This window comes from Phaeovulum sp. (assembly GCF_047638075.1).
Classification (GTDB): Bacteria; Pseudomonadota; Alphaproteobacteria; order Rhodobacterales; family Rhodobacteraceae; genus UBA6197.
This window is the reverse complement of sequence record NZ_JBLJBV010000104.1, coordinates 1-51622: the sequence shown is the minus strand read 5'-3', so window position 1 is coordinate 51622 and position 51622 is coordinate 1. Positions and strand designations below refer to the sequence as shown.

Sequence of the window (51622 nt, the reverse complement as noted above, 5' to 3'; positions counted from 1 at the left end):
TGATGACGGTAGAACACCTGAATTTGGGGATCCCAACATATGATCCGGCCGCCTACTATAACGCCGTGCGCAATGCGCCGCTTACTTCGGTTCAGGGGGAAAGCCTTGATCGTGTGTTGCGCGCAATTGGAAAGAACTGACGACGGCGCGCCGAAGGCAGTGGTTTGTTTGGCGCGATGATAGGTGTTCATTACAGCCAGAATGGCGGATAGGGGTGTGATGACTGATCCCAGGCAGGGTGTTGAAATCGAGGATGTGTTATCCTCAATCCGGCGACTTGTGTCGCAAGAGGGCGCGATGGGGCACCGCACGGCGCCTTACCGCGCGCATGATGAATCCCCTGATATTTCTGCGCAAAAACAGACCCCGCCGGCCGAGCCGAAAGAAGCCCCATGCCTGGTGCTTACGCCTGCGTTGCGTGTAGAAGAAGAGACGGTCCAAGCACTGATTGACGATCTGGTATCTAGCGTGGATCTGACCAATTCCGGGTCAGATTTCGCGGCCGAGGAGGATGCGCACCCCCGCCCGCAAACCGAACACACCGTCAGCCTTACCAAAGAAGCCGCGCCTGAGGTTGATGCCCAGAATGCGCGTGTAGAATCATTCGTTTCCGATGCGGGTTGCGCTTTTGGCAAATCATTACCTGCGGTAGCGTTGACCGATGATTTCATTGGGGCGGTGGGTGATCTGGGTGATGAACTGTCCCGTTTGGAAGATACGATTGCCGAGATGGAGGCCGCTGTTGCCGACAGTGGGCTCGAGTTTGAGCCAGAGCACGAAGATGGCTTTGCGGCCGCATATAGGGATGATCTGGATAATTATTCAGATGAGTACGATTCAGCACCCTGGCATCCGGGGCCGGATCAAAGCGCCGAGGATGGGCGATCGAGCATTGATGAAAATGCCGAGGCTGACAAGGCACTCGTAACCAGCCAAGACGCAACCACGGCCGGGGCACAGCCGCTGCCTGATGCCTCTGATGATGCCCCCCTTGACGTCTACGAGGCGTTGGGCGCACCTGAGAGTGAGGAGCCGACAGGCCACGCAGCTATTGGGCCGCGCCGATTGCATTTGGCCGATACACCGCATGAACCACGCCGCCCCGAGATCAAACGCTCCAGCTATACCGAGACGAGCGACGCTGACGACATTGCAGCCGGGGCGGCGGCGCAGAGTTTGTTTGAGGGTGAAGGCACGGCCCTCGTGGACGAAGAAGCCTTGCGGGCGCTTGTATCTGAAATCATCCGCAAGGAACTGCAGGGCACTTTGGGCGAACGCATTACCCGCAACGTGCGCAAACTGGTGCGCCGGGAAATTCAGCGCGCCTTGAACAGTCAGGAATTTGACTGACAGCGCAGGCGAGAAAAGCGCCATTCAGGATGGTGTTGTAATAGGCACAAACGAAAATCGCACCCCAAAGGGTGCGATTTTCGTTTGTTCGAACTGATCTGGAAATCAGGCCGCCTCGGCCTCTTCCGCCGCCAACCGGCGTTCGCTTTCTTCGCGCGAAAGCGCAACAGAAGTCCGAACCCCCTTTGACACAAACTCCATCAATCCTTTCACCACCCGCTCGTTCGGGTCGATCCCGGCACAGGACAGCACTTCGCGCCCATCCCGTGAGCGCGCCCAACGGGCGATCTGTTCGGGGCCATTGCCGTACTTTTTGTCATCAGCGATCGCGTCATCCAATGCAGCAAGCACAACGGCGGCGAAAAGTTTCCGTGCTCGTTGACCCTGTTCATAGTTGAATGCGGAGCCGTCAACGAAATCGCGCATTATTCCGTCCTTTTTATTGCTCTTGCGTTTCCTGGCGTGGTCGCAATATGGCGTTTCCTATGCGATTCGATATGGCCGGGATTACATAACTGTCATGCGTCCAGTGCATGACTGCATTTTGCTCCCTACCGTATCTAGTCGGGTTGCCAGATGGCAACCGGCCATATATAGGTGCCCGTCACTTCCGATCAACCTGTCGCATAGGTTTTATTCCATGGCCAAAATCAATGGCAACGAAATTCGCCCCGGAAATATTCTGGAGCATGACGGCGGCCTTTGGGCTGCGGTCAAGGTCAACCATGTCAAGCCCGGCAAGGGCGGTGCATTCGCTCAGGTCGAGTTGAAGAACTTGCGTGATGGCCGAAAGTTGAACGAACGATTCCGTTCTGAAGACAAGGTCGATCAGGTGCGTCTGGACCAAAAAGACCAACAATTTCTGTATGAAACAGACGGCCGCCTGGTTTTCATGGACTCCGAAACCTATGAACAGGTCGAGCTGGATGCAGAATTGTTGGGGGACCGTCGCCCGTTCCTGCAAGATGGAATGACCGCCACGGTCGAGTATTTCGGTGAAGAGGCCCTGACTGTGTCGCTGCCGCAAAAGGTCACTTGCAAAGTGGTCGAGACGGAACCGGTGGTCAAAGGTCAGACCGCGACCAGCAGCTACAAGCCCGCGATTCTTGATAATGGCGTGCGCGTGATGGTGCCGCCGTTCATCGGAACGGATGAGCTGATCATCGTCAACACCGAACTATTCGAGTATTCCGAACGCGCCTGATCGCGCGATTGTGAACGCTAACGGGGCGGCCTACGGGCCGCCCTTTGTCATTCCGGCAGTTTTTCGATCAGCGCCACGGTTGCATCACCGGCAGTCATGGCCCCGGTCGCCTTCTCAAACCGCAGATACGCGATGCCACGCCCGCCCGCCTGGGTGTAAAGCGTGCCGACGGCGCGGCTTTCTGCCTCGATCGGTGTGCCAACGGGGGCGGCGCCGGTGACTGATACGGTGAGCAATCCTTTTTTCAACACGGTCTTGTGCTTCATCCGGGCTGTCACCTCTTGCCCGACATAGCAGCCCTTGCGGAAATCCACGCCGTGCAACCGCTCGAATCCGGCTTCCAGAATGTAGGTCTCATTGGGGATCAATTCGATCCCGGTTTCGGGAATGCAGTGTGCCACGCGGATTGCATCCCAATCGCTGCCGTCATCGCCCGCGTCAGCCCCGTAAAGGCGCCAGCCGAGGGCAGGGTGGCGCGGGTCGACCACCGCCCCATCGGGCGCGGGTCCGGTGCCACGCCGCACCTGAAGCGGGCTGGGTGCGATTTGCACATTGGCGCGCAGCCGGTAAAGCGTCAACCGGCGCATCAGGTCAGCGGCCAAAGGGGCCGCCACATCCAACAGCACGGCACCCTCTGACCTTAGCAAAAAGAAGTCTGCCAGATATTTGCCCTGTGCCGTCAGCAGGGCTGCATAGACCGGCCCGGCATCCAGATGGCGGACATCATTGGTAATCAGACCTTGCAGGAAATGCTCTTGCTCGGCCCCGGTAATCAACAGGATCTGACGCGTATTCATGACCGCTCCTTAATCTGCAAACTGCATTTGGCACAGCGCGGCATAGGTGCCGCCCGCTGCCAAAAGTGTTTCATGTGTGCCTTCTTCCACCACTTCGCCCGCGACAATCACCACAATCTTGTCGGCATTGCGCACGGTCGACAGGCGGTGTGCAATCACCAGCGTCGTCCGCCCGACCGACAGATCCTCTAGCGCGGCTTGCACCAACGCCTCTGATGCGGTGTCTAGCGCGCTTGTCGCCTCGTCCAGCAGCAGGATCGGCGCATCGCGCAGCACGGCACGGGCAATCGCCACGCGCTGCCGCTGACCGCCAGAGAGGTTTGATCCGCGGGGCCCCGCGGGGGAATCCAGCCCCTTTGCGAGGCTTGTCAAAAATTCACTGACATGGGCGGCATCCAGCGCGCGGGTCAGCACCTCTGGGGGGGTGTCGGTGCGCCCCAGCAAAACGTTTTCGCGCAGGGTTTCGTCAAAAAGCGCGGCATCCTGTGACACGGTCGAAAACAAATCGCGCAGCGCGGGCAGATCCAAGGTGCGAATGTCAACGCCGCCCACAGTCACGCGCCCGTCGGTTGGGTCGATCAGCCGGGTCAACAGGTTGAACACCGTGCTTTTGCCCGCGCCCGAGGGGCCGACCAGCGCTGTGGTCTTACCCGCAGGTGCGCTAAAGCATAGGCTGCGCAACACCGGCGTCGTGCCATACGAAAGCGACACGTTTTCCAGCCGGATTTCGGTATTTTTCGGGTCGGGGCGCAGGCCGCCCACCGGGCTGGTAATGCTGGAGGGCGTGTCGAGCAGCCGGTATAGCCGCTCAAGACTGGCTGCCGCGACTTGCCATGTGCCCGCCAGCCCGCCCAGCCGGCGCAGCGGCTGAAACGCCAGCGCCATGGCGGTGAAGAACGACATGAATTCCCCCACCGTGCGCTTGCCTTCGATAATCTCGCTACCGCCAAGGATCAGCACCGCGAAAAAGCCAAGGCCGGTTACGACGTCGATCAACGCCGGGATTGCGGCGTTGGAGGCGGCCATCTTGATCTGTGCCTTGCGGATCATCAGGACGATCTGTTCAAAGCGGCCGATCTGGTAATCTTCCATCCGGTTCAGCTTTACCGCCGTGATGCCGTGGAAAACCTCGTCCAGCCGTGTGGCGCGTTGCCCCGCTTGCACCCGCATTTGCCCGGTTTTGCGGCGGATATAACGCTGCGCCATCGTCGTCGGCAGGATCAGTAGTGGCGCGCCGATCAGCGCCGCCGCCGTCCACCGCGGGTCAATCGAAATTGCCACACCAAAGAGCGCAATCAATGAAACCGCATCGCGCCCCGCACCGGTGATGAAGGTGGACCAGACGCCTTGCACCGCAATCGTGTCACCCTGCACCCGTTCCAACAACTCGCCCGGCGGGTGGGCCTGAAAAAAGGCCGCATCCAGCCCTAGAATGTGGCGCAACAGGTCAACCTGCATCGCGATTGACGTGCCCAGTGACACCCGTGTCAGCAGCGTGCGATAGATGATCGAGGTTGCCGCGCGGATCAAAAACAGCGACAGGATCGCGCCGCCAACCCACCAGACCGCGCTAGCCTCGCCCCCGACAAAAACCCGGTCGAACAATGGTTCCAGCATATAAGACAGCGCGCCCAGCGTTGACCCTTCGATGATCATGAACCCCATCGCGGCCGCCATCGTGCCGATGTGCGCGCGTAGATATTCCCGCCAAAGCCGGGCAAACAGAATACGAGAGCCGTAGGGATCTTTGGACGCAGCCAAGGGCGGTTCCTTCAGACGAGGTCAGGCCACGGGTCTAGCGCGAATGAAGTGGGGGGTGCAAGCTGCGGTGGCGGCTTTGGCAGGCGGCAGGCATCGGGCAAGGCCGCGTCCAGCGTGCTCTTATCGTGTGTGGGGGCGGTCCTCAACCTCAACCGGCCCGCCAGATCAGGCGCCGTGACTTTCCAGCCAGTCGATCATCCAGGCCACATCAGCGTCACCACCGTGGTCATCGCGCGGGACCGCGCTGTCGAATGGTTCGCTCGCAGCGGGTCTGGCGGGCCCGGTTATCTCAGCGGGCGTCACAGTTGTCCCGGCATAGGCCCCAAAGCTAAGCGCAAAGGCCAGTGGGCTAAGCAGAACGGATCGTTTGGTGCGGTTGGTTTTGGACATCGTGATCTCCCTTATTGGGCGCAGGGTCGCTGAGCGGACCCGTTCGGGCAAATCACCAAGAGGAGAGGCGCGCGTGAACGGCAATTAGTCGCCAATACAGCCGAAAATGACCGTAATGCGCGCACAAAGTGGGGGTAAGGTTTCCCGTAGATACCAAAACCACCAGATGCGGCACGCCCGGGGCCGCGCTGCCCCGGTGCGAACTGTCTTGCAAATATAGCTTTCTCGTCGTCTACTATACTGAAAACCGCGCGTTCCTGATATGGGCGTGAAGGTTCTGAAAGGGGGGTATGCGTGGCGATATCTGGCCGCGATGACCGGTTCGTTGAATTCGAACAGGTCCAGAAAAGTTATGATGGCGAAACCCTGGTGGTGAAGGATCTGAACCTTGCCATCGGTAGGGGCGAGTTTCTGACCATGCTGGGCCCCTCTGGCAGCGGCAAGACTACCTGCCTTATGATGCTGGCCGGGTTCGAGGCTGTCACTCATGGTGAAATCCGTCTTGGGGGACGCCCGATCAACCAAATGCCACCCCACAAGCGCGGCATAGGGATGGTGTTCCAGAACTACGCGCTGTTTCCGCACATGACCGTGGGTGAAAATCTGGCCTTCCCGCTGGAGGTGCGCGGAATCGGCAAGGCCGAGCGCGAGGCCAAGATCCGGCGCGCGCTTGACATGGTTCAGATGGGGGCCTTTGCCAATCGCCGCCCGGCGCAGCTTTCGGGTGGTCAGCAGCAGCGCATTGCACTGGCGCGCGCCTTGGTCTTTGAGCCGGAATTGGTGCTGATGGATGAACCGCTGGGGGCGCTGGATAAACAACTGCGAGAGCATATGCAGTTTGAGATCAAGGAGTTGCACGCCAGCCTTGGCATTACTGTCGTTTATGTCACCCATGACCAGGGCGAGGCGCTTACAATGTCGGACCGGGTGGCGGTGTTCAATGATGGCCGGATCCAGCAACTTGCCCCACCTGATGAGCTTTACGAGCGCCCCGCCAACAGTTTTGTCGCGCAGTTCATCGGTGAGAACAACAAGCTGCCCGGCGTGATCGAAGAGATTGTCGACGGGCGGGCGCGGGTGCGGTTGGACGACGGCACCGTGATCGCCGCAACAGCGGTGAATGTCAGCGAAAAGGGGCAAAGAACGCTGGTTTCAATCCGTCCCGAGCGCATCGAATTTCGCTATGAACTGCTGCCCGAAGGCATCGAACCTGTTGAGGCCGAGGTGCAAGAGACGATTTATATGGGCGATATCTTTCGTACCCGGCTGCGCGTAGCTGGGTCGGATGATTTCATCATGAAATGCCGCAACACCATTGGGCAACGGCGGCTTGCCGCAGGCGAAAAGGTGCGTATCGCCTGGGCGCCACAGGATGCACGCGCCTTGGATTTACCCGAAAACATGCGCGAAAACTCAACCAATTGACGCTAATGGAAGCAGACCCGGAGGAGGGGGAAAGCAGATGAAACGGCATATAACCACAGCCATCGCTGGCCTGGCCACGATAACGATAGGCTCAACCGTCGCGGCGCAAGAAATCACCGTGATGTCTTTTGGCGGTGCTTATGGCGCCAGCCAGATGGAAGCCTACTACAAACCCTATATGGCAGAGACCGGCGTGAAGATCATTTCGGTTGATGCCGATAATCCGGCGATTCCGGTCAAAGCGCAGGTTGAGGCTGGCAATGTTACGCTGGACGTCGTGGACCTTGAACCATCCGATGTGGTGCGGCTCTGCGACGAGGGCGCGCTGGAAGTGCTGCCGATCGACGATCTGCCCGATGGGGCCGACGGCACCCCGGCACGCGATGATTTTGTCGATGGCACGCTTTATGACTGCGCCGTGGGGACCATCGTTTATTCTACCCTGATTGCCTATCGCGCCGACCTGACCAATGCGGTGACATCTTCGGCCGATTTCTTTGATCTGGAAAACTTCCCCGGTAAACGGGGAATGCGCAAAAGTGCCAAATTCGCGTTGGAGCTGGCGCTGATGGCCGACGGCGTGGCACCGGCCGATGTCTACGATACCCTGTCCACCCCCGAAGGTGTGGACCGTGCGTTTGCAATGCTCGACAAGATCAAGGGGCAGGTGGTCTGGTGGGAAGCGGGCGCGCAGGCACCGCAACTGCTGGCGGATGGCGAGGTGGTGATGACCACCGGCTATAACGGCCGCTTCTTTGACGCGATGGTCGAGGAGGGCCAGCCCTTCACACTATTCTGGCCGCACCAGATTCTGGATTTCAACCTTTACGCGATCCCGACAGGGGCGCCACACAAGGACGAGGCATGGAAGTTCATCAAATATGCGACCGACACCACGCGGTTGGCATCGCAGGCGACCTATATCAGCTATGGCCCCGCGCGGCGTTCTTCGGCGGCAATGGTCGGTCTTTACAAGGATGGCAAAACCGAGATTGCGCCCTTCCTGCCGACCTATCCTGATTATGTCGCGGATTCGCTGACCACCAGCATTGATTTCTGGGCCGACCACGACATCGAGTTGAGCGAGCGGTTCAACACCTGGCTGGTGAACTGATCGCGGGGACTTTCTTCATATCAACCGGGGGCGGCTTTGACCGGCCCCGGCTTTTCCCAGCGCAAATGAAACAATGATCGAAACTGCCCCCAGCCCCGGAATGCAACTGACCACCGTGGATGGGCTGCCACTGAAACAGGCGCTTGCCCGTGCGCAGCGTCGTGGGCGCCGCCGGGCATTTTTGCTGGTGGCACCGCTGCTGTTGTTCATCCTGGTTTCCTTTGTCTTTCCGATCGGGCAGATGTTGTTTCGGTCGATCCATAACCCCAGCTTTCCCGATCACATGCCGCAATTAACGGCCTGGTTCAAAGCCACAGATCAAGGGGCTGTGCCGGATGAGGCGGCCTTTGCGGCGTTGGCAGAGGATCTGCGCGCCTCGGCCAGTGCGCGCACCATCGGTATTGTGGGCACAAGGGTGAACTATGAAATGGCGGGGACGCGCTCGTTGTTCACGTCGACCGGGCGCAAGGCGCGTGCGCTTGAGCCGCCCTTTGCCAAAAGCCTGCCCGCAGTCGACAGGAAATGGGCGGACCCGGATCTTTGGGCGGCGATGCGGACTGCCTCAGCGGCCATTAGCCCGGATTTCTACATCGCGGCGCTGGACCGAACCCGGGATAACGGTGGCAACATTGTCAAAGTGGCGCCCGAGCGGCAGGTGTATCTGAACCTGTTTGGCCGCACGCTTGCCATCTCGTTGGGGATTACGTTGATCTGCCTTTTGCTGGGCTTTCCGGTGGCGCATCTGTTGGCGACGTTACCGATGCGCCAGTCGAACCTGCTGATGATCCTGGTGCTATTGCCTTTCTGGACGTCGCTTTTGGTGCGTACGACGGCGTGGATCGCCATTTTGCAGGGGCAGGGGGTGATCAACTCGGTTCTTGTCGCACTTGGAATACTTTCGGACGACGGACGATTGGCGATGATGTACAACCTTACCGGAACCATCATCGCCATGGTTCATATCCTGCTGCCCTTCATGATCTTGCCGCTTTATTCGGTGATGCGCGCGATCAACCCTACCTATGCACGGGCGGCACGCTCGTTGGGGGCGACGTCCTGGACCACCTTTCGGCGCATCTATCTGCCGCAGACATTGCCGGGGATGGGGGCGGGGGCGATCCTCGTCTTTATTCTGGCGGTTGGCTATTACATCACTCCCGCGCTGGTCGGGGGCGCTTCGGGGCAGCTGATCTCAAACATGATCGCCTTCCATATGCAAAACTCGTTGAACTGGTCGTTGGCGGCGGCGCTGGCCACGCTGCTTTTGGCGGCGGTGCTGCTGCTTTACTGGCTTTATGACCGGCTTGTCGGCGTCGACAACATGAAGCTGGGCTAGGCCCCGCAAACCGTCAAAGGAGGTCAGCATGTCAATTCCAGCCTATGCCACCCCGCTTGAACGTCTGTGGCGCTATGCCTACCGGGTGATCTGCGCGTTGATCCTGCTGTTTTTGATCGCGCCAATTTTGATCATCATTCCCCTTTCTTTCAACGCCGAGCCGTATTTCACCTTTACCAACAAGATGTTGACCCTTGACCCCGAGGGGTATTCCCTGCGCTGGTATGATCGGTTGCTGACCTACGGCATGGCTGCCCCCGAGGCTGCGCGTGATTGGGCTTGGTGGGTGGATAGCTGGCACAATTCGCGCTGGTTGCAGGCAGCTAAAAACTCGGTGATCATCGGCTTTTTCGCCACGCTCCTGGCAACAACGCTGGGAACTTTGGCGGCACTCGGGTTGTCGCGTTCCGATATGCCCTGGCGGCGCACGATCATGGCGATCCTGATTTCACCGATGATCGTGCCGATTATCATTACGGCGACGGGGCTGTTCTTTTTCTATTCGATGACGGGGCTTAGCGGCACCTATGCGGGCATTATCCTGGCGCATGCCACCTTGGGGATACCCTTTGTCATTATTACCGTCACGGCGACGCTTTCGGGCTTTGACCAGTCTTTGACCCGGGCGGCCGCCAACCTTGGGGCCACGCCGTCGCGCATCTTCTTTCGCATCACGATGCCGTTGATCCTGCCGGGGGTAATCTCGGGGGCGCTGTTCGCCTTTGTCACCTCTTTTGACGAGGTGGTGGCGGTGCTGTTCATTGCCGCACCCGACCAACAGACGATTCCGCGCCAGATGTGGAACGGTATCCGCGAACAGATCTCGCCCTCGATACTGGCAATCGCAACGATCCTTGTTGCCATCTCGGTTCTGCTGCTGACAGCGGTCGAGCTGCTGCGGCGGCGGAGCGAGCGGCTGCGCGGGATCAGCCCACATTGATGGCCCCGGTGTTACCGGCAAGGCGGGTCATGGATTGACCGGCGTTCAGGGGCTTCGCCTTTGCAGGCTGGCAAAAACGCGCTAGAGGGGAAGGGATCTGCGAAAAAGGCGATGGTGCCTGAAGCGCGGCGCAACTCTATCAAGGTGGCCCCAGTGACCAAACATCAAAATCCGCAAGAACCCCGCCTTACCTCATTATCGCATGGTGGCGGCTGTGGCTGCAAAATCGCCCCCGGTGTCTTGTCCGAGATTTTGAAGGGCACGGCGTCGATGCCCATTCCCCCCGAACTCATGGTCGGTATTGAAACGTCGGATGATGCCGCGGTCTATCGCCTTAATGATGAACAGGCGCTTGTCGCTACCGTCGATTTCTTCATGCCCATCGTGGATGATCCGGTTGATTTTGGCCGTATCGCGGCGACCAACGCGATCAGTGATGTCTATGCCATGGGAGGGCGGCCGATCATGGCGCTGGCGCTGGTGGGGATGCCGATCAACGTTTTGTCCACAAAGACCATTGGGCGCATTCTTGAAGGCGGCGCGATGGCGTGCCGTGCCGCCGGTATCCCGGTTGTGGGGGGGCATACGATTGACTCGGTCGAGGCGATCTATGGGCTGGTGGCGCTAGGGCTGATTCACCCCGATCTGGTCAAGCGTAACGCGGGCGTGCAGCCCGGTGACTGTCTGGTACTGGGCAAGCCGATCGGGGTTGGCGTGATGTCTGCGGCGCTGAAACAGGGCAAGCTGGGCGATGCCGGCTATAATGAGATGATTGCCACCACAACGCAGTTGAACACGCCGGGGCCAGAGTTGGCCGCGTTGGCCGGTGTAAACGCGATGACCGATGTGACCGGGTTCGGGTTGGCAGGCCACGCGTTAGAGATGGCGCGTGGTGCCGGCTGCGAGATCCGGCTTGACTGGTCGTCGGTGCCGCTTTTGCGGGGGGTCCGGTCGCTGGCGGCGCAGGGGCTTGTGACGGGCGCTTCGGGCCGCAACTTTGACAGCTACGGCGCCAGCGTTGTTGTCCCCGATTCCTTCGCCGCCGAAGACCGGGCACTGCTGTCTGACCCCCAGACCAGTGGTGGCCTGCTTGTGTCGTGTTCCCCCCAAACCGTGGACGCGGTGTTGCAGATTTTCAACCGTCACGGCTTTGCCTCTGCGCAGGTCGTGGGCAATGTTGGCCCTGTCTGTGCGGCGCCGGGCGTCGTGGTCAGTTAAGGGCCCTGCTGTAGCGATCAGTTTTCGTGTGGCCGCTGTGAGGGGCGGCCCACACTGATCGCTTGCAAGGCGGTTCACCCTATTTGCAGCCAACGCTGGACCGCAGGGTTTTCAGGGGCCAAACAACTGAACGCCCGGTTTCAGGCATTGAACAAGAAGTGCAAGACGTCACCGTCTTTGACTTCGTAGGTTTTGCCCTCAATGCGGAACTTGCCCGCCTCGCGCGCGCCCGCTTCGCCGTTACCGGCTACATAATCATCAAAAGCGATGGTTTCCGCCCGGATGAAGCCACGCTCGAAATCACCATGGATCACCCCGGCGGCAGCGGGGGCAAGCGTGCCTTTGCGAATTGTCCAGGCGCGGGCCTCTTTTGGGCCGATGGTAAAATATGTTTGCAAACCCAACAGGTTGTAACCTGCGCGGATCAACCGATCAAGCCCAGCTTCCTCCAGGCCCATCTCGGCCAGGAACATCGCGGCCTCTTCATCCTCCAGCTGGCTGATCTCTTCCTCGATCCGGGCCGAGATGACAACCATTCCCGCGCCTTGGGCCTTGGCCATTTCCGCCACCAGCGCGGTCTGGCTGTTGCCGCTGGCCGCTGCGGCCTCTTCGACGTTGCAGACGTAAAGAACGGCCTTGGCGGTCAGCAATTGCAGCATTTGCCATTGTTTGCGGTCATCAGCGGCGATGGCAAGGGTTCGCGCAGGTTTACCCTGTTCCAGCACGGCCAGCGCGGCACGCAGCAGACGTTCCTGATCAACCGCATCCTTGTCGCCGCCCTTGATCTTGCGGGCGATCCCGGCAAGGCGCTTTTCGATGCTTTCCATATCGGCAATCATCAATTCGGTTTCGATGGTTTCGGCATCGGCTACGGGGTCGATACGGCCTTCGACATGGGTGATGTCGCCATCCTCAAAGCAGCGCAGCACATGGGCGATGGTGTCGCATTCGCGGATGTTGGCCAGAAACTGGTTGCCCAGACCCTCGCCTTTGGAGGCGCCTTTTACCAGACCTGCAATATCAACAAAGGTCATTCGTGTGGGGATGATCGCCTTCGAGCCCGCAATCGCCGCCAGCTTTTCCAGACGGGGGTCCGGCACGGCCACCTCACCCACGTTCGGCTCAATCGTGCAGAACGGAAAATTTGCGGCCTGCGCGGCGGCGGTCCGGGTCAGGGCGTTGAACAGGGTTGATTTGCCCACGTTCGGCAGCCCGACGATGCCCATTTTAAAGCCCATGTCTGATACTCCTGCCGAAAAGGTCTGGCGCTACATAGGCAAAGGAACGAGGCAGGGCAAGCAGGCGCAAACGATGACACCCGTCAGGCCCGCTGCGTACCGCTTGTTTGCGGTTTGAAAAGGGTATGACGATTGTGCGAGATGACCCGTCGTGCCGTTTGTACGGTTTTGCGATAGGGAAAGATCGCGTCGGTACCAGGTGGAGGACCGGCCTCTGATCCGGCCGGGGTTTGACCCATTGATTTTCTTCGCCCCATCGCGCAAACCCTAAGAAACGGCAGGGATGGGGCGGCAGATGACCAGAATCGACATTACTTTTGCAAAGCTCAGGGCCGAGGGGCGCAAAGCCTTTGTCACCTATATCATGGCGGGGGACCCAAATCCGGAAGCCTCGCTTGCCGTGATGAAGGGGTTACCGGGCGCAGGCGTCGATATCATCGAACTGGGGATGCCGTTCACCGACCCGATGGCCGACGGCCAGACGATCCAGCGGGCAGGCCAACGCGCGCTGGATGCGGGGCAAACGCTGCAAAAAACGCTGGATATGGTGACCGAGTTCCGCAAGACGGATACCACCACCCCGATCGTTTTGATGGGCTATTACAACCCGATCTATTCCCGTGGCGTTGACCGCTTTTTGATTGACGCCAAAGCTGCGGGGATTGACGGTTTGATTGTCGTCGATCTGCCCCCCGAAGAAGACGCCGAGCTTTGCCTGCCCGCGCAAGCCGCCGGGCTGAACTTTATCCGTCTGGCCACCCCCACGACCGATGACCAGCGCCTGCCCAAGGTGCTGCAAAACACGTCGGGCTTTGTCTATTACGTCTCGATCACCGGAATTACCGGCGCCGCTGCTGCACAGGCCGCCGATGTTGCCCCCGAGGTGGCCCGGATCAAGGCCAAGACCGATCTGCCGATTATTGTCGGCTTTGGCATCACAACCCCAGAGGCCGCGCAAAGCATCGCCTCGGTTGCGGATGGTTGCGTTGTCGGCTCGGCGATCGTCAAGCTGATCGGTGAGGGCCGCCCCGTCGCAGAGGTGCTGGCGCATGTTGCCGATCTGGCCGCAGGGGCGCACCGCGGCTGATTTGGCCCCCGCCCCAGCCTTCAGCGCAGGCGGGCCAAGCGCGCGAGGCCAGGCAGGATCAAGGCCATGGTGCAGGCAACTGCGGCGAAAGACCAGCGCAGACCCGCCGTCTGCGCCACCAGCCCCATCGCCACCGGCCCCAGAAAGAACCCGGTAAACCCGATCATCCAGGCCCGCGAAATGGCGTAGCCGCGCAGCGTCGGTGCGACCGCGCGCCCCAACAGAGAATTGGCCGACGGCACCACCACCGCTACCCCCAGCCCGATCAGTGCCACCCCGATCAACGCCACGCCCTGCACCGGCGCCAGCGCCACAACCAGTGCCCCGAAAACCCCGATCACCGCCGAACCCGCAACCAGGCGTGCCTCGCCCATCCGCGAGGCCAGGAACTGGCCTGACATCCGGCCAATACCCATCGTCAGCCCCAGCATTGCCGGGCCAAACGACCCGTCGCCACTGACCCCGCCCAACGTGCGCTCGATATGCAGGGCCGACCAGGTTTCGGTTGCGTTTTCTGACACGAAAGCGGCAAACAGGATGGCCGCGGCCGGCAGGATCGCCCCCCAGGGAGAGATTGCCACCCCGTCGCTATCCGATGGTGTGTGCGGCGGGTCGGCACGCTCGATCATCAAAACCGCCAGCACCAAAAGCGCCAGTGCAATCAGCGGTGTAACCTCGATTGGCGTCCAGTCTGCCTTGCGCGCCAAACCGATGCCAAAGGCCGTCACGGCAAACGTAAAAGAAAACAGCGCATGGTTGAGGTTCATCAATGGCAGGGCCAACCGATCCTCTAAAACTGATATGCGCACGTTTGTGGCTATATCCAGTGTCGACATCGCTGCCCCCATCAGCAAAAGCACCGCTGCCAGCGACCAAAGCCCAACCGTAAGCAGCGGCAACATTGCGGCCAGCGCCATCAGCACCGCAGCTAGTGGCAAGGCCCATTGCCCCAATGCGGCGATGACCCGCGGCGATGCCGCCATTGCCGCGATGCCCCCCACCGCAGAGAGAATCAACACCACGCCAAGCTGCGCATCGCTTGCCGCGGCGGCCTCTTTGTATTCTGGCAGGAAGGCCGTGAAGCCGCCCCAGAACACCCCCACCGCAGCCAAACCCGCCCCCGTGGCCCGAGACGCCCTCAGCTCTGCCAAAATTGCCATGATTGCGCCTTCAAAAGCGGTTAAGTGATTGTCAGGCCCCGATAGCATGGGCACGAATGCCGGACAATTGGCCGGGTGTCGCAAGAGGGGCGTTCGGCAAGATTGCCCCGCCTGGTAAGGATTGCGCCCGGCAATGGCGTGCAGGGGCATCAAATGCTTTTCATTCCAGGGGATGTCTGCTAAGCGGGCCGCCTTGCGGGTGTGCACCCTTGGAGGATGCCCGATAACCTATAGACTAATGGAGAATACCAATGGCCAAAGAGATCGAGAATCTCGAAGCTGTGGTGCGGACGGGGACAGGCAAGGGGGCCGCTCGTCAAGCTCGTCGTGAGGGCAGCGTACCTGGCATTGTTTACGGTGGCGGCAAAGATCCGCAACCGATCAATCTGGACTATAACAAGCTGTTGACGCGCTTGCGCAAAGGCCGCTTTCTGTCGACCCTGTTCAACCTGAAGGTCGAGGGCCAGGAAGACGTGCGTGTGATCTGCCGTGGCGTGCAACGCGACGTCGTCAAGGATCTGCCGACGCATATCGACCTGATGCGCACGCATCGCGCATCGCGGATTGCGCTGTTCATTCACGTCAACTTTGAAAACCACGAAGCGGCCCCGGGGCTTAAGCGTGGCGGCACGCTAACCGTGGTGCGCCCCGAGGTGGAGCTGGAAGTTCCGGCAGGTGATATTCCCGATCACATCACCGTGGACCTGACCGGCAAGCAAATCGGAGATGTGATCCACATCGAGGATGTGACGCTGCCGGCCGGTGCCAAGGTTACGATTGACCGGAACTTTGTCATTGCAAATATCGCAGCACCTTCAAGCCTGCGTTCGTCTGATGGTGAAGAATCCGAAGAAGCCGACGCAACAGAAGAATAATCGTTTCACGATTACCATAGGCGCGGGGGGCAAGCTGCCCTCCGCGTTTTGCATTTCGAAATGGCGGCAGTGGCCATAAGGGCGCAACGCTTGCGCCACGGTATGCCTCGTCCTATTTTGAGGCGGATCAGGGGGGTGGCGATGAAGCTTTTTGTGGGTCTGGGAAATCCGGGCGCGAAATATGCAGGCAACCGACACAATATCGGCTTTATGGCGGTTGAGCGGATTGCAGAAGATCACGGGTTTTCGCCGTGGCGCGCAAAATTTCAGGGCCTGATAAGCGAGGGGCGGTTAGGGGATGAGCGCGTTGCCCTGCTTAAGCCCGGCACTTTCATGAACCTGTCGGGCCAGTCAGTTGGTCAGGCGGCGCAGTTTTACAAGCTGACGCCCGCCGACATCACCGTGTTTCATGATGAATTGGATCTGGCGCCGGGTAAATTGCGGGCCAAGACGGGGGGCGGGCACGCGGGTCACAACGGGCTGCGCTCGATCCATGCCCATCTGGGCGAGGCTTACGCGCGGGTGCGGCTGGGTATCGGTCATCCGGGCCACAAAGACCGGGTGGCGGGGTATGTTCTGTCCGATTTCGCCAAATCGGACCGGGACTGGCTGGGCGACCTTTTAAGCGGTATTTCGGATGGGGCGGTGGCGTTGGCCGCAGGGGATGCCCCACGGTTTTTGAACACGGTGGCGCTGCGGATGGCGCCGCCGCGGCCCTCCACCGGTGCGCGGGCGGCAACGACGCAAAAGACAGATCCGCCACAACCTGTCCTGCCAGCCACGGCCCAGCCGGATACCCGTTCCATGCTGGCGCGGTTGGCAGACCGTTTTCGCCACTAACGGGGCCGCTTTGGGGGCATTACCCAAGACAGCCTTGCGATATGCTTGCCCGCATGGTTCCCTCTGAACGGGGGGATGGCCATGCGGTTTATACGATTTGCCTTGCGGGCGCTTTTGGTTCTGGCGCTGATCCTTGGGGTGGCGGCCCTTTGGAAGCGTGACGAGCTTGCGCGGCTGCTGGCCGTCAACAGCCTGTTTGCAGCAGATAAAATTACGGAAAATTTTTCCCATATGGACCGGCTGTTCCTGACCCGCCCCTTGCCGCGCGGCGATGGCCCGGTATCGGCCTTGCCAATGGGGGATGCTATCGATCTGCCGGCGGGCATGCCGGCCTGGATTGATGCACGCTGGGTCACTGCGATGGTTGTGCTGAAAGAGGGTCATCTGGTGCATGAGGCCTATTACCGCGGCACGGCGCCCAACGATTTGCGGATTAGCTGGTCGGTGGCCAAAAGTTTCCTCTCGGCGCTGTTCGGTACGCTTCATGCAGACGGCACCATCCCTGACCTGGATGCGCAGGTGGTGGATTATGCGCCGTTGTTGAAAGGCTCGGCCTACGACGGGGCGACAATCCGCGATGTGCTTACCATGTCTTCCGGTGTTTCATTCAATGAGGACTATCTGGATTTCAATTCTGATATCAATCGGATGGGGCGGGTTCTGGCGCTGGGCGGCACGATGGATGGCTTTGCGGCGGCGCTATCTGCCAGAGCGGCGGAACCGGGCAGCCGGATGCATTATGTGTCGATTGATACGCATGTGCTGGGCATGGTGATTGCCGGCGCCAGCGGGCGCGATCCTGCGGATTTGCTGGATGAGCGGATCATTCAACCTCTGGGCCTGGAAGCGGCGCCCTATTACCTGACCGATGGGGAGGGTGTGTCCTTTGTGCTGGGCGGGCTGAATCTTACCACGCGCGATTATGCGCGGTTGGGGCAGCTTTTCTTGCAGCGGGGTCAGTGGCTGGGGCGACAGATCGTGCCCGCCGATTGGGTGGCGAAATCTACGGCATTGCAGGCGCCGGGTGGGGCGGGATACGGTTACCAGTGGTGGGTGCCGGTCGATAGTGCCGCGCATGGAGATGACTATTTCGCCCACGGGATCTATGGCCAATATATCTACATCAACCCGGCCCATGAGGTGGTGATTGCGGTAAATTCGGCCGACAGGGGTTTCAGGGAACCGGGTGTGGATGATGAAAACCTGGCGCAGTTGCGCGCATTGGCCGAAAGCCTTTGAGGCAAGGGGGGGCGAATGGAGAAGCTACCGGCGGTAAATGTTCTGGGCGGGGTTCTGGCCCCCTGCTCGGTGATGCCGCGCACCGGATTTTTCCGCGACGGGGTATGTAACACCTGCTTTGAAGACCGTGGCAGTCATACCGTCTGCGCGCTGATGACAGCTGAATTTCTGGCGTGGTCGGCCTATATCGGCAATGATCTGACGACACCGCGCCCGGAACTGGGGTTTGCGGGCCTGCGCCCTGGCGATCACTGGTGCCTTTGTGCCGCGCGCTTTCTGGAAGCCCATGACGAAGGCTGCGCGCCGCTGGTTCGGCTGGAGGCAACCCACCGGGAGGCTCTGGCGATCATACCGCTGGAAGTGCTGCAGATTTACGCGCAATCTGAATAAAAAAGCCCGCCAAACGGGCGGGCCATTGGGATAACTGTCTGGCACTTAAATCTTGCGAACGCGAATTACCACGTCAACCCGCGTAACCTCGGCCCCGGCGGGGGCCTTGGGCAGGCGGGTGATCTCAAGATCTTCGGCGGGTGCATCGGTAATTTCCGAGGTATCTTCCCAGAAGTAATGCGGATGATCATCCATTCGCGTATCAAAGTAAGAACGCGCCCCGTCAACGGTGATTTCCTGCATCAACCCCGCTTCGCAAAATGCGCGAAGCGTGTTGTAGACGGTGGCCAAAGATACCGCCTCGCCATTATTGCGTGCGCTGGCATAAAGCCCTTCGGCGGTAACGTGGCGGTTGTTTCCGTCACCGATCAGCAACGAGGCCAAGGATAGGCGTTGCCGCGTGGGGCGCAAGCCGCCGTCCGCCAGCCATTTCTGCCCGCGTTCTGCTGCAATGGTCTTCATCGTATTCTTTCCGATCATGTAACGTGATTATAACGCGCCATCGAGACTTATTTCAATGCCAAACTATGGCCCTTTGCCCCGGTCCGCCTGTTCAGGTGGCCATCTGCGGCACTTGCTTAGGATTGCAGGCGGATGATAAAGGAATGGAAAAGCAAAGACCAATCACGGGGGAATGAGGTCTGATGACAGGGTATCCGACGCGCTTTGAGCGGGAAGATCTGTTGAAATGCGCGCGCGGCGAGCTGTTCGGGCCGGGCAATGCCCAATTGCCGGAACCGCCCATGCTGATGATGGACCGGATCACCGATATTTCGGCCGATGGTGGCCTGCACGGCAAGGGCCATGTGGTTGCTGAATTCGACATTACCCCTGATCTGTGGTTTTTTGACTGCCACTTTCCCGGCAATCCGATCATGCCGGGCTGCCTGGGCCTGGACGGTCTGTGGCAGTTGACCGGTTTCAATCTGGGCTGGCGCGGCTGGCAGGGGCGCGGCTACGCCTTGGGCGTGGGTGAGGTCAAACTGACCGGCATGGTGCGCCCTGACCGCAAGATGCTGACCTACAAGGTGGATTTCACCAAGGCGATCCAGACCCGGCGCCTGACCATGGGCGTGGCTGACGGTATTGTCGAAGCCGACGGCGAAGTGATCTATATCGTCAAGGATATGAAAGTCGCTCTTTCTGAGAGCTGACCCCAAGCAAGGAGGCCGCTTTATGCGCCGCGTCGTCATCACCGGAATCGGGATCATCTCGCCCATCGGCAACAGCGCCGAAGAAGTCACCGAAAGCCTGCGCACGGGCCGTTCGGGCATCGTAGCCGCCCCCGACTACGCCGAACATGGGTTCCGCAGTCAGGTGAAGGGTCAGCCCAACATCGTGCTGGAGGACCATATCGACAAGCGCAACCTGCGTTTCATGGGGCCGGGTGCGGCCTATAACTTTCTGTCGATGGAACAGGCGATCCGCGATTCCGGGCTGGAAGAGGCTGATGTTTCCAACCCGCGTACTGGCCTGATCATGGGGTCTGGCGGACCCTCGACCTCAAACTTCTTTCTTGCGCACCAAACGGTTATCGAAAAAGGCGCGCCCAAGAGGATGGGCCCGTTCATGGTAACCCGCTGCATGAGCAGCACCAACTCGGCCTGCCTTGCGACGCCGTTCAAGATCAAGGGGGTGAACTATTCGATCACCTCCGCCTGTTCCACCAGCGCGCATTGCATCGGCAACGGTGTCGAGCAGATCCAGATGGGCAAGCAGGACATAGTCTTTGCCGGCGGCGGAGAAGAGCTGGACTGGACGCTATCGTGCCTGTTTGACGCGATGGGCGCAATGTCGTCGAAATATAACGACACCCCCACGCAGGCCAGCCGCGCCTTTGACGCCAACCGCGACGGATTCGTCATTGCGGGCGGCGGCGGCGTTGTGGTGCTGGAAGAGCTTTCACATGCATTGGCGCGGGGCGCCAAAATCTACGGCGAAGTCACCGGATACGGCGCCACCTCGGACGGGCACGACATGGTCGCCCCATCGGGTGAGGGTGGCGAACGCTCGATGCGGCTGGCGGTGGCGACCCTGCCCGAGGGCCGCAAAGTCAGCTATATCAACGCCCACGGCACCTCGACCCCTGCTGGCGACGTGACCGAGGTTGAGGCCGTCCGCCGCGTCTTTGGCGAGGGCAATGTACCGCCGATTTCCTCGACCAAATCGCTGACCGGCCACAGCCTTGGCGCGACCGGCGTGCATGAGGCGATCTATAGCCTGTTGATGATGAAAGAGAAATTCATTGCAGCCTCAGCCAATGTCGTGACTCTGGATCCCGCCATCCGCCCCGAAGAAATTGCCACCACGCTGCGCGAAGGCGTCGAAATTGACAGCGTTTTGTCCAATAGCTTCGGTTTCGGCGGCACCAACGCTACGCTGCTGATGAGCAAGTTTGAAGGATAATCGGACATGGCCGATCTGATGAAGGGCAAACGCGGCCTTGTGATGGGGGTGGCGAATGAACGCTCGATCGCGTGGGGCATTGCCTCGGCGCTGCGGCGCGAAGGGGCAGAACTGGCGTTTTCCTATCAGGGCGAGGCGTTCGGCAAGCGGGTTGAACCGCTGGCCGCCTCGGTTGGGTCAAACCTGTTGGTCGATGTTGATGTAAACAATGACGACAGCCTTGATGCGGCTTTCACGCGGCTCAAGTCGGAATGGGGTACGATGGATTTTCTGATCCACGCCATTGCCTATTCGGACAAGAACGAACTGACCGGCCGTTTCATCAACACCAGCCGCGACAACTTCAAGAACTCATTGGCAATTTCGTGTTACTCCTTCATTGACGTGTCACGCCGCGCTTCGGAAATGATGCCGGATGGCGGCAGCCTGATTACCCTGACCTATGGCGGCTCAAACCGGGTGACGCCGTTTTACAATGTCATGGGTGTGGCCAAGGCGGCGCTCGAATCCTCGGTCCGCTATCTAGCCAACGATCTTGGCCCCGACGGTATCCGCGTCAACGCAATCTCGCCCGGCCCGATGAAGACGTTGGCGGGGGCGGCCATCGGCGGCGCGCGCAAGACCTTTCGCCACACCGAGGCCAACGCGCCCTTGCGTCAGAACGCCACGCTTGAGGCCGTAGGGGGGGCTGCGGTGTTTTTGTGCTCTGACTACGGCAACTGCACCACCGGCGAGATTGTGACGGTGGATTGCGGCTACCACGTTCTGGGCATGCCGCAGCCGGAAAACATTTGACGGCTTAGTTGGCGGTGTCTGCCGTCTTGCGCAGCGCCGCCCGCAACGCCTCCTGCCGGGTCAGATAGCCCTCTGCGTCGCCATAATCGGCAAAGTTGGGGTAATGTTCATGCACGCCGGTCACGCGCGCGGCGTGTTTGATCGGGCACCAGTATTGTTCGGTTCGGGCCGCCACCTCTCGGGCATAGGCCAACAGCCCGTTGCCATAGCCGCAATAGACACAGTTCAGTTTCTGCACCCCGTTCAGATACCCCAGTTGCTGACGATCAATCACGATGTAATCCCGCCGCCGCACTTTTGGAATGCGGTAGACCGGAAAGCAGATGGCTTGATAGACGATCAGGGAAATATCCAACAAAACAAATGGGATAATCAGTGAATAGATCACCGGCGCGGTCAAGGCGACCAGGATCCGCGTGCGCCGCAAAAATACCCATAGCCGTATCCGCGCGGCGCGGTGTGCCTCTTGGACGCCTTCCTCAAAGATAACGCGGCCTTTCTCGACCCGGTATCTCAACGCGGCGCGGCGTTCGTCAAAGGCGGCTTCAAGCTCGTCTTGCATGTCGTGCAGACGTGCAAGCAATGCGTCGATCCGTGGGGTCATGGCTGCCTCCGTTTGCGGCGATGAAAGCACATACCGCCGCGTGACCCAAGCCCCTTTCCCCCGGCGGCGCGCTGTGCCACCTTTCCCCCGATCAAAGCCGGAGGACCCCATGACCCAAAGCCATTTCATCGCCGCTGACGGCGCCCGCCTTGCCTTTCGTGACCAGGGGGCCGGCCTGCCGGTAATTGCACTGGCGGGGTTGACGCGCACCGGAGAGGATTTTGACTATCTGGCCCCGCATCTTGCCGATGTGCGCCTGATCCGCCCGGATTACCGGGGGCGCGGAGGCTCGGACTGGACCGGCGCGGCCAGCTATACCGTGCCACAAGAAGCGCATGATGTGGTTGCGCTGATGGATCATCTGGGGCTGGAAAAAGCCGCCATATTAGGAACTTCGCGGGGTGGGTTGATCGGCATGCTGATGGCCGTCATGGTCAGGGACCGGATGTTGGGGCTATGTCTGAACGACGTGGGGCCAGTGATCGAGAAGGCGGGGTTAGAGCGGATCTTTGACTATGTGGGGCGCAATCCGCGTGCCAAGAGCTATGATGAATTGGCCGCGCAATTGCCGGGGCTGATGCCGGGGTTTGCAAATGTTCCCGCCAGCCGTTGGGCAGACGAGGTGCGCCACCACTACATCGAGGGGCCCAAAGGCCTGCGGATCAACTATGACCCCACCCTGAGAGAAGCATTCCTGGCGGCGTTCCAAGGGGAAGAGGTGGATCTGTGGCCGCTATTTGATGCGGCAAAGGGGATGCCCACTTGTTTGATCCGGGGGCAAAACTCTGATCTTCTGGGGCCGGTGACTACCAAGGAAATGCAGACGCGGCGTCCGGACATGATTTTTGCCGAAGTGCCTGATCGTGCGCATATCCCCTTTCTGGATGAGCCGGAAGCCTTGTCAGCCATCAAGGCGTGGCTGCGACAGATCGAAGATAATGGTGCGACAAAGCCGCGGGCACTATCATTGAAATAGCATAAATCAAACCTGTTTACGTTGCGCCGGCGCGCAGTGAAACAGATCTGGATACGCAGGCGCCATTGGCGGTTTATCCCCGCCAATGGTGTCAGTTTGCTTGAAAAGCCGTTAGAATACCTGCTTTGCGTGTTTACGCGGCCTGTTCGCGGCGTGGTTTGCGCGAGGGGCGGCGTGCCGGGCGGGCATTGCCGCCATCGGCTTTTGCACCGGCCTTCTGACCCTGCGTTTTGCGCCCCTGCGGTTTTCCCGCGCTTGGCTTGCTCAGGTTCGGTTTGCCGTGTGGCCGCGCACCTGATGGCTTTTGCCCCGGTTTGCGCGCCTGCTCGCCGGTGTTGACATGCGGCGCGCCACCGATGATCGGAATTTCGCCCTTCATCGCCTTTTCAATGGCGCGAAGATCACCCATTTCCAACGGTGCGCAGAACGCCACGGCCTTGCCATCACGGCCCGCCCGCGCGGTGCGGCCAATCCGGTGGACGTAGTTTTCAGGCACGTTCGGCAGATCGTAGTTGTAGACATGCGCGACCTCGGGGATATCAAGCCCCCGTGCCGCCACATCGGTTGCCACCAGCACTTCGATTTCACCGGCGCGGAACGCGGCAAGCGCACGTTCGCGCTGCCCCTGGCTCTTGTTGCCGTGAATGGCGGTCACGTTGAAGCCCCAGCCGGTCAGCAATTTGGTCAGCTTGTCCGACCCGTGCTTGGTGCGGTTAAAGACCACGGCCAATTCCTTGGGGTGCTTGGCCAGATACTCGGCCAGCAGCGTCGCCTTTTCGCCCTGGGTGGTGAAATGCACGCCCTGCTTGATCTTCTCGACGGCCTTGCCCGGAGGGGCGACCTGCACCTTCACCGGATCATTGAGGTAGCTGGAGGCCAGTTCTTCCATCAGCTTCGGCATGGTGGCCGAAAACAGCATCGTTTGGCGGTCCTGCGGGATCAGCCGGGCGATTTTGCGCAGCGCATGGATGAACCCGATGTCGAGCATCTGGTCGGCCTCGTCCAGCACCAGAAACTTGGTTTCCTCCAGCGTCAGGGCGCGGCGGTCCAACAGGTCCAGCAGGCGGCCCGGCGTGGCGATCAGCACATCTACCCCGCGGGCCAGCCGCTCGGACTGCACGTTGATCGAGGCGCCACCCACAACGCGGAAAATCCGCACCGGGGCGCCGGCCGCATAGGCGGTCAGGTTATCGGAAATTTGCGTTGCCAGTTCGCGCGTTGGCGCTAAAATAAGGCCGCGCACCGTTTTCGGGGCAGGGCGTTTGCCATGCGCCAGAATCCGGGTCAACATCGGCAGGCCAAAGGCGGCCGTCTTGCCGGTGCCGGTCTGCGCAAGGCCCAGCAGGTCGCGCCCGGCGATGATCGCGGGAATGCCCTGCGCCTGAATCGGCGTGGGCTTTTCCAGCCCCATCGCGGCCAGGTTTTGCAAAAGTTGGGGCGCAAGCCCCAGATTGTCGAAATTATCCAAAGTGTCGTCTTTCTGAACGGCGCGGCTTTGCGCACCAAAATATGTCATAGCCCCGAGAAATCGGGGCCGAGGGGCGGGGCGCAGATCACTGATCTGCTGGACCCCCGCGTGACATGGGAACCTGATTGGCCGGGTCCGGGTGCGCATTGGCACGGGCTGCTCACGCGGCAGCAAACATCGGCTGACCCCCAAATGGGGCAATGCGGCGCAAAAGTCAAGGGTTATGACCTTTTGCCCCCGCTAGCCCCGCTCGGCGGTATCCATCCAGATTGTGACCGGCCCGTCATTCAGCAGGCTCACGGCCATATCGGCGCCAAATTCGCCGTTCTCAACCGCCAGCCCTTCGGCGCGCAGCCTGTCGCTGAAATAGTGGTAAAGGTGTTCGCCGTCTTTGGGGGCGGCCGCGGTTGAAAACCCGGGCCGGTTTCCGCGCGCCGTATCGGCGGCCAGCGTGAACTGGCTGACCACCAGCGCCGCCCCGCCTGCATCCTTGACTGACAAATTCATCTTGCCGTCCGCATCCCTGAAGATCCGCAGCTTGGCAATCTTGGCCGCCAACTTGTCAGCCTCCGCCTCGGTATCGCCCGCCATCGCGCAGATCAGCACCAACAGCCCCGGCCCGATCTGCCCGGTCAATCTACCGGCTACCTCAACCTGCGCATGGGCCACCCGCTGGATCAGCGCCCTCATGTCAGTTCCGCCGCCCAAGGCGGGTTGGCCCCCGCGCGACTGACCGTAACCGCCGCCGCCGCGATGCCCAGATCAAGACAGGCGCGGATCAACCCGGCATCAGCCACAGCCACAGCCGCCTTGTCCAGCGCCCCGGCCCGGTCCAAGGCCGCCAGAATGCCCGCGTTGAACGTATCGCCAGCGCCAACGGTATCCGCGACCGTCACCTTGCGCGCCGGGGCAAACACCGCGTCGCGTGCCGTAAACCCATGCGCGCCCTTGGCCCCTTCGGTGACAAATACCAGCTTTGGCCCGCGCGCCAACACGGCCTGCGCAGCTTGGGCCATGTCGCCAGGCCCTTCCAGCCAGACCAGATCCTCATCCGATAGTTTCACGATATCGGCCACACTCATCATCCGCGCCAACCGCGCCCGGTAGGCGGCCTCATCGGTCACGAATCCGGGGCGGATATTGGGGTCGATCATCACCAATCGCGCGCCTGCCTCGCGCAGGCACAGCGCTTCATAAGCCGAACCGCAAGGCTCGCCCACCAGCGATATTCCCCCAAAGAACAGCGCCTTGACCGCAGCGGGTAACGCGGGCAGATCCTGCGGGCGCAGCATCCGGCCGGCCGTGTTCTCATCGTAAAACGCGTAAGAGGCGTGGCCCCCCACCAGCTTCACAAAGGCCAACGTCGTCGGCCTCGATGACCGATGGCTCAGCCCCGCATCCACGTTTGAGGCGGTCAGGCCCGCCTCCAGCATCTCGCCGAAAAGATCTGACGACAGGCCCGAGAAAAACCCCGCCCGGCATCCCAGCCGCCCCAGCGCCACGCCGGTATTGAACACAGCCCCCCCCGGATAGGGCGCAAACGCTGCCTCGCCTGCGGTTGTCTCGCGCGGCAGCATGTCGATCAGCGCTTCGCCGCAACTCAGGATCATGCCACTCTTCATTTACCAGCCCTTCGTGTTATCGCTAACGAAACCTTATCGCACCAAGACCCCGCCGGGCAATCATATGTGTTCACTTTGGTGTGGATATTCTTGGTCTGCCCTGCACAGGGTCCCCCGGGGGCGGGCAGCTACTGCCTGCCATAGTGCGTTATTGTTGCTGGCCAAAATACGCCCCAACGGCAATCACAATCACCACAACAGTCACGGCAAAGGCGATCTTCCATGCGGACCACGGCCGCTCGCCCTGAACGGCGCCGGTTTGGCCGTTGACCACAAAGCGAAAACTGCGGCCCCGGTATTTATAGGCAGCAGTCCAGATCGGCAGCAGGATGTGTTTGAACGTCTCGTCAGAATGAACGGTGTCAACCCGGTCCACGCGCTGTTCATCGCCGCCAATGTCGCGGCGCACATCCGAGGCGATCACATGCGCCATTTCGGCCCGCGCCAGATAATGCCCCTCGCGTAGCTCGACGGTATAGCCTTCTGCCTCGAACCCGGCCAGATAATCGGGTCGGTAGTCGCGCAATTTTGCCAGATCCCACGGGCGCAGCGCATCGGCGTAGGGCGTGGGCAAGGACCGTGCCGCATAGATCAGCACATCGTCAAACGCCCGCGCCACCCGCCCTGCGACCCGGTGCCAACGCACCTTACGCACCTGTTGCTGGCGCCGTTCGGTACGGCCATTGACCCGCACCATCACGGTTTCGGTCTCATAGTAATAATCGCCGCGCTGGCCCTGATATTGTGACCGGGTCTGTGCGTCAAAAGTCCAGTATGGCGCGTAAACCCCGGTCATCTTGCGCCCGCGCCGCGCGTATTTCGTCAACCCCGAGGGCGCAAACCAAAGCCGCCCCAGCCAGCGCCCCAACGCGGCGCGCGCTTCGGTTTCCTTCAGGACGAAAGGCACCACGCCCTGCGGTTTTATCAACCGTTTCGTGCCCGTATCCGCCACAACCGGAGTAGCACAAAACGGACATTCACTGGCATGAATAGCCCCTGCCAGCGCGATCAAAGAGCCACAATTCGGACATGATAGCGTCCGCTGTTCTTCAACTTCCAGTTCCGGTAGCTCAGCCCGTAGTGCGGCGGCCAGATCCAGTTCCACCAGTTGCGTGGTGCCGCGCCCGGTGGCGTGCGGAATCTCCTGGATGTGGCCGCAATGGTCGCAAACCAGCTGCGTTTCGCCGGGGGCAAAGCGCAGATCCGCGCCACAGGATTCGCAAGGGTAATGATGCTGCGCAGGTTTGGCCGACATGAAAAAACCTCAGCCCAGCGGCGGCGGCGGTGGGGCAATGGTGAAAAGCTGCGCCAGTTCGGCCACATCCTCGGCGCGTTTCCAACCATCTTGCCCCGGCGTCCAGACCAGTGTTTCGCGCGTCAGCCCGCCGTCGGTAACCAGACGGCCCATATGCCCGCGCCCAAAGGGGCCCTTCACCTCGGACCCTTCGGCCAGATGCCAGACCTTTTCCACGGGCGGCAAAGGCGGCGGCGATGCATAGGCCGGGGCGCTGGCTGCGGTTTGCGGCACCGCACCCCAAGGCCCCGGATGCGCCATCTGCTGGCCCAACCCCATGCCGATTCCGGCCCCCATCGCCGCGCCCATTGCACCACCCGCGCCGCCTGTGGCCATGGCCTCGGCGGCGTTGAACTGCATGTAGCGGGTCAGATCACCGGCAATGCCCATGCTGGTGCGCTTGTCCAAAACCTTCTCGACTTCTTCTGGTAAGCTGATGTTTTCAATGTAGAACTCTGGCAGGCTCAGGCCGTAGGCAGCAATCACCGGCTCAATCGCCTTGGTGACCAGCTTGCCCAGATCGGCGGTGTTGGCGGCCATGTCCAGAACCGGAATCCCGGCACCGGCGATAGCCCGCGAAAACTCTTGCACGATCACGTTGCGGATCTGAAAGCTGATCTCGTCAGCGGTGAATTCGCCGTCGGTTCCGACGATTTCGGACATGAAACGAGCCGGGTCTGACACGCGCATCGTATAGGTGCCGTAGGCGCGCAGACGGATCGGGCCGAATTCAGGATCGCGCGCGATGATCGGGTTTTTCGTGCCCCATTTCAGATCACCGATCCGGGTGGTGTTGATGAAATAGATTTCCGATTTGAACGGGCTGCGAAAGCCATGGTCCCAATGCTGCAAGGTTGTCATGATCGGAAGGTTGTTGGTTTCCAGCATGTAAAGCCCGGGCCCGAACACATCGGCCAATTGCCCTTCATGCACGAAAACCGCTGCCTGACCTTCGCGCACGGTCAGTTTGGCGCCGTATTTGATTTCGTGGCCCTCGCGTTCGAACCGCCAGACCATCGTGTCGCGGGTGTCATCGGTCCAGTGGATCACGTCGATGAATTCACCGGTCAGAAAGTCAAAGATCCCCATGGCTGGTCTCCTTCAAGGTCAACTGTCTCCGCCAAGCAATTCGGCGGCAATGGTTTCAACGATCGGCCGGGCCTCGGCCTCGGTCATGCCGGGGGTCAGGCGCCGGTCATAGAGGATGCGCAACAAGAGCTCATCATGGCGCGTCAGCAGCGCGAATTCCTCGTCGTCGTTGAAAATCGAGGGGCGGGCGCGCGGGCTGTCATTGGCCAACCCGAGCCCCTGCGCCAATTCTTCATGCAGGCACGACAGGCGCAAAACGTCAGGGTGCTCGCCGCGGATCACCGCCACCGCGCGGCTGTAAGTGGGGGCGTTGCCTTCGGAAAAGGCAAAGACCACGCAGAATGTGGCCGGCGACAGGTTGGTTATCGCGCGGATCGCGGTGGCGTCAATGCCGGGCACCAATTGCGCCAGACGCGGCCCGATTGCGCGGCGTTCGTTTTCGTTCAGCACCAGCACGGTGAAGTTCGCGGGGCTGGCCAAGCGCACAGAATGGCGTGTGGCCCCGGCAAGCTGCCCCGCATAGGCCGAGATGCTGGCCCGGTCCTTGGCCCGCTGCGCCTCGGGGATTGAGGCGCCGAATTCAACTGCCATGCGCACCGGCTTTTCCCAGCGGCGCAGGTGGCTGACGCTTTCGCGCGCGATGATGTTGCCGCCATGCGCGGTATACTCGTCATATAGCGCGATGCGGACAAAATTATCGACCAGTTGGCGCGCGGAGAAAGGTGCGTCGCGCGGGGCCACATCCTGACGCAGCAACCCTTGATCCAGCAGCGCCGCGCTGATCTGCGTGTAATAGGCGCGCATCGCGTCGCTTTCGGGCGAGGGCGGCACAATGCCACCCTCGGGGGCGGCTTTCGCGGGCGGCGCTGTCACGGGCGGGCCGTTCGTCGGGGCAAACAGCGACCCGTCGCACCCCGTCAGGGCCCCCGCCAGCACAAGCACCCCCGCAGCCCGCAGAGCGGTCCGAAACAGGGGCAAGGCAGGGTGGGGCGGCATGATCAGACCGCACCGCCGAGGGTGGCGCCGGTCTTGTCAGCCCGTGCGCTGGCCGCCGCCAGCGTGTTGCGCAATTCGGCCTCCATCTTCTTCAGGTCGGCCTCGGCGCTGGCGCGTTTGCGCTTGCCCTCATCCGCGATGCGCAGGCTGTCTTCGACGGTGGCAATCAGTTCGGCGTTGGCGGCTTTTACGGCCTCGATGTCGAACACGCCGCGTTCCATTTCCGCGCGCACGACCTGATTGGCCTGACGCAGATTTTTGGCGTTCGCGGTCAGCAGCTCATTGGTCAGATCGTTGGCTGCGCGCACCGCTTTGGCGGCTTCGGCGCTGCGCTGGATCGTCACCGCCTGCGCCAGCTGGGTTTCCCACAGCGGCACCGTGTTGACCAGTGTCGAGTTGATTTTTGTCACCAGCGATTTGTCGTTTTCCTGCACCAGCCGGATCGAGGGCAGGCTTTGCATCGTGACCTGCCGTGTCAGTTTCAGATCATGCACCCGCCGTTCCAGGTCGTCGCGCGCTGACCGCAAGTCGCGCAATTCCTGCGCGCGCATCACCTGATCGGCCTCGGCGGCGGCGGCCACGTCGGCCTCTTTCGCGGGGATCTCGGTCGCGTCCCACTCGCGCAGCTTTTCTTCACCGGCCGAGATGTAAAGCGCCAGTTCGTGGTAGAAATCGAGCGTCTTTCCGTAAAGATTATCCAGTGATTTGATGTCTTTAAGCAGTTTATGTTCGTGCCCCAGTAGATCATCGGTCACCTTGTCGATCTGCCCTTGCACATCTTCAAACCGCGCGAGGAAATTGGCAAAGGGGGCCGATCGACCCAAGAGCTTTTCCCACCAGCTGCGACTACGCCGCACATCCAGCTCTGACACCGAAAAGCCGCGGATCGTGGTTACGATCGTGCGCAGACTGTCGCCCGCTGGCCCCACGTCCTTGTTTTTCACATCGGCCAGCATCGCCTGGCTGATCACCTGCAATTCGCCTTGTGCGCGCGACCCGAAATTCACGATCGAGCCGCTATCGCTTATGTCGATCTCATTCATCCGGGTACGGATTTCGGCAGCCAGCGGCGCGGGCGCTTCGGCCAGCGGCACCAGATCGGACCCGGGTTCAGGCAGAATCACGGCTGTTACGGCCTCGACCTCGGTCAGGGACTGTGCGGCCTTTTCACGGATGGTATCGGTCATTTCACATCTCCACTTTCACGGGTCACTATTCCTTCGCGTGCCAGCCGGTCGCGCAGCACGTCAATCTCAACGTCCAGATCCTCGCGCCCGCCCGACATCAGGCTTGCGGTGCGGGCGGTAAAATTCGTTTCCAGATCGGTCAGCAGCGCCTCATAGGCGGTGCGCGCGTTTGGGTCGCGTGTGGCGGCCCAAAGGTCGGCAAACTTGGCCGTCGCGTCGCGCGCGCCCATCAGGTAGACGCCCATATATTTGCGCGCGGCGGTCAGGTCTGTCGGGTCATTTTCGACGGCGTGGAACAGGTCGCGCGCGGTGGCGGCGAACATTTCGACCCGCGCTTCCAGCCGGCGGTCGCCCGCGCGCAAGATTGCGTCTTTCATCGCGGCAAGGTGCTTTTCGCCTTCAGCCACCACCCGCGCTACGCGGTCTTGCTGGAACGGGTCGACCCCCTCCATGCCCTTGTCGCGTATCGGGTCCAGCCCAAAGGCCAGCAGATGCAGCACCAGCGCCGTCAACCCCAGCAGCAACGCACCGCCCAGCCCGGTATTGGTTGCGCCCAGCCCGATGCCCAGGCCAAACAGCACCGCGCCAAGCGCCTTGCGGGGCAGGGCAGGGCGACGGGCGGTTTTGCGCGCGTCATAGGCGGCCTCGGCGCGCAGCCCCTCGCGGGTGATCCAAGCGGCAGCGGCAATCGCGGCAAAGGCGGAAAGGCTAAAGGCCAGCACGCCCGGCCCATCGCCAAACGCGCCCAGCAGGAAGGGTATTGCCGCCATCACGGTCCAGAACGGGCGCCCCTCCAGCCGGTGGCGCGGCGGCGCTTGCAGCATTCGGCCCGTTGCCGTGCCCTTCGGGTCATGTTGCAGCGGGGTTTGCGGGCTGAATTTCCCGCCGAAACGTTCGGCCATCAGACGCTCCCCGTCAGCGCGACAGAAAAGGTCAGCGCCAGCAACAGGTAAAAGGCGATGCGCCGCACAGCGGTCTGAGACATTGGCCCCCCAAGCGTTAGGCCGGACGAAACTGTTTCCGGTCCTCATGTTATAGGGGCGATAGGGGCGCACTGCCAGTGTTTAGGGTGCCGCACAGCGGGAAAGAGGCGATGCAATTCCCGTTCTACGCCTCAATCAACGCCGCGCGCCTGATCGGCACGACAAAACCGCCAGTTTTGTGTCAGCCGCGGCCGCGTGGCCCCGGCTTGCCACCACCCGCACCGCGCGGCCCGCCGGCCGGTCTTGCTGCACCCGGCCTGCCCGAACCACCATGCGACTTGGACCCGGCCGCCCGGCCCCCACCCGCGCCCCCGCCATGCGACTTGAACCCGGCGGATTTGCCGCCCGGCTTACCGCCATAGGATTTGCCCGCCGGTTTGTCACCAAAGCTGCGCGGCTTGTCGCCATAGGATTTGCCCGCCGGTTTGTCGCCAAAGCTGCGCGGCTTGTCGCTATAGGGCTTGCCTGCCGGTTTGTCGCCAAAGCTGCGGCCTTCCGCACGCTCGCCATAGGATTTTCCGGCAGGCCGGTCGTCCGAACGCGCGGCGTGGGATTTGTATCCTGACGCCTTCACGCCGGGCCGTTCACTGTTGCTGCGCCCCTCGGACCGCTCGCCGTAGGGTTTGCTGCCCGGTTTGTCGCCAAGGCTGCGGCCTTCCGCACGCTCGCCGTAGGGTTTGTTGCTTTGGCTGCGTGCTGGTCTTGCGCCGCCGCCGGGGCCCTTGGCTGAGGGCTTTTCGGCGCTCCAGCGTGGTTTGCGCGACCCGTCGGCCGGGGCGTCGCCGCGCGGCCCAAAGGGCTTGTGCTCGCCCCCCTCGCGTGCCGGGCGGTCGCCGGCCTTATCGCCATAAGGCTTGCGCGCCGCATATCCGCCGCGCTCTCCCTCATCGCGGCGCGGCCGATCCCCGTAGGGTTTGCGGTCCCCGCCCTCACGCGGCGCTGCGCCAAAGCTTTTGCGGTCGCCACCCCGGCCACCATCTTCGCGCGGACGGCGCGGCCCTGCGCCTCTGTCGCCCTCATCGCGCCTTGGCGCGCGTTCGGGCGCATCGTCGTTGCCGGTCAGCAGCCGCTCGCCCAACTGGTCGCGCAAGACCTTGCGCTTGACCTCGACCACGGCACCCGGCTCCATTTCATTCAGCCGGAAGGGACCATAGCTGACCCGGATCAGACGGTTCACCACCATTTTCACCACCTCCATCGTGCGGCGAATCTCGCGGTTGCGCCCCTCGCGGATACCTACGGTCAGCCAGGCGTTGGCACCCTGTTGGCGATCAAGCGTGACCTCCATCGGCTGGAACTCCTCGCCGTCGATCACGATCCCGCGGCGTAGCGGATCAAAGGTGGCATTATCTGGCCGCCCGTTCACCCGGACGCGATATTTGCGCAGCCAGCCGGTTTCGGGCAACTCCAACCGCCGCTTCAACCCTCCGTCGTTGGTCAACAGCAACAACCCTTCCGAGTTGAGATCCAACCGCCCCACGCTCATTACCCGCGGCATGCCTTCGGGCAGCGTGTCAAACACCGTCTGCCGCCCCTTCTCATCCTTTTCCGAGGTCACAAGCCCCAGCGGCTTGTAATAAAGCCAGACCCGCGTTTCCTGCGGCGCGTCAATCGGCTTGCCGTCCAGCGTGACCTTGTCCTGGGGGCTGACATCCAGCGCCGGGCTGTCGATAACCTTGCCGTTGACCGAAACGCGCCCGGCAAGAACCATCTTCTCTGCATCGCGCCGCGAACAGATGCCCGCCCGCGCCATCACCTTCGCTACGCGCTCCGCTTCGGGGCGCTCCGCCTCGGCGTGCCCGGCCTTGGGGGAGGGGGTGACTTTTTCGGGTGCCATGACGGTTGCTCCTGACGGGGTGAAAGGCGCCTTCCTACATCCAAGCGGCGCAAAGGGAAAGTACCTTGCACAGGCGCCCCGTATAGGGCCACAAACAACGCATGACCCGGTTCAACAACCATATGGACACAGCCTTGGAAGAGGCGCGCGCCGCCGCCGCCCGTGGCGAGGTGCCAGTGGGTGCAGTGATTGTCGGCCCCGATGGCCGGATCGTGGCCCGTGCGGGAAACCGCACGCGGGAACTGAACGACCCCACCGCCCACGCAGAAATCCTTGCCATCCGTGCGGCCTGCGCTGCATTGGGCAGTGAACGTCTGCCCGGCCACGATCTTTATGTCACGCTCGAACCCTGCCCGATGTGCGCCGCCGCCCTCGCAACCGCGCGCATCGCCCGTCTTTACTATGCCGCCGCTGACCCCAAATCCGGCGGTGTCGCCCAAGGGCCACGCATTTTCACCCACCCCCAATGCCACCACCTTCCTGAGGTCTACGACGGGATCAACGCCCGGGCTTCCGAAGCTTTGCTGCGGGACTTTTTCGCATCAAGGCGCTTTTAACGCTTTTTTTTGGCTCAAATACTCCCGCCGGAGGCTCCCAAAGTTGAAGGTAGAAGCCTCCGGCGGGAGTATTTGAGCCAAAAAAAAGCCGGTCAGAGCTCTATTGGGACCAGCACCTCGGGTTCTACCACTCTCACCGCAGGGAGCCCGGCGATCAGGGCATCCGCGTTTTGTTCAAGAATGGGAAAGGTGCGGTAGTGGCACGGGATCACCGTCTTGAAGTTGAAATAGCGCTTGGCGGCGTAGGCGGCGCGTTTCATGTCCATTGTAAAGCGCCCTCCGGCGCTGAGGATGCCGATGTCGGGTTGGTGATACTCGCCCATCCAGTCCATATCGGCCATGATGTCTGTATCGCCAGAGATGTAAATCACATGGCCCTCGCCCGCGATCATGAAGCCCGCAGGAGACCCCCCACAGGAAGGGCGCCCCCCTTCATAGTCGATGCTTGAGGAGTGGGTGGCGTTGACCATTGTTATTTGCGCGCCCCCCAGCTCAATCGTGCCGCCTTTGTTGAAGCCAATTGTTTCGACCCCTTCTATCGCGCCCCATATTTCAGACAACTCATGAATGCAGGCGATGGGTAGGCCCTGTGTTCTGGCCAGGTCCAGTGCATCGCCCGCGTGATCGCCGTGGCCATGGCTCATCAGCAGATGGGTGGCTCCTTCGACCGCCTCGGCGCGCCCATTGTCGGGGAACATCGGGTTGCCGGTCATCCAGGGGTCGATCAGCAGCACTGCGCGCTCGATCTCAAGCCGGAATCCCGAATGGCCTAGCCATGTGAGTTTCATCGCGTTCTCCCGTCATCGCTTCTGTATTCAGCCTAGCGCGTCACGGGCGAAAGAAAAGGGGGCGTTGCGCGCCATGGCCAGCTATCTTGCACGAAAGGGGCTGGGGCGCTAAACCCGGCGCAACAAAACCGGAGACCCCCATGTCCATTGACATCGACACCGCGCGAAAAGTGGCGCATCTGGCCCGCATCGCGGTCCCCGAAGCCGAGCTTCCGGCCCTTGCCGGAGAGTTGTCGGGTATTCTTTCCTTCATGGAGCAACTCAATGAGGTCGATGTGACCGGGATCGAGCCCATGACCTCGGTCACCCCGATGCGTCTGAAGCGGCGCGAAGATGTGGTGACCGATGGCGGCTATCAGGCCAGGATTCTGTCGAACGCGCCTGATGCGCGCGAAGGGTTTTTTGCAGTGCCGAAGGTGGTCGAATGAGCGCGTTGAACAAACTGACCATTGCCGCCGCCCGTGACGCATTGCGCAAGGGCGATGTGAGCGCGGCTGAGCTGACCGACGCCTGTCTGGCCGAAATCGAGGGCGCGGGGGCGCTGAATGCCTTTGTGCATCACACGCCTGATATCGCGCGCAGTCAGGCCGCCGCCGCCGACCAGCGGATCAAGGCCGGGGCTGCGCCGGATATGTGCGGCATCCCCTTGGGCATCAAGGATCTTTTCTGCACCAAAGGTGTGCCATCGCAGGCGGCATCGAACATTTTGCGTGGTTTTAAGCCGGAATACGAATCAACCGTGACCCAAAACTTGTGGGATGCGGGCGCGGTGATGCTGGGCAAGCTGAACATGGATGAGTTTGCCATGGGCAGTTCAAACGAAAGCGCGTGCTATGGCAATGTGGTCAACCCCTGGAAAGTGGACGACCGGCAGCTGACGCCGGGCGGATCTTCGGGCGGGTCAGCCGCCGCTGTGGCCGCTGATCTGTGCCTTGCCGCGACCGGCACCGACACCGGCGGCTCTATCCGCCAGCCGGCCGCTTTTACGGGGATCGTGGGGATCAAGCCGACCTATGGGCGGGTGTCGCGCTGGGGGGTGGTGGCCTTTGCCTCGTCCCTGGATCAGGCAGGGCCGATGACCAAATCGGTGCGCGATGCGGCGATCATGCTGGGCGCAATGTGCAGCCATGACCCGAAAGATTCGACCAGCGCCGATATTGCGGTGCCTGACTTCGAAGCCGCCCTGACCGGCGATATTCGTGGCAAGAAGATCGGAATTCCGCTCGAATACCGGATGGACGGCATGCCCGCCGAGATTGAGGCGCTTTGGGCGACTGGCACCGCGATGCTGAAAGACGCCGGCGCCGAGATTGTTGATATCAGCCTGCCGCACACCAAATACGCGCTGCCGGCCTATTACGTCATCGCCCCTGCCGAGGCGTCCTCGAACCTCGCGCGCTATGACGGGGTGCGCTATGGCCACCGGGCGAAACTGGGCGCGGGCGACGGCATCACTGAAATGTATGAACGGACCCGCGCCGAGGGTTTTGGCAAAGAGGTTCAGCGCCGCGTGATGATCGGCACCTATGTGCTTAGCGCCGGGTTCTACGACGCCTATTATAACCGCGCCCGCAAGGTGCGCGCGCTGATCAAACGCGACTTCGATCAGGTGTTTGCCGACGGGATCGACGCGATCTTGACGCCCGCCACCCCGTCTTCGGCCTTCGGTCTGGGGGAAATGGCCAATGCCGACCCGGTTGAGATGTATCTCAATGACGTGTTCACGGTCACGGTCAACCTGGCGGGGCTGCCGGGGGTCGTGGTGCCTACCGGGCTTGATGCCAAGGGCCTGCCGATGGGGCTGCAACTGATCGGGCGGCCATGGCAGGAGGGTGATTTGCTTAATCACGCCCATGTGCTGGAACGTGCGGCGGGTTTTGCAGCCAAGCCGGGCAAATGGTGGTAGGGGGGCTGACCCCAAGGATGGTGATGTGATGCGCAAGACCCTTCTTATTCTTCCGGTGCTGGCAATCGCAGCCTGCCAGCCCGCCGTGCCCAATAGTGGCCCCGGCGTTGGTTTTGGGGATTACAGAGATTACCTTTCGCAGCGCGAAGCCGCGCTTCAGGGCCAGCGCCCGGCACCCGCAGCACCCCAGATGCAGGCCGCCAACGCTGGCGCGGTGCGGCTTGACTCGCTTGGCGCAACGTTGCCGCCCCGGTCGGGGGAAGCCCAGAACGCGCCGATGAATGCGATGGGTGCAGCGGTGGCGCCGGCCCCGGTGCAAAGCGGCCCCAGTGCGGTTGCGCAGGCCAATGCCGCACCGTTGCCGCGCGATTCCTCAGGGGCGGTGATCTCGGACGAGAACAATTTTGATGCTGTTGCCTCGCGCGAAACCATCGCCAGCGACAAGGCCAGAATGGAGGCGAACCGCGCCGCCTATCAGCAGATCCAGCCAGGTGCGCTGCCGCCCCGCAGTGGTGATACCGGACCAAACCTGGCCGCCTATGCGCTACAGGCAACCAACCGCCTGGGCGAGCCCGTCTGGAAGCGCGGCGGCCTGTCGCTAAGCAACCACACCCGCGCCTGTGCAAAGTTCACCTCGCTCGATCAGGCGCAGATCGCCTTTCTGAACCGGGGCGGGCCGCAAAAAGACCCCGGCAACCTGGACCCGGACGGCGATGGTTTCGCCTGCTTCTGGGACCCGACGCCGTTTCAGGCCGCGCGCCAGTAACGATGACTGCGGCCCAGACCCGCACGCCCGCCCCTTCGCCCAATCATGGGGCGCGCCGAGGTGGGGCGGTGCCCTCGCTGGTGGTGCTCCACTATACCGCCATGCAAAGCCTTGCGGCTGCGCGTGACCGGCTTTGTGACCCCGCGCATGAGGTATCCGCGCATTGGTTGATCGGCGAGGATGGCACCACCGAGCCGCTGGTCGACGAATCGCGCCGTGCCTGGCACGCGGGGGCGGGCGAATGGCGGGGCGCGCAGGATGTGAACTCGCGTTCGATCGGGATTGAGCTGGCCAATACCGGCGATGCGCCCTTTCCCGAACCGCAGATGGCGGCGCTTGAGGCTTTGCTTGCCGGGATCCTTGGCCGCTGGTCAATTCCGCCCGAAGGTGTGATTGCCCATTCCGATATGGCGCCCGATCGTAAACGCGACCCCGGCCCGCGCTTTGACTGGCACAGGCTTGCGTTGGCGGGGCTTTCGGTCTGGCCAGATCCGCAGTCGGCAATTGCAAGAAATGACACTGCCCAATCCTTCGCCGGCTATGCCCGTGCCTTCGGATACCCCGAAGCCCCGGCTGAGGTTTTGCTGGCCGCTTACCGCATACGCTTCCGTCCTTGGGCGCGCGGGCCAGTATCGGCTGAAGATTTACATGCCATCGCAGATCTTGCCCGCCGCTACCCGTGTGTTTAACCGCAACCGGGGCAGGGGGCGCTGCCCCCTCGGCGCGGAATCCGCGCCTCACCCCCGGAGTATTTTGACCAAAAAAAAGCGCGAAAAAGCTCTTTGGCTTTTTTTTGGCCTAAATACTCATCTACCGCCCACCATGCGGCACGACTGGCAGGGTGATGCCCATTGACCCAAGCATTCCGCAGGCTTATGTCGCCTTGGCGCGGATGGCCGGATGACCGCGTGCGTTCATGGGTCCGTTCACGGAAACCGGGGCGTGCGAGGAAAGTCCGGACTCCATGAAGAAACGGTGCCGGGTAACGCCCGGCGGGGGTAACCCTAGGGAAAGCGCCACAGAAATGAAACCGCCCGCCGTTTGCGGCAGGTAAGGGTGAAACGGTGGGGTAAGAGCCCACCGCGGGACTGGTAACAGGACCGGCACGGCAAGCCCCACCGGGAGCAACGCCGAATAGGGGCCTCGCGCGGGGCTGGTCGGGCAACCGACCGCCCGCAGGGAACTTCGACCCGAGAGGCCCGGGTTGGCAGCTAGATCCCGTCGGTAACGGCGGGACCAGAGGAATGGTCATCGAAGGGCGCCGCGCAAGCGGCCCCGGAACAAAATCCGGCTTACAGGTCATCCGCGCGCGTCTTTAATCTAAAAACCCCCTCGTTTTTCTTGATTCTCACAAGGTGTTTGCCAAATGGCAGTGGGCACGCGCACAATGCCCGCGCATCCCAAAGGAGATTGTCATGAGTTTTGTCAAAACGCTTGCTACGCTTGCCGTGGGTTTCGCTGCTGCCCGTGGGGCGGACAAATACCGCAAAGTTGGCGGGATGGATGGGGTCAAAGAGGCGCTTCGCGGCGCGGGTGCGCCCGGAGGCATGGCCGATCAGGTCGGGGATATGGCCGAAAAGATGGGCGTGCCGGGTGGCAAGGATGCCGTGCGTGACATGTTCGCCAAATTCGGCGGGGCTGCGGCTGGCGCGACCGAGGCGACCGAGGCGGGTCTTGGCAGCCTGATTGCCGCGATGACCGGCGCCGCCGGTGCCGGTGCCAAATCCATGGGCGATATGTTGGGCAATCTGACCGCAGGCACGCCCGTAGATGCACTGGCCGAGGAAAACGCCCGTCTGATGATCCGCGCGATGATTCAGGCGGCCAAATCCGACGGCCAGATTGACGCGGCGGAACGCGAAACGATCCTGTCGCATCTGAATGACGCCTCGGACGAAGAGATTGCCTTCGTGCAGGCTGAACTCGACGCGCCGCTGGATGTGTCAGGGTTGGCCAAAGCTGCGGGCGACAGGCTGAAGGCGCAGGTTTATTCTGCCTCGCTGATGGTGATCAAGGTCGATACCGATGCTGAACGCATTTACTTGCGCGATCTGGCCCGTGCATTGGGCCTTGATGCCGCCGCGGTGGCGCAGATCCACAGTGGGATGGGCAAGCCGTTGGCTTGATACCCCCTTTGCCCAATCAAAAGCTGACTGGTTGCGCGTGAATTTCGTGCGAATACGGTTGACTCGGGGCGGGCCATAGGTAAAAGGCGGGCTTCAAGGATTTCGCGGGCGGTGATCGCCCGGCTCTAGGAGACTGATTATGGCGAAGCCGACGACGATCAAGATCCGTCTGAACTCGACGGCGGGCACCGGGCACTTCTACGTGACCAAGAAGAACGCCCGCACCATGACGGAAAAAATGACTGCGAACAAATATGATCCGGTCGTGCGCAAGCATGTCGAATACAAGGAAGGCAAGATCAAGTAAGATCGCGCCGTTCCCGCAAGGGTTCAGGGCCGCACCATGGGTGCGGCCCTTTCTATTTGCGCGCCTCGGCCTTTGGTGGACATCAGGAAATTTTCTTATCCCGAGTAAAAGTATCTGTTTTACAAAGTTGACTGTTTAAGTCAGTAATCACCTTCACTTACCCCGAACCGTGGGCGATTGCCCACCCTTCGACAAAGGAATGCGTGATGACCAGAACCCTTCTTTCCCTGACCATCTCAACCGCCATGGCCGCGCTGCTGGCTGCCCCCGCCTTCGCGGATGACCGCGTGCCGGTACTGGAAACCTATGCCGCTATCGCTGAGGCAGGTTATGCCGACAGCTTGGCGACCGCGAAAGACCTGCAAGCGGCGGTGACGGCGTTTCTGGCGGCCCCGTCCGAATCTGGCCTTGCCGCTGCCCGCGCCGCCTGGGTTGCCGCCCGCGTGCCCTATCAGCAGACCGAGGCCTACCGCTTTGGCAACCCCATCGTGGATGACTGGGAAGGCCGGGTAAACGCCTGGCCGCTGGACGAAGGGCTGATCGACTATGTCGATATGTCCTCGTCGGCGGTGAATGAGGAAAACGACCTTGCCCTGGCCAATATCATCGCCAACCCCAAGGTGACGATCGGCGGCACCGAGGTTGACGCGCGCCAGATTACCCCCGCCCTTTTGTCGGGCACCCTGCATGAGGCCGAGGGGATCGAGGCGAACGTTGCTACCGGCTATCATGCGATTGAATTTCTGCTTTGGGGGCAGGATTTGAACGGCACCGATGCCGGTGCTGGCGCGCGCCCCTATACCGACTATCTGCAAGATGCAGATTGCACCGGCGGCAACTGCGACCGTCGCGCCGCCTATCTGACCGCAGCGACTGACCTGCTGGTTGCGGATCTGGCTGAAATGGCCGCAAACTGGGCCGAGGGTGGGGCCGCCCGCACTGCCGTTTTGCAAGACCCGGGCGCGGGTATCGCGGCGATTCTTACCGGCATGGGCAGCCTATCTTATGGCGAACTTGCCGGCGAGCGGATCAAGCTAGGCCTGATGCTGCACGACCCCGAAGAAGAGCATGACTGCTTTTCGGACAACACCCACAACAGCCATTATTATGACGGTCTGGGCATCCGCAACGTCTATACCGCCAGCTATACGCGCCCCGATGGTTCCGTGGTCAGCGGCCCTTCGGTGGCGGGGCTGGTCGCGGCGACTGATCCGGCGGTAGATGCGCAGTTGCGCGCTGATCTTGACGCCTCGGTGGGGGCGCTTGATGCGCTGCGCACGGCGGCTGAGGGGGGCATGGCGTTTGACCAGATGTTGGCCATGGGCAATGATGAAGGCGCCGCGCTGATCAACGCCGCCGTCGATGCGCTGGTGGCCCAAACGCGCACGATCGAGCGGGCCGTGGCGGCGCTGGGCGTTGATGCGAGTGTCGAAGGCTCTGATAGCCTTGATGCCCCGGACGCGGTGTTCCAGTAGGGGCATCACAGGTGGGTTTGCGCCGCGCGATAGCTTTGGGCCGCATCCCGTTTGCCTGGGTGCTGGCGCTTTGCCTTTGGGCGGCAACGGGGGCAGGGGGCACCCTTGGCGATGGCCTGCCCCGCACGGAGGGCGAGGCCGCGCGCATCCGCACGGTTATCGCCGCCCCTACCGGGTTTGCCACGCCTGAACCCTACGAATCGCTGCCCGGCGGTGCCGCGACCTTGCGTGGTGCGGCGGGTCCGCGCGCTTTTTCCGCCCCGGCAGCCGGGTTGACCGGCGCCCGTGCGCTTGATTTTCGGCTGGGCGAGGCGCTTTTTGGCAAGCTGTGGGTGACGGCCCCCTCGACGACGCGGGCCTCGGATGGGCTGGGGCCGCTGTTCAACGCGCGGTCCTGCGCGTCTTGCCACCCCGGCAATGGCCGGGGCCATGCGCCAACGGGTAGCGGCCCGCAACCGCCCCAAACCTCGCTGGTGCTGAAGCTGTCGGTTCCGGCGCGCGCCGATCAGATCGCGGCGCATCTTTCGGCAATTCCGGGCTGGCACGCGGCCCTGCCGGACCCGGCCCTTGGTACGCAGTTGCAAGACCGCGCCTTGGCGGGGCTTAGGCCCGAAGGCCGGGTTGACCTGCGCTGGACGACGCTGCCGGTTGAACTGGCGGGGGGGGAAACCGTTACCCTGCGCCAGCCGCATGTCAGCGTGGCGGGGGCCACGGGTCTGGCGCCGGGTGCGCAGACCTCGGCCCGGGTGGCGCCCCAACTGATCGGGCTTGGCCTGCTTGAGGCCATCCCCGCGGATGAAATCCTTGCCCGCGCCGACCCCGACGATGCCGACGGCGACGGTATTTCGGGGCGCGCCGCTTGGGGCTGGTCGCGTGACGTCGGGCAGATGCGGCTGGGTCGTTTTGGCCACAAGGCCGCCAGCCCGACCCTGCGCGACATGGTGGCATCGGCATTTTCGCAAGATCTGGGCCTTTCAACGCCGCTTTACCCCGACCCTGCGGGTGATTGCACCGCTACCCAAACCGCCTGCCTCGCCCAGCCGACCGGCGTTGACCCCGGCCTGCGGGACGGGGCCGAGGTTGGTAATGACGCGCTGGATCTGGTCACGCTTTACGCCGCCAGCCTTGCCGTGCCGGAACGCCGCGCCATGGCGGATGCGCAGGTGCTGCGCGGCAAGGCGCTGTTTCACACCGCAGGCTGCGCTATCTGCCACGCCCCAAAATCGGTGACCGCGCGTCTGCCCGGCCAGCCGGAACGCTCGTTCCAGCTGATCTGGCCCTATACCGACCTTTTGCTGCATGACATTGGGCCGGGTCTGGCCGACAAGCGCCCCGAAGGCACGGCCTTTGGGGGGGAATGGCGCACCGCACCCCTATGGGGCATTGGCCTGACCAAGGCGGTTACCGGCCTACCCGGCTGGCTGCACGATGGCCGTGCGCGCACACTGCTGGAAGCCGTCCTTTGGCACGGTGGCGAAGCACAGGCCGCCCGTGATACCGTAGCTGAAATGCCGCCCGACGACCGCGCCGCCCTGATCCAATTTCTGGAGTCGCTTTGATGATCTGTCCAACCCCCACCGCCCTTGCCGCCACGCTGACCCTGTTGGCCGCCCCCTTCCTGCCCGCCCCCGCCCATGCCGATGTGGCCGAGGCAGTGACCCAAAACATCCTGCCCGGTTACGCCGGTTTTGCAAAAGCCACCGCGGCCCTGTCGGATGCGGCAGCGGCAGATTGCACGCCTGCGGCGCTGCGCCCGGCGTGGAATGACGCGTTTGACGCCTGGCTTTCGGTTGTCCATCTGCGGCTTGGCCCGGTCGAGGTGAAGGGCCGCGCGCTGGCCATCGCCTATTGGCCCGACCCCAAGGCAATTGGCGCGCGGCAACTGGCCGAGATCACGGCCGCCGCCAACCCGGCCCTGACCACGCCTGAGGGGATGGCGCAGGTATCCGTCGCGGCCAAAGGGTTTTTCGGGCTGGAGCGCCTGCTATATGGCCCCGATTACGGCGCCGACAGCTATGATTGCGCCCTGACCCGTGCGATGACCAAAGATCTGGCGGCTACGGCGGCGGCGGTCACGGCAGAATGGGGTAGCGCCGGTTCGGGCGGCTATGCCGACCTTTTGCTGACGGCGGGCCAGCCTGAAAACCTGACCTTTCTGACCATCGACGAGGCCCGTCAGGCGCTGTTCACCCAGCTGATCACTGGAATTGAGTTCGTAAAGGACCAGCGCCTTGGCCGCCCCTTGGGCACGTTCGAAAAACCCCGTCCCGAACGCGCCGAGGCGCTGGCCAGTGGCCGCCCGCTGCATAATGTCGTGGTATCACTGGACGGGCTTAACCGCTTTGCCGATGCGCTTGGCGGCCCCGCGCCGCTGGCCGATGCTGCCTTTGCCCATGCGCTGACACTGGCCAAGGCGCTGCCCGAACCGACGTTTCAGGATGTGACCAACCCCGCAGGCCGCCTCAAGGTCGAGATCTTGCAACAGGCGGTCGCAGCTACCGCCGAAACCACCCTGATCGAAATTGGCGCCACGCTGGGCGTCAGTGTCGGGTTCAACGCCGCTGACGGAGACTGATATGCACCGCCGCCATTTTCTGGCCACCCTCGCCGCCGCGACCGCCTTGCCCCGCGCCACCTGGGCCGATGCGGGCAACCCCGCCTTTCTGGCCGCCGCGCGCGACGCCTCGGGCGAGCATGCGCTTTATGGCCTTGACGGGGCGGGGGGCGCGCTGTTTCGCATTGCGCTTCCTGCGCGCGGCCATGCCGCCACCGCCCATCCCACCCGCCCCGAGGCCGTGGCCTTTGCCCGCCGCCCCGGCACCTTCGCGCTGGTGATCGACTGTACCAACGGCGCGACGCTTGCCCGGCTGACCCCGCCTGACGGGCGGCTGTTCAACGGCCATGGCACCTATTCCGCCGATGGTGCGGTGCTTTATACTTCGGAAGTGGTGGCCGAAGGGTCACAAGGGCGGATTGGCCTTTGGGATGCGGCGCGCGGCTATACGCGCCTGACCGAGTTTCCCTCAAACGGGATCGGCCCACATGAGATTAGGCGCCTGCCGGGGTCCGATACGCTGGTCGTGGCCAACGGCGGCATCCAGACGGACCCGGCGGACCGCACGCCGCTGAACCTTGATGACATGCACCCCAACCTCAGCTACCTCAGCCCCGACGGCGCGGCCCTGGAAAGCGTGGATCTACCCGATCTGGCGCAAAACTCGATCCGGCATCTGGCGATCCGGTCCGATGGGCTGGTGGCCTTTGCGATGCAGTGGCAGGGCGCGCCGTCAGACCTGGTGCCGCTGTTGGGCCTTCATGCGCGGGGTGGGGCGGTGCGTCTTTGCCCGCCCGCCGCCCCCGAATCCGGCGCGATGAAGGGCTACGCGGGCTCTATCGCCTTTTGCCCCTCGGGGGCCGAGGTCGCCATCACTTCGCCCCGTGGTGGCCGGGTGCAGGCGTTTTCCGCCCCCGATGGCACCCCGGTCTGGAGCCTGGCGCGCGCTGATGTCTGCGGCATCGGCCCCGATCTGGCCGAAGGTGGCCGTGGTTTCGTGCTGACCGATGGTGCCGGCCTGATCGCCGCCGCCGCCGAAGGCCAGTTGCGCCCGATGGCCCGCGCTGCCGTTGCCTGGGATAACCACCTGATCGCCTTGGGCTAAGGCCGCGCCGAAGGGGCCGTTGCGCGCCGCCACCCCAAGGCGTACCCTTGGGGCATCAACGGCGCCACGCGCCTCAATCCCAGCAAAGGAAAGTTCCGTGCGACTGCTCCTGACCCTGCCGATCCCCTTTGTGCTTGTTGCCGCCCTCGGGGCCTGCCTGCCGATGAAGGCCGCAGTGGCCCCGCCCAGCGGCGCCGATGACTATGCCGATTTTTGCGCCGTCTGCCACGGCGTCAGCGGCAAGGGCGATGGTGCCATCGCCGCGGATATGGGCCTGAAACCCGCCGATCTGACCGTTCTGGCGGCCGATAATGGCGGCAAGTTTCCCAAAGCCCGCGTGATGAGCCAGATCTGGGGTTACACCGAAACCACCCCTTCGGCCAATATGCCCGCCTTCGGCGCGCTTTTGGACAGCCGTACCGTGCTTTACGATAGCGGCGACGGGATCGCCACACCAACCCCGCTGCGGCTGGTGCAACTGTCTGAATATGTGGAAAGTTTAGGCAAGGCGCAAAAATAAGCCCTGTTTGGGGGCACATGCGCGCAACGGGCCGATAGCATGAGTGCCCTAGCTGCGGCGCCACGGCATAGGCTTGGCCGTGTCGCTATAGTTGGTGCTTTGGTTTTGCGGCCCTGAGGTGCCCTTGATACCTGCCTTGGTGTTTTGCAGCGTGATCGGTCAGCCGCCCCACTTTTCGACATAGTCGGTTTGATAGGCCCTGCGGGGTTCTTGTTCATTCATCGGCTTGCGCACGGCATAGCACATTATGACCGGTGAAACCTTTGGCAGTTTCCCCTTAATCCGCGGGCGCACCCCGGTGATATTGGGGTTGGTCGTCGTCGCGATCTGATCCGAAAAATTCGGTAGAATCGGCTGCAAAAACAATTGCAAGACCTTATAGCCCATCGCTTTTTCCCAAAAGCCATACACCATCTCCGGGCTGATTTGATAAAAGGAATGGTTGATCCAGTTGTTGCACGGAGAGTGCCCGATCAGCACCCCGCCCTTTTTCAGCATCCGGTGAATATTGCGATAGGCGGTTGGTAGTTCAAAGATATGCTCACAGGTGCCGCCGTCATAAATCACGTCAAATTTCTCTTCCAGCTCTGCGGGCAGCCCGGCGCTTAGGTCCTGGACAATGCTTGCACCCTCAAAATCAGAGAAATCCATCGAATCGACAGAGGCGTAGCCAAGGGCGGCAAAGAAGTTTTCAGCATATTCGTTGCCAGGATTGCGCAGCGTATCCTCGCTTATGCCAGGAAGGTGCTTTTCGCGGACATTGCGAAACAGATTTGCCGCCTTGCCCCTGCGGGTCCCGACAAAGCGCTGGCGCCCCAGCATCAAAAACGCCCCGCCCAGATCATGCGCCTTGGTGGTCTCGATCAGGCGGGCTGCCAGAGTGTCAGGAATTGCCATTTGGTTTCATTCACTCAAAATAAAAAGATCAGGGCGTGCGCCGACAGGCGTCATACGTCCAGTTCTTCCACGAACTGCGCGTTTTCCTGAATATATTGAAACCGCAGTTCTGGCTTCTTGCCCATCAACCGCTCGACCAGTTCCTTGGTTTCGCCGGGCGCATCCTCGTCTATCGTCACCCGGATCAGGCGGCGCGAAGCCGGGTCCATCGTGGTTTCCTTCAGGTCCTTGGCGTCCATTTCGCCCAGGCCCTTGAACCGCTGCACGTCAATCTTTCCCTTACCCCCCAGACCCTTGGCCATCCATAGGTCCTTTTCGGCATCATCGGCCACATAGACGCGCCGCGCCCCTTGGGTCAGCCGGTAAAGCGGCGGGCAGGCCAGATAAAGATGCCCCTTGTCAATCAGTGGGCGCATCTGGGTAAAGAAGAACGTCATCAGCAAGCTGGCAATGTGGGCGCCGTCCACATCGGCGTCGGTCATGATGATGATCTTGTCATAACGCAGATCCTCGACATTGAACCTTGTCCCCAGGCCCACGCCCAAGGCCTCGCAGATATCGCGGATTTCGGCATTGTCGCCCAGCTTGTTAGAGGCCGCCCCCAACACGTTCAGGATTTTGCCTTTCAGCGGCATGATCGCCTGCGTTTCACGCGATCGCGCCCCCTTGGCCGAACCGCCCGCCGAATCTCCCTCGACGATGAACAACTCTGTCCCCTGGCGCGATTTTGCTGTGCAATCGGTCAGCTTGCCGGGCAAGCGCAGCTTTTTCGTGGCACTCTTGCGCTGGGTTTCCTTTTCCTGCCGCCGCTTTAGCCGCTCCTCGGCCCGCAGCACCAGAAAATCCAGGATCGCGCCTGCGGATTTGTTGTCGCTGGCCAGCCAGTTGTCGAAATGGTCGCGCACCGCCCCTTCGACCAGACGCGCCGCCTCGACCGTGGCCAAGCGGTCCTTGGTCTGACCCACAAACTCCGGCTCGCGGATAAAGCAGCTGACCAACGCCGAGCCACCGGTGATCAGATCGTCGCGGGTGATCTGTTCGGCCTTGCGGTTCTTGACCAGATCGCCGTAAGCGCGGATCCCCTTCAGAATCGCCTGCCAGAACCCCGCCTCATGGGTGCCGCCCTCGGGCGTCGGGACGGTGTTACAGTAGGACTGGATGAACCCGTCCCGCGCCGGCGTCCAGTTGATCGCCCATTCGACAGACCCCGGAACGCCGAATTTCTCCTGAAAGCCGACCTTGCCGGCAAAGGGGCGGTCGGCATAGGTCGCGGCCTTGCCCAGTGTTTCGGTCAGATAGTCCGCCAACCCGCCGGGAAAGTGAAACACCGCCTCGGCAGGGGTTTCGCCATCGTCAATCGCGGTTTTCCAGCGAATTTCGACGCCCGAGAACAGATAGGCTTTTGAGCGCACCATCTTCATCATCCGCGCCGGCTTGAAACGGTGATGGCCAAAGATCTGCTCGTCGGCGTGGAAGGTCACGGTGGTGCCGCGCCGGTTTGGCGCCGCGCCGATCTTTTCCACCGGTCCCAGCGGCAGCCCGCGCGAAAACCGTTGCTCGAACAGCTCCTTGTTGCGCGCGACCTGCACCACCATACTGTCCGACAGCGCGTTCACCACGCTTGCTCCGACGCCGTGCAACCCGCCCGAGGTCTGATAGGCATCGCCCGAAAACTTGCCCCCCGCATGCAGCGTGCACAAAATCACTTCCAGCGCAGACTTGCCGGGAAACTTCGGGTGCGGATCAACCGGAATCCCGCGCCCGTTGTCGCGGATCGTCACCGAATGGTCCGCCCCCAGTTCCACCTCGATCCGGCTCGCGTGGCCCGCCACCGCCTCATCCATCGAGTTGTCCAGCACCTCGGCCACCAAATGGTGCAGCGCACGTTCATCCGTGCCGCCGATATACATGCCGGGGCGTTTGCGCACCGGCTCCAGCCCTTCAAGCACCTCGATACTGGAGGCGTCATAGGTCTCGGGCTTGGAGGACAGAAGGTCATCGGCCATTGCTGCTCTTTCTTCTTGTCGGTCTTCTTTTCAGGTTCTGGCGCAGGGATACCCCAAGCCGGGGGGGTGGGGCAATGCCCGCCCGCCCCGCTTTTGTTTGGCCGAAATACTCCGGGGGGGCCGCCGATCCCATCGGCGGCGGGGGCAGCGCCCCCATCTGGCCGGTTCCGCCTCGCGCCCGGCAAACCCCGTCAAGCGTCGGCTCTTTTCTTCGGTGCCGCCAATATGACGGGCTTTTGATACGCATCAACGCATAGTGTGAGGCAATGTCCTACACTCACACCCCCGAACCACAAGGAGAGCGGCATGGAAGATCCTATCCCCCCCGCCGACCCACCCGGCCCTGACGGGCCCGCAACAGGCCATTCCGACGACGACGCCGAGGGTCCGAGGCAATTTCCCCAAATTGATCCGAACGCGGTCAGGCTGGCGTTTGAATCGGGTAAATTCCCCTATCCGCGCAAGATGCGAACCTCGGAATACGACGCGCAAAAGGCCAAACTTCAGGCAGAGCTTTTGAAGGTGCAACGCTGGGCGCAAGACACCGGGCAAAAATTCGTCATTCTGTTCGAGGGCCGCGATGCCGCGGGCAAGGGCGGCACGATCAAGCGTTTCAATGAACACCTCAACCCTCGTTCCGCCCGTGTCGTGGCGCTGAACAAACCCACCGACGAAGAACGCGGCCAGTGGTATTTTCAACGTTACATCAAACATATGCCAACCAAAGGCGAAATGGTGTTCTATGACCGCAGCTGGTATAACCGCGCGGGTGTCGAGCGGGTGATGGGTTTTTGCACGCCGACAGAATACCTTGAATTCATGCGCCAGACGCCGGAATTGGAACGCATGCTCGTACGCTCTGGCATCCGGCTTTACAAATACTGGTTTTCTGTCACCCGCCCCGAACAGCGTCGCCGTTTCAGATCCCGCGAAACCGACCCGCTCAAGCGCTGGAAACTATCGCCCATCGACCTTGCCAGCCTTGATAAATGGGATGACTACACCGAGGCAAAAGAGGCGATGTTCTTTTACACCGACACCGCCGATGCCCCCTGGACCATCATCAAATCCGATGACAAGAAACGTGCCCGGCTGAATACGATGCGCCACTTTCTGTCAACGTTGGAGTACCCTGACAAAGATCACAGCGTCGCCACCCCGCCCGATCCGCTGATCGTCGGTCATGCGGGCCATGTGATGCATCAGGCCGAACATCTTGCAAGCGTATCGCTACAGCCTGAACTGACCCACACGCCAAAATCCACCCGCAAGTCTAAAGCCAAATCCACCCGCAAGACTTGAACCCCGACACCGGCTTTGCCAATCTGCTGGTGCGGCTCAAACCACCGGGGGAGACAGATGGCATCCGATTGGGACCACCGCTTTGCGGGCACGGATTACTTTTACGGCACCGCCCCGGCGGATTTCGTCGCCCGGCAGGCGTGGCGTCTGGCCCCTGGCGCGCGGCTTTTGTCGCTGGCCGAGGGCGAGGGCCGCAACGCCTGCTATCTGGCCGGACAGGGGGCCAAGGTCACCGCGCTGGAACGGTCACCCGTGGCACTGGCCAAGGCGCGCGCGTTGGCCGCTGAACGGGGCGTCAGTGTCAACTGGCAGCCGATGGATCTGGCGCAATACGACTGGCCCAAGGCGGCGTTCGATGCCGTGCTGGGGGTGTTCATCCAGTTTGCGCCCGCCGATCTTCAGGCCGAAATATTCGCCGGTATCGGGCGCACGCTTCGGCCCGGCGGGCTGGTCATGCTGCACGGGTTTGCCACCCGGCAAATGGGGTATGGCTCGGGCGGGCCGCGCGTGCCCGGTCAGCTTTACACGTTGGACCGGCTGCGCGCCGCCTTTGCGGGCTACACGCTGCTGCATCAGGCCGATTTTGACGCGGATCTGGACGAAGGCGCGGGCCATCACGGCCGCGCCGCCCTGATTGATTTCGTGGCCCGCAAACCCTAAGCCTTTGGCCTTTGTCCGGGTGTGCGGGGGGGGGAGGCGCCCCAAGCCAAAGCTGCGGCTTGCCGCCGCAGGCGCCTCAGCGTAAGGCTACCGTTATGACCACGATCCCCCGCCTTTCCATTCCGGCCCATATCCGCGCCACACTGGTGCTGGGTCTGCCGCTGATCGGCAGCCATCTGGCGCAGATGCTGCTGCACGTCACCGATACGGTGATGCTGGGCTGGTATGGCGTGACCGAACTGGCGGCGGTGGTGCTGGGGGCCTCGGGGTTTTTTATCGTGTTCATTCTGGGCTCAGGGTTCGGGATCGGGGTGATGGGCATGGTCGCCAGCGCCCTGGGGCGCGGTGACGAGGCGCAGGTACGCCGCGATACCCGCATGGGGCTGTGGCTTTCGATTTTTTACGGTGTACTGGCGATGCCGGTGATGTGGTATTCCGGCACGATCCTGCTGGTGTTGGGGCAAAAGCCCGAAGTCGCGGCGATGGCGCAGGAGTATCTGCGGATCGCCGGTTTTGGCCTGATCCCGGCGGTTCTGGTGATGGTTTTGAAAAGCTATCTGGCCGCGAATGAACGCACGCAGGTTGTGCTTTGGGTGACATTGGCGGCGGTGGCGCTGAACGCGCTAATGAACTGGGCGATGATTTTTGGCAATCTGGGCGCGCCCGAGTTGGGCCTGAAGGGGGCCGCCATTTCCAGCCTGATCTGTCAGATTCTGGCCGCCGTCGTGCTGGCTGTCTATGCCGGCCTTGAACCTGATTTGCGCCGTTTTCACCTGTTCCAGCGGTTCTGGCGCCCCGATTGGCCCGCGCTGCGGCAGGTCTTTGCGCTGGGCTGGCCGATTGGCCTGACCGGGTTGGCCGAGGGCGGACTGTTTCAGGCATCGGCGCTGATGATGGGCTGGATCGGCACGCGCGAGCTGGCCGCGCATGGTATCGCGCTGGAAATCACGGCGCTGTCGTTCATGGTGCATCTGGGCCTGTCGAACGCCGCGACGGTGCGGGTCGGCCGGGCAATGGGCGCGAATGACCCGC

At 62.0% G+C, this 51622-nt stretch carries 51 protein-coding genes and 1 other RNA gene; 32 read left to right on the top strand and 20 right to left on the bottom strand.

Annotation, left to right across the window (positions count from 1 at the left end; genetic code table 11):
- The first annotated feature begins 219 nt into the window (after positions 1 to 219).
- Entirely contained in the window at positions 220 to 1350 is a 1131-nt protein-coding gene (locus tag ACM62R_RS15555) for a hypothetical protein (RefSeq protein WP_415184957.1), read from the top strand.
- Between the two features lie 105 nt (positions 1351 to 1455).
- Here ACM62R_RS15555 and ACM62R_RS15550 read toward each other — a convergent pair whose 3' ends face one another.
- On the bottom strand, positions 1456 to 1776 hold the full coding sequence (locus ACM62R_RS15550) for a DUF6280 family protein (RefSeq protein WP_096429996.1): 321 nt from the start codon (positions 1774 to 1776) through the stop codon (positions 1456 to 1458).
- A 214-nt stretch (positions 1777 to 1990) separates the two neighbouring features.
- Here ACM62R_RS15550 and efp point away from each other — a divergent pair, with 214 nt between their 5' ends.
- On the top strand, positions 1991 to 2554 hold the full coding sequence (efp, locus tag ACM62R_RS15545) for an elongation factor P (protein ID WP_415184956.1): 564 nt from the start codon (positions 1991 to 1993) through the stop codon (positions 2552 to 2554).
- A gap of 47 nt (positions 2555 to 2601) precedes the next feature.
- Here efp and ACM62R_RS15540 read toward each other — a convergent pair whose 3' ends face one another.
- The 3 genes from ACM62R_RS15540 to ACM62R_RS15530 form a co-directional block, all read right to left on the bottom strand.
- The gene (locus tag ACM62R_RS15540; protein ID WP_415184955.1) at positions 2602 to 3351 is read right to left on the bottom strand and encodes a YgfZ/GcvT domain-containing protein; all 750 of its coding nucleotides are present in this window, start codon (positions 3349 to 3351) and stop codon (positions 2602 to 2604) included.
- Between the two features lie 9 nt (positions 3352 to 3360).
- Complete coding sequence (locus ACM62R_RS15535) at positions 3361 to 5028, bottom strand: ABC transporter ATP-binding protein (protein WP_415184959.1); 1668 nt, start codon at positions 5026 to 5028, stop codon at positions 3361 to 3363.
- Positions 5029 to 5277: 249 nt separating this feature from the next.
- Positions 5278 to 5502 (bottom strand): hypothetical protein, encoded by a 225-nt coding sequence (locus ACM62R_RS15530; protein WP_415184954.1) that lies wholly within the window; start codon positions 5500 to 5502, stop codon positions 5278 to 5280.
- A gap of 294 nt (positions 5503 to 5796) precedes the next feature.
- On the opposite strand from ACM62R_RS15530, the gene ACM62R_RS15525 reads away from it, so the two are divergent.
- The 5 genes from ACM62R_RS15525 (at position 5797) to selD (ending at position 11535) form a co-directional block, all read left to right on the top strand.
- Positions 5797 to 6927 carry an ABC transporter ATP-binding protein gene (locus ACM62R_RS15525; protein WP_415184953.1) on the top strand — a complete coding sequence of 377 codons (1131 nt, stop codon included), beginning with the start codon at positions 5797 to 5799 and terminating at the stop codon, positions 6925 to 6927.
- Between the two features lie 37 nt (positions 6928 to 6964).
- Entirely contained in the window at positions 6965 to 8041 is a 1077-nt protein-coding gene (locus tag ACM62R_RS15520) for an ABC transporter substrate-binding protein (protein WP_415184952.1), read from the top strand.
- Positions 8042 to 8141: 100 nt separating this feature from the next.
- Entirely contained in the window at positions 8142 to 9377 is a 1236-nt protein-coding gene (locus ACM62R_RS15515; RefSeq protein WP_415184951.1) for an ABC transporter permease, read from the top strand.
- Positions 9378 to 9405: 28 nt separating this feature from the next.
- The gene (locus tag ACM62R_RS15510; RefSeq protein WP_415184950.1) at positions 9406 to 10317 is read left to right on the top strand and encodes an ABC transporter permease; all 912 of its coding nucleotides are present in this window, start codon (positions 9406 to 9408) and stop codon (positions 10315 to 10317) included.
- 153 nt (positions 10318 to 10470) lie between these two features.
- Positions 10471 to 11535, top strand: a complete 1065-nt coding sequence (selD, locus tag ACM62R_RS15505) for a selenide, water dikinase SelD (RefSeq protein WP_415184949.1) — start codon at positions 10471 to 10473, stop codon at positions 11533 to 11535.
- 140 nt (positions 11536 to 11675) lie between these two features.
- Here selD and ychF read toward each other — a convergent pair whose 3' ends face one another.
- Positions 11676 to 12773, bottom strand: coding sequence for a redox-regulated ATPase YchF (gene ychF / locus ACM62R_RS15500; RefSeq protein ID WP_415184948.1), 1098 nt, complete (start codon positions 12771 to 12773; stop codon positions 11676 to 11678).
- A gap of 295 nt (positions 12774 to 13068) precedes the next feature.
- On the opposite strand from ychF, the gene trpA reads away from it, so the two are divergent.
- Entirely contained in the window at positions 13069 to 13860 is a 792-nt protein-coding gene (trpA, locus tag ACM62R_RS15495; RefSeq protein WP_415184947.1) for a tryptophan synthase subunit alpha, read from the top strand.
- A gap of 20 nt (positions 13861 to 13880) precedes the next feature.
- Here the strand turns inward: trpA and ACM62R_RS15490 are convergent, their stop codons facing one another.
- Complete coding sequence (locus ACM62R_RS15490; protein ID WP_415184946.1) at positions 13881 to 15020, bottom strand: MFS transporter; 1140 nt, start codon at positions 15018 to 15020, stop codon at positions 13881 to 13883.
- A 251-nt stretch (positions 15021 to 15271) separates the two neighbouring features.
- Here ACM62R_RS15490 and ACM62R_RS15485 point away from each other — a divergent pair, with 251 nt between their 5' ends.
- The 4 genes from ACM62R_RS15485 (at position 15272) to ACM62R_RS15470 (ending at position 18364) form a co-directional block, all read left to right on the top strand.
- Entirely contained in the window at positions 15272 to 15895 is a 624-nt protein-coding gene (locus ACM62R_RS15485; protein ID WP_415184945.1) for a 50S ribosomal protein L25/general stress protein Ctc, read from the top strand.
- 141 nt (positions 15896 to 16036) lie between these two features.
- Positions 16037 to 16735, top strand: a complete 699-nt coding sequence (gene pth, locus ACM62R_RS15480; protein WP_415184944.1) for an aminoacyl-tRNA hydrolase — start codon at positions 16037 to 16039, stop codon at positions 16733 to 16735.
- Positions 16736 to 16816: 81 nt separating this feature from the next.
- The gene (locus tag ACM62R_RS15475; RefSeq protein WP_415184943.1) at positions 16817 to 17974 is read left to right on the top strand and encodes a serine hydrolase domain-containing protein; all 1158 of its coding nucleotides are present in this window, start codon (positions 16817 to 16819) and stop codon (positions 17972 to 17974) included.
- 15 nt (positions 17975 to 17989) lie between these two features.
- Entirely contained in the window at positions 17990 to 18364 is a 375-nt protein-coding gene (locus tag ACM62R_RS15470; RefSeq protein ID WP_415184942.1) for a DUF2237 family protein, read from the top strand.
- 45 nt (positions 18365 to 18409) lie between these two features.
- Here ACM62R_RS15470 and irr read toward each other — a convergent pair whose 3' ends face one another.
- Positions 18410 to 18826, bottom strand: coding sequence for a Fur family transcriptional regulator Irr (irr, locus tag ACM62R_RS15465; protein ID WP_415184941.1), 417 nt, complete (start codon positions 18824 to 18826; stop codon positions 18410 to 18412).
- A gap of 182 nt (positions 18827 to 19008) precedes the next feature.
- Here irr and fabA point away from each other — a divergent pair, with 182 nt between their 5' ends.
- The 3 genes from fabA to ACM62R_RS15450 are packed head-to-tail and all read left to right on the top strand — an operon-like array spanning position 19009 to position 21565.
- Positions 19009 to 19518 carry a bifunctional 3-hydroxydecanoyl-ACP dehydratase/trans-2-decenoyl-ACP isomerase gene (gene fabA / locus ACM62R_RS15460; protein ID WP_415184940.1) on the top strand — a complete coding sequence of 170 codons (510 nt, stop codon included), beginning with the start codon at positions 19009 to 19011 and terminating at the stop codon, positions 19516 to 19518.
- A gap of 22 nt (positions 19519 to 19540) precedes the next feature.
- Positions 19541 to 20770, top strand: a complete 1230-nt coding sequence (gene fabB, locus ACM62R_RS15455; protein WP_415184939.1) for a beta-ketoacyl-ACP synthase I — start codon at positions 19541 to 19543, stop codon at positions 20768 to 20770.
- A gap of 6 nt (positions 20771 to 20776) precedes the next feature.
- A complete protein-coding gene (locus ACM62R_RS15450; protein ID WP_415184938.1) occupies positions 20777 to 21565 on the top strand; it encodes an enoyl-ACP reductase in 789 nt (262 codons plus the stop codon).
- Between the two features lie 4 nt (positions 21566 to 21569).
- On the opposite strand, the gene ACM62R_RS15445 is transcribed toward ACM62R_RS15450, so the two are convergent.
- Positions 21570 to 22169 carry a hypothetical protein gene (locus tag ACM62R_RS15445; protein WP_415184937.1) on the bottom strand — a complete coding sequence of 200 codons (600 nt, stop codon included), beginning with the start codon at positions 22167 to 22169 and terminating at the stop codon, positions 21570 to 21572.
- Between the two features lie 109 nt (positions 22170 to 22278).
- On the opposite strand from ACM62R_RS15445, the gene ACM62R_RS15440 reads away from it, so the two are divergent.
- Positions 22279 to 23145, top strand: coding sequence for an alpha/beta fold hydrolase (locus tag ACM62R_RS15440; protein WP_415184936.1), 867 nt, complete (start codon positions 22279 to 22281; stop codon positions 23143 to 23145).
- Positions 23146 to 23278: 133 nt separating this feature from the next.
- Here ACM62R_RS15440 and ACM62R_RS15435 read toward each other — a convergent pair whose 3' ends face one another.
- The 9 genes from ACM62R_RS15435 to ACM62R_RS15395 all read right to left on the bottom strand — a co-directional run bounded on the left by ACM62R_RS15435 (position 23279) and on the right by ACM62R_RS15395 (position 33621).
- Positions 23279 to 24661 carry a DEAD/DEAH box helicase gene (locus ACM62R_RS15435; RefSeq protein ID WP_415184935.1) on the bottom strand — a complete coding sequence of 461 codons (1383 nt, stop codon included), beginning with the start codon at positions 24659 to 24661 and terminating at the stop codon, positions 23279 to 23281.
- A gap of 192 nt (positions 24662 to 24853) precedes the next feature.
- Entirely contained in the window at positions 24854 to 25303 is a 450-nt protein-coding gene (dtd, locus tag ACM62R_RS15430; protein ID WP_415184934.1) for a D-aminoacyl-tRNA deacylase, read from the bottom strand.
- Positions 25300 to 26223 (bottom strand): carbohydrate kinase family protein, encoded by a 924-nt coding sequence (locus ACM62R_RS15425; protein WP_415184958.1) that lies wholly within the window; start codon positions 26221 to 26223, stop codon positions 25300 to 25302. Before ACM62R_RS15425 ends, dtd begins: the two co-directional genes overlap by 4 nt.
- 160 nt (positions 26224 to 26383) lie before the next feature.
- Entirely contained in the window at positions 26384 to 27490 is a 1107-nt protein-coding gene (locus tag ACM62R_RS15420; protein WP_415184933.1) for a primosomal protein N' (replication factor Y) - superfamily II helicase, read from the bottom strand.
- A 9-nt stretch (positions 27491 to 27499) separates the two neighbouring features.
- Positions 27500 to 28618 (bottom strand): SPFH domain-containing protein, encoded by a 1119-nt coding sequence (locus ACM62R_RS15415; protein WP_415184932.1) that lies wholly within the window; start codon positions 28616 to 28618, stop codon positions 27500 to 27502.
- Between the two features lie 18 nt (positions 28619 to 28636).
- Positions 28637 to 29596, bottom strand: a complete 960-nt coding sequence (locus tag ACM62R_RS15410) for a DUF2927 domain-containing protein (protein WP_415184931.1) — start codon at positions 29594 to 29596, stop codon at positions 28637 to 28639.
- A 20-nt stretch (positions 29597 to 29616) separates the two neighbouring features.
- Positions 29617 to 30801 carry a toxic anion resistance protein gene (locus ACM62R_RS15405; protein ID WP_415184930.1) on the bottom strand — a complete coding sequence of 395 codons (1185 nt, stop codon included), beginning with the start codon at positions 30799 to 30801 and terminating at the stop codon, positions 29617 to 29619.
- Positions 30798 to 31703: a 5-bromo-4-chloroindolyl phosphate hydrolysis family protein gene (locus tag ACM62R_RS15400; RefSeq protein WP_415184929.1), complete on the bottom strand. Its 906-nt coding sequence runs from the start codon at positions 31701 to 31703 to the stop codon at positions 30798 to 30800. Before ACM62R_RS15400 ends, ACM62R_RS15405 begins: the two co-directional genes overlap by 4 nt.
- Before the next feature lie 262 nt (positions 31704 to 31965).
- Complete coding sequence (locus ACM62R_RS15395; protein ID WP_415184928.1) at positions 31966 to 33621, bottom strand: pseudouridine synthase; 1656 nt, start codon at positions 33619 to 33621, stop codon at positions 31966 to 31968.
- Positions 33622 to 33722: 101 nt separating this feature from the next.
- Between ACM62R_RS15395 and ACM62R_RS15390 the strand changes: the two genes are divergently transcribed.
- Positions 33723 to 34178, top strand: coding sequence for a nucleoside deaminase (locus ACM62R_RS15390; protein WP_415184927.1), 456 nt, complete (start codon positions 33723 to 33725; stop codon positions 34176 to 34178).
- 92 nt (positions 34179 to 34270) lie between these two features.
- Here the strand turns inward: ACM62R_RS15390 and ACM62R_RS15385 are convergent, their stop codons facing one another.
- A complete protein-coding gene (locus ACM62R_RS15385; protein WP_415184926.1) occupies positions 34271 to 34966 on the bottom strand; it encodes a metal-dependent hydrolase in 696 nt (231 codons plus the stop codon).
- Positions 34967 to 35106: 140 nt separating this feature from the next.
- Here ACM62R_RS15385 and gatC point away from each other — a divergent pair, with 140 nt between their 5' ends.
- The 12 genes from gatC (at position 35107) to ACM62R_RS15325 (ending at position 45725) form a co-directional block, all read left to right on the top strand.
- Positions 35107 to 35394, top strand: coding sequence for an Asp-tRNA(Asn)/Glu-tRNA(Gln) amidotransferase subunit GatC (gene gatC / locus ACM62R_RS15380; protein ID WP_415184925.1), 288 nt, complete (start codon positions 35107 to 35109; stop codon positions 35392 to 35394).
- On the top strand, positions 35391 to 36872 hold the full coding sequence (gatA, locus tag ACM62R_RS15375) for an Asp-tRNA(Asn)/Glu-tRNA(Gln) amidotransferase subunit GatA (protein ID WP_415184924.1): 1482 nt from the start codon (positions 35391 to 35393) through the stop codon (positions 36870 to 36872). Before gatC ends, gatA begins: the two co-directional genes overlap by 4 nt.
- A 28-nt stretch (positions 36873 to 36900) precedes the next feature.
- The gene (locus tag ACM62R_RS15370; RefSeq protein ID WP_415184923.1) at positions 36901 to 37638 is read left to right on the top strand and encodes a hypothetical protein; all 738 of its coding nucleotides are present in this window, start codon (positions 36901 to 36903) and stop codon (positions 37636 to 37638) included.
- A gap of 2 nt (positions 37639 to 37640) precedes the next feature.
- Complete coding sequence (locus ACM62R_RS15365; RefSeq protein WP_415184922.1) at positions 37641 to 38327, top strand: N-acetylmuramoyl-L-alanine amidase; 687 nt, start codon at positions 37641 to 37643, stop codon at positions 38325 to 38327.
- A gap of 199 nt (positions 38328 to 38526) precedes the next feature.
- Positions 38527 to 38949, top strand: an RNA gene (gene rnpB / locus ACM62R_RS15360) — RNase P RNA component class A.
- A gap of 104 nt (positions 38950 to 39053) precedes the next feature.
- Complete coding sequence (locus ACM62R_RS15355; protein ID WP_415184921.1) at positions 39054 to 39764, top strand: DUF533 domain-containing protein; 711 nt, start codon at positions 39054 to 39056, stop codon at positions 39762 to 39764.
- 139 nt (positions 39765 to 39903) lie between these two features.
- Positions 39904 to 40071 carry a 50S ribosomal protein L33 gene (gene rpmG / locus ACM62R_RS15350; protein WP_107324777.1) on the top strand — a complete coding sequence of 56 codons (168 nt, stop codon included), beginning with the start codon at positions 39904 to 39906 and terminating at the stop codon, positions 40069 to 40071.
- A gap of 206 nt (positions 40072 to 40277) precedes the next feature.
- Positions 40278 to 41546 (top strand): imelysin family protein, encoded by a 1269-nt coding sequence (locus ACM62R_RS15345; RefSeq protein WP_415184920.1) that lies wholly within the window; start codon positions 40278 to 40280, stop codon positions 41544 to 41546.
- An 11-nt stretch (positions 41547 to 41557) separates the two neighbouring features.
- On the top strand, positions 41558 to 43105 hold the full coding sequence (locus ACM62R_RS15340) for a di-heme oxidoredictase family protein (protein WP_415184919.1): 1548 nt from the start codon (positions 41558 to 41560) through the stop codon (positions 43103 to 43105).
- Positions 43105 to 44121 carry an imelysin family protein gene (locus ACM62R_RS15335; RefSeq protein ID WP_415184918.1) on the top strand — a complete coding sequence of 339 codons (1017 nt, stop codon included), beginning with the start codon at positions 43105 to 43107 and terminating at the stop codon, positions 44119 to 44121. Before ACM62R_RS15340 ends, ACM62R_RS15335 begins: the two co-directional genes overlap by 1 nt.
- A gap of 1 nt (position 44122) precedes the next feature.
- Positions 44123 to 45205, top strand: a complete 1083-nt coding sequence (locus tag ACM62R_RS15330) for a DUF1513 domain-containing protein (protein ID WP_415184917.1) — start codon at positions 44123 to 44125, stop codon at positions 45203 to 45205.
- A gap of 97 nt (positions 45206 to 45302) precedes the next feature.
- Complete coding sequence (locus ACM62R_RS15325) at positions 45303 to 45725, top strand: c-type cytochrome (RefSeq protein ID WP_415184916.1); 423 nt, start codon at positions 45303 to 45305, stop codon at positions 45723 to 45725.
- A gap of 159 nt (positions 45726 to 45884) precedes the next feature.
- Here the strand turns inward: ACM62R_RS15325 and ACM62R_RS15320 are convergent, their stop codons facing one another.
- Both ACM62R_RS15320 and parE read right to left on the bottom strand, forming a co-directional pair.
- Complete coding sequence (locus ACM62R_RS15320) at positions 45885 to 46622, bottom strand: methyltransferase domain-containing protein (RefSeq protein ID WP_415184915.1); 738 nt, start codon at positions 46620 to 46622, stop codon at positions 45885 to 45887.
- A gap of 50 nt (positions 46623 to 46672) precedes the next feature.
- Positions 46673 to 48628 carry a DNA topoisomerase IV subunit B gene (gene parE / locus ACM62R_RS15315; protein WP_415184914.1) on the bottom strand — a complete coding sequence of 652 codons (1956 nt, stop codon included), beginning with the start codon at positions 48626 to 48628 and terminating at the stop codon, positions 46673 to 46675.
- Between the two features lie 306 nt (positions 48629 to 48934).
- On the opposite strand from parE, the gene ppk2 reads away from it, so the two are divergent.
- From ppk2 to ACM62R_RS15300, 3 genes are all read left to right on the top strand, one after another.
- Entirely contained in the window at positions 48935 to 49930 is a 996-nt protein-coding gene (ppk2, locus tag ACM62R_RS15310) for a polyphosphate kinase 2 (RefSeq protein ID WP_415184913.1), read from the top strand.
- Positions 49931 to 49987: 57 nt separating this feature from the next.
- Positions 49988 to 50590: an SAM-dependent methyltransferase gene (locus ACM62R_RS15305; RefSeq protein WP_415184912.1), complete on the top strand. Its 603-nt coding sequence runs from the start codon at positions 49988 to 49990 to the stop codon at positions 50588 to 50590.
- A gap of 95 nt (positions 50591 to 50685) precedes the next feature.
- On the top strand, positions 50686 to 51622 hold a 937-nt coding region (locus tag ACM62R_RS15300), incomplete at its 3' end, for an MATE family efflux transporter (RefSeq protein ID WP_415184911.1).

Excerpts from the sequence above, each read along its gene's own strand:
- ACM62R_RS15555 (WP_415184957.1), top strand. The coding sequence starts at position 220 with ATGACTGATCCCAGGCAGGGTGTTGAAATCGAGGATGTGTTATCCTCA.
- ACM62R_RS15550 (WP_096429996.1), bottom strand. The coding sequence starts at position 1,776 with ATGCGCGATTTCGTTGACGGCTCCGCATTCAACTATGAACAGGGTCAA.
- efp (WP_415184956.1), top strand. The coding sequence starts at position 1,991 with ATGGCCAAAATCAATGGCAACGAAATTCGCCCCGGAAATATTCTGGAG.
- ACM62R_RS15540 (WP_415184955.1), bottom strand. The coding sequence starts at position 3,351 with ATGAATACGCGTCAGATCCTGTTGATTACCGGGGCCGAGCAAGAGCAT.
- ACM62R_RS15535 (WP_415184959.1), bottom strand. The coding sequence starts at position 5,028 with ATGGCGGCCGCGATGGGGTTCATGATCATCGAAGGGTCAACGCTGGGC.
- ACM62R_RS15530 (WP_415184954.1), bottom strand. The coding sequence starts at position 5,502 with ATGTCCAAAACCAACCGCACCAAACGATCCGTTCTGCTTAGCCCACTG.
- ACM62R_RS15520 (WP_415184952.1), top strand. The coding sequence starts at position 6,965 with ATGAAACGGCATATAACCACAGCCATCGCTGGCCTGGCCACGATAACG.
- ACM62R_RS15515 (WP_415184951.1), top strand. The coding sequence starts at position 8,142 with ATGCAACTGACCACCGTGGATGGGCTGCCACTGAAACAGGCGCTTGCC.
- ACM62R_RS15510 (WP_415184950.1), top strand. The coding sequence starts at position 9,406 with ATGTCAATTCCAGCCTATGCCACCCCGCTTGAACGTCTGTGGCGCTAT.
- ychF (WP_415184948.1), bottom strand. The coding sequence starts at position 12,773 with ATGGGCTTTAAAATGGGCATCGTCGGGCTGCCGAACGTGGGCAAATCA.
- trpA (WP_415184947.1), top strand. The coding sequence starts at position 13,069 with ATGACCAGAATCGACATTACTTTTGCAAAGCTCAGGGCCGAGGGGCGC.
- ACM62R_RS15490 (WP_415184946.1), bottom strand. The coding sequence starts at position 15,020 with ATGGCAATTTTGGCAGAGCTGAGGGCGTCTCGGGCCACGGGGGCGGGT.
- ACM62R_RS15485 (WP_415184945.1), top strand. The coding sequence starts at position 15,272 with ATGGCCAAAGAGATCGAGAATCTCGAAGCTGTGGTGCGGACGGGGACA.
- pth (WP_415184944.1), top strand. The coding sequence starts at position 16,037 with ATGAAGCTTTTTGTGGGTCTGGGAAATCCGGGCGCGAAATATGCAGGC.
- ACM62R_RS15475 (WP_415184943.1), top strand. The coding sequence starts at position 16,817 with ATGCGGTTTATACGATTTGCCTTGCGGGCGCTTTTGGTTCTGGCGCTG.
- ACM62R_RS15470 (WP_415184942.1), top strand. The coding sequence starts at position 17,990 with ATGGAGAAGCTACCGGCGGTAAATGTTCTGGGCGGGGTTCTGGCCCCC.
- irr (WP_415184941.1), bottom strand. The coding sequence starts at position 18,826 with ATGAAGACCATTGCAGCAGAACGCGGGCAGAAATGGCTGGCGGACGGC.
- fabA (WP_415184940.1), top strand. The coding sequence starts at position 19,009 with ATGACAGGGTATCCGACGCGCTTTGAGCGGGAAGATCTGTTGAAATGC.
- fabB (WP_415184939.1), top strand. The coding sequence starts at position 19,541 with ATGCGCCGCGTCGTCATCACCGGAATCGGGATCATCTCGCCCATCGGC.
- ACM62R_RS15450 (WP_415184938.1), top strand. The coding sequence starts at position 20,777 with ATGGCCGATCTGATGAAGGGCAAACGCGGCCTTGTGATGGGGGTGGCG.
- ACM62R_RS15445 (WP_415184937.1), bottom strand. The coding sequence starts at position 22,169 with ATGACCCCACGGATCGACGCATTGCTTGCACGTCTGCACGACATGCAA.
- ACM62R_RS15440 (WP_415184936.1), top strand. The coding sequence starts at position 22,279 with ATGACCCAAAGCCATTTCATCGCCGCTGACGGCGCCCGCCTTGCCTTT.
- ACM62R_RS15435 (WP_415184935.1), bottom strand. The coding sequence starts at position 24,661 with ATGACATATTTTGGTGCGCAAAGCCGCGCCGTTCAGAAAGACGACACT.
- dtd (WP_415184934.1), bottom strand. The coding sequence starts at position 25,303 with ATGAGGGCGCTGATCCAGCGGGTGGCCCATGCGCAGGTTGAGGTAGCC.
- ACM62R_RS15425 (WP_415184958.1), bottom strand. The coding sequence starts at position 26,223 with ATGATCCTGAGTTGCGGCGAAGCGCTGATCGACATGCTGCCGCGCGAG.
- ACM62R_RS15420 (WP_415184933.1), bottom strand. The coding sequence starts at position 27,490 with ATGTCGGCCAAACCTGCGCAGCATCATTACCCTTGCGAATCCTGTGGC.
- ACM62R_RS15415 (WP_415184932.1), bottom strand. The coding sequence starts at position 28,618 with ATGGGGATCTTTGACTTTCTGACCGGTGAATTCATCGACGTGATCCAC.
- ACM62R_RS15405 (WP_415184930.1), bottom strand. The coding sequence starts at position 30,801 with ATGACCGATACCATCCGTGAAAAGGCCGCACAGTCCCTGACCGAGGTC.
- ACM62R_RS15400 (WP_415184929.1), bottom strand. The coding sequence starts at position 31,703 with ATGGCCGAACGTTTCGGCGGGAAATTCAGCCCGCAAACCCCGCTGCAA.
- ACM62R_RS15395 (WP_415184928.1), bottom strand. The coding sequence starts at position 33,621 with ATGGCACCCGAAAAAGTCACCCCCTCCCCCAAGGCCGGGCACGCCGAG.
- ACM62R_RS15390 (WP_415184927.1), top strand. The coding sequence starts at position 33,723 with ATGACCCGGTTCAACAACCATATGGACACAGCCTTGGAAGAGGCGCGC.
- ACM62R_RS15385 (WP_415184926.1), bottom strand. The coding sequence starts at position 34,966 with ATGAAACTCACATGGCTAGGCCATTCGGGATTCCGGCTTGAGATCGAG.
- gatC (WP_415184925.1), top strand. The coding sequence starts at position 35,107 with ATGTCCATTGACATCGACACCGCGCGAAAAGTGGCGCATCTGGCCCGC.
- gatA (WP_415184924.1), top strand. The coding sequence starts at position 35,391 with ATGAGCGCGTTGAACAAACTGACCATTGCCGCCGCCCGTGACGCATTG.
- ACM62R_RS15370 (WP_415184923.1), top strand. The coding sequence starts at position 36,901 with ATGCGCAAGACCCTTCTTATTCTTCCGGTGCTGGCAATCGCAGCCTGC.
- ACM62R_RS15365 (WP_415184922.1), top strand. The coding sequence starts at position 37,641 with ATGACTGCGGCCCAGACCCGCACGCCCGCCCCTTCGCCCAATCATGGG.
- ACM62R_RS15355 (WP_415184921.1), top strand. The coding sequence starts at position 39,054 with ATGAGTTTTGTCAAAACGCTTGCTACGCTTGCCGTGGGTTTCGCTGCT.
- rpmG (WP_107324777.1), top strand. The coding sequence starts at position 39,904 with ATGGCGAAGCCGACGACGATCAAGATCCGTCTGAACTCGACGGCGGGC.
- ACM62R_RS15345 (WP_415184920.1), top strand. The coding sequence starts at position 40,278 with ATGACCAGAACCCTTCTTTCCCTGACCATCTCAACCGCCATGGCCGCG.
- ACM62R_RS15335 (WP_415184918.1), top strand. The coding sequence starts at position 43,105 with ATGATCTGTCCAACCCCCACCGCCCTTGCCGCCACGCTGACCCTGTTG.
- ACM62R_RS15330 (WP_415184917.1), top strand. The coding sequence starts at position 44,123 with ATGCACCGCCGCCATTTTCTGGCCACCCTCGCCGCCGCGACCGCCTTG.
- ACM62R_RS15320 (WP_415184915.1), bottom strand. The coding sequence starts at position 46,622 with ATGGCAATTCCTGACACTCTGGCAGCCCGCCTGATCGAGACCACCAAG.
- parE (WP_415184914.1), bottom strand. The coding sequence starts at position 48,628 with ATGGCCGATGACCTTCTGTCCTCCAAGCCCGAGACCTATGACGCCTCC.
- ppk2 (WP_415184913.1), top strand. The coding sequence starts at position 48,935 with ATGGAAGATCCTATCCCCCCCGCCGACCCACCCGGCCCTGACGGGCCC.
- ACM62R_RS15305 (WP_415184912.1), top strand. The coding sequence starts at position 49,988 with ATGGCATCCGATTGGGACCACCGCTTTGCGGGCACGGATTACTTTTAC.